The organism is Caulobacter sp. 10L414, assembly GCF_056395525.1.
In genome coordinates this window covers 1-57671 of record NZ_JBFTJR010000016.1, presented here as the reverse complement: position 1 = coordinate 57671, position 57671 = coordinate 1, and the positions used below count along the sequence as shown (strand labels likewise).

The 57671-nt window shown below is 70.2% G+C and carries 44 protein-coding genes and 1 pseudogene (1 of these 45 running past the window's edge); 22 read left to right on the top strand and 23 right to left on the bottom strand.

Annotated features, from left to right (window positions below):
* The 8 genes from AC1DCG_RS08990 to AC1DCG_RS08955 all read right to left on the bottom strand — a co-directional run.
* Positions 1-196, bottom strand: partial view of a thermonuclease family protein gene (locus tag AC1DCG_RS08990; RefSeq protein WP_477029039.1) — the 5' end (the start) only. 431 nt of this gene lie to the left of the window's left edge; 196 of the gene's 627 nt are visible here — the first part of the coding sequence; its start codon is at positions 194-196; its stop codon lies beyond the left edge, outside the window.
* Positions 196-618: a DUF5991 domain-containing protein gene (locus AC1DCG_RS08985; protein ID WP_477029040.1), complete on the bottom strand. Its 423-nt coding sequence runs from the start codon at positions 616-618 to the stop codon at positions 196-198. Before AC1DCG_RS08985 ends, AC1DCG_RS08990 begins: the two co-directional genes overlap by 1 nt.
* 254 nt (positions 619-872) lie before the next feature.
* On the bottom strand, positions 873-1637 hold the full coding sequence (locus AC1DCG_RS08980) for a FadR/GntR family transcriptional regulator (RefSeq protein ID WP_165257394.1): 765 nt from the start codon (positions 1635-1637) through the stop codon (positions 873-875).
* A gap of 261 nt (positions 1638-1898) precedes the next feature.
* Complete coding sequence (locus AC1DCG_RS08975; protein WP_477029041.1) at positions 1899-4754, bottom strand: TonB-dependent receptor; 2856 nt, start codon at positions 4752-4754, stop codon at positions 1899-1901.
* A 309-nt stretch (positions 4755-5063) separates the two neighbouring features.
* Positions 5064-5945: a rhamnogalacturonan acetylesterase gene (locus AC1DCG_RS08970; protein ID WP_477041457.1), complete on the bottom strand. Its 882-nt coding sequence runs from the start codon at positions 5943-5945 to the stop codon at positions 5064-5066.
* A gap of 172 nt (positions 5946-6117) precedes the next feature.
* Positions 6118-6867 carry an SDR family NAD(P)-dependent oxidoreductase gene (locus AC1DCG_RS08965; protein WP_477029043.1) on the bottom strand — a complete coding sequence of 250 codons (750 nt, stop codon included), beginning with the start codon at positions 6865-6867 and terminating at the stop codon, positions 6118-6120.
* Positions 6868-6880: 13 nt separating this feature from the next.
* Positions 6881-8149: an MFS transporter gene (locus tag AC1DCG_RS08960; protein WP_477029044.1), complete on the bottom strand. Its 1269-nt coding sequence runs from the start codon at positions 8147-8149 to the stop codon at positions 6881-6883.
* The gene (locus tag AC1DCG_RS08955) at positions 8146-10386 is read right to left on the bottom strand and encodes an alginate lyase family protein (protein WP_477029045.1); all 2241 of its coding nucleotides are present in this window, start codon (positions 10384-10386) and stop codon (positions 8146-8148) included. The genes AC1DCG_RS08960 and AC1DCG_RS08955 overlap by 4 nt, the downstream gene beginning before the upstream one ends.
* A gap of 342 nt (positions 10387-10728) precedes the next feature.
* Here AC1DCG_RS08955 and AC1DCG_RS08950 point away from each other — a divergent pair, with 342 nt between their 5' ends.
* Both AC1DCG_RS08950 and AC1DCG_RS08945 read left to right on the top strand, forming a co-directional pair.
* A complete protein-coding gene (locus AC1DCG_RS08950) occupies positions 10729-11682 on the top strand; it encodes a bifunctional helix-turn-helix transcriptional regulator/GNAT family N-acetyltransferase (RefSeq protein ID WP_477029046.1) in 954 nt (317 codons plus the stop codon).
* An 86-nt stretch (positions 11683-11768) separates the two neighbouring features.
* Positions 11769-12017, top strand: coding sequence for an Imm27 family immunity protein (locus tag AC1DCG_RS08945; protein ID WP_477029047.1), 249 nt, complete (start codon positions 11769-11771; stop codon positions 12015-12017).
* Between the two features lie 29 nt (positions 12018-12046).
* Here AC1DCG_RS08945 and AC1DCG_RS08940 read toward each other — a convergent pair whose 3' ends face one another.
* From AC1DCG_RS08940 to AC1DCG_RS08930, 3 genes are all read right to left on the bottom strand, one after another.
* Positions 12047-12487, bottom strand: coding sequence for a hypothetical protein (locus AC1DCG_RS08940; protein WP_477029048.1), 441 nt, complete (start codon positions 12485-12487; stop codon positions 12047-12049).
* Positions 12488-12631: 144 nt separating this feature from the next.
* Positions 12632-15856 (bottom strand): glycoside hydrolase family 2 TIM barrel-domain containing protein, encoded by a 3225-nt coding sequence (locus tag AC1DCG_RS08935; protein WP_477036565.1) that lies wholly within the window; start codon positions 15854-15856, stop codon positions 12632-12634.
* 86 nt (positions 15857-15942) lie between these two features.
* A complete protein-coding gene (locus AC1DCG_RS08930; RefSeq protein ID WP_477029050.1) occupies positions 15943-17400 on the bottom strand; it encodes an alpha/beta fold hydrolase in 1458 nt (485 codons plus the stop codon).
* Positions 17401-17510: 110 nt separating this feature from the next.
* Between AC1DCG_RS08930 and AC1DCG_RS08925 the strand changes: the two genes are divergently transcribed.
* The 3 genes from AC1DCG_RS08925 (at position 17511) to AC1DCG_RS08915 (ending at position 21615) form a co-directional block, all read left to right on the top strand.
* On the top strand, positions 17511-18935 hold the full coding sequence (locus AC1DCG_RS08925) for a LytTR family DNA-binding domain-containing protein (RefSeq protein WP_477029051.1): 1425 nt from the start codon (positions 17511-17513) through the stop codon (positions 18933-18935).
* 167 nt (positions 18936-19102) lie between these two features.
* Positions 19103-20377 (top strand): dCTP deaminase domain-containing protein, encoded by a 1275-nt coding sequence (locus AC1DCG_RS08920; protein WP_477029052.1) that lies wholly within the window; start codon positions 19103-19105, stop codon positions 20375-20377.
* 323 nt (positions 20378-20700) lie between these two features.
* Positions 20701-21615, top strand: a complete 915-nt coding sequence (locus AC1DCG_RS08915; RefSeq protein WP_477029053.1) for a 2OG-Fe dioxygenase family protein — start codon at positions 20701-20703, stop codon at positions 21613-21615.
* A 261-nt stretch (positions 21616-21876) separates the two neighbouring features.
* Here AC1DCG_RS08915 and AC1DCG_RS08910 read toward each other — a convergent pair whose 3' ends face one another.
* Positions 21877-22458 carry a TetR/AcrR family transcriptional regulator gene (locus tag AC1DCG_RS08910; protein ID WP_477029054.1) on the bottom strand — a complete coding sequence of 194 codons (582 nt, stop codon included), beginning with the start codon at positions 22456-22458 and terminating at the stop codon, positions 21877-21879.
* Between the two features lie 105 nt (positions 22459-22563).
* On the opposite strand from AC1DCG_RS08910, the gene AC1DCG_RS08905 reads away from it, so the two are divergent.
* The 3 genes from AC1DCG_RS08905 to AC1DCG_RS08895 all read left to right on the top strand — a co-directional run bounded on the left by AC1DCG_RS08905 (position 22564) and on the right by AC1DCG_RS08895 (position 26139).
* On the top strand, positions 22564-23304 hold the full coding sequence (locus tag AC1DCG_RS08905) for an SDR family oxidoreductase (RefSeq protein WP_477029055.1): 741 nt from the start codon (positions 22564-22566) through the stop codon (positions 23302-23304).
* A gap of 106 nt (positions 23305-23410) precedes the next feature.
* Entirely contained in the window at positions 23411-24388 is a 978-nt protein-coding gene (locus AC1DCG_RS08900; protein ID WP_477029056.1) for a hypothetical protein, read from the top strand.
* Positions 24385-26139, top strand: a complete 1755-nt coding sequence (locus AC1DCG_RS08895; RefSeq protein WP_477029057.1) for an Ig-like domain-containing protein — start codon at positions 24385-24387, stop codon at positions 26137-26139. Before AC1DCG_RS08900 ends, AC1DCG_RS08895 begins: the two co-directional genes overlap by 4 nt.
* A gap of 10 nt (positions 26140-26149) precedes the next feature.
* Here AC1DCG_RS08895 and AC1DCG_RS08890 read toward each other — a convergent pair whose 3' ends face one another.
* Complete coding sequence (locus tag AC1DCG_RS08890) at positions 26150-27487, bottom strand: ATP-binding protein (protein ID WP_477029058.1); 1338 nt, start codon at positions 27485-27487, stop codon at positions 26150-26152.
* Positions 27488-27739: 252 nt separating this feature from the next.
* On the opposite strand from AC1DCG_RS08890, the gene AC1DCG_RS08885 reads away from it, so the two are divergent.
* Both AC1DCG_RS08885 and AC1DCG_RS08880 read left to right on the top strand, forming a co-directional pair.
* Positions 27740-29335 (top strand): methyl-accepting chemotaxis protein, encoded by a 1596-nt coding sequence (locus tag AC1DCG_RS08885; RefSeq protein ID WP_477029111.1) that lies wholly within the window; start codon positions 27740-27742, stop codon positions 29333-29335.
* Positions 29335-29616: a hypothetical protein gene (locus tag AC1DCG_RS08880; protein ID WP_477029059.1), complete on the top strand. Its 282-nt coding sequence runs from the start codon at positions 29335-29337 to the stop codon at positions 29614-29616. The genes AC1DCG_RS08885 and AC1DCG_RS08880 overlap by 1 nt, the downstream gene beginning before the upstream one ends.
* Positions 29617-29624: 8 nt before the next feature.
* Here the strand turns inward: AC1DCG_RS08880 and AC1DCG_RS08875 are convergent.
* The 4 genes and pseudogenes from AC1DCG_RS08875 to AC1DCG_RS08860 all read right to left on the bottom strand — a co-directional run.
* Positions 29625-29801 (bottom strand): annotated as a pseudogene (locus AC1DCG_RS08875) (hypothetical protein); the annotation flags it as partial.
* The gene (locus AC1DCG_RS08870) at positions 29770-30912 is read right to left on the bottom strand and encodes an aldo/keto reductase (protein WP_477029060.1); all 1143 of its coding nucleotides are present in this window, start codon (positions 30910-30912) and stop codon (positions 29770-29772) included. The gene AC1DCG_RS08870 and the pseudogene AC1DCG_RS08875, both read right to left, overlap by 32 nt.
* 11 nt (positions 30913-30923) lie before the next feature.
* Entirely contained in the window at positions 30924-31919 is a 996-nt protein-coding gene (locus AC1DCG_RS08865) for an aldo/keto reductase (protein ID WP_477029061.1), read from the bottom strand.
* 11 nt (positions 31920-31930) lie between these two features.
* Complete coding sequence (locus tag AC1DCG_RS08860) at positions 31931-32533, bottom strand: flavodoxin (RefSeq protein ID WP_477029062.1); 603 nt, start codon at positions 32531-32533, stop codon at positions 31931-31933.
* 162 nt (positions 32534-32695) lie between these two features.
* On the opposite strand from AC1DCG_RS08860, the gene AC1DCG_RS08855 reads away from it, so the two are divergent.
* Both AC1DCG_RS08855 and arr read left to right on the top strand, forming a co-directional pair.
* Entirely contained in the window at positions 32696-33589 is an 894-nt protein-coding gene (locus AC1DCG_RS08855; RefSeq protein WP_477029063.1) for a LysR substrate-binding domain-containing protein, read from the top strand.
* Positions 33590-33683: 94 nt separating this feature from the next.
* Positions 33684-34079, top strand: coding sequence for an NAD(+)--rifampin ADP-ribosyltransferase (gene arr, locus AC1DCG_RS08850; protein WP_477029064.1), 396 nt, complete (start codon positions 33684-33686; stop codon positions 34077-34079).
* 92 nt (positions 34080-34171) lie between these two features.
* Here the strand turns inward: arr and AC1DCG_RS08845 are convergent, their stop codons facing one another.
* Entirely contained in the window at positions 34172-34417 is a 246-nt protein-coding gene (locus AC1DCG_RS08845; RefSeq protein WP_477029065.1) for a hypothetical protein, read from the bottom strand.
* A 125-nt stretch (positions 34418-34542) separates the two neighbouring features.
* Here AC1DCG_RS08845 and AC1DCG_RS08840 point away from each other — a divergent pair, with 125 nt between their 5' ends.
* From AC1DCG_RS08840 to AC1DCG_RS08830, 3 genes are all read left to right on the top strand, one after another.
* Positions 34543-34941 (top strand): Rrf2 family transcriptional regulator, encoded by a 399-nt coding sequence (locus AC1DCG_RS08840; protein ID WP_165257424.1) that lies wholly within the window; start codon positions 34543-34545, stop codon positions 34939-34941.
* Between the two features lie 59 nt (positions 34942-35000).
* The gene (locus tag AC1DCG_RS08835) at positions 35001-35678 is read left to right on the top strand and encodes a hypothetical protein (RefSeq protein ID WP_477029066.1); all 678 of its coding nucleotides are present in this window, start codon (positions 35001-35003) and stop codon (positions 35676-35678) included.
* Between the two features lie 114 nt (positions 35679-35792).
* Positions 35793-37532 (top strand): hypothetical protein, encoded by a 1740-nt coding sequence (locus tag AC1DCG_RS08830; protein ID WP_477029067.1) that lies wholly within the window; start codon positions 35793-35795, stop codon positions 37530-37532.
* Between the two features lie 228 nt (positions 37533-37760).
* Here the strand turns inward: AC1DCG_RS08830 and AC1DCG_RS08825 are convergent, their stop codons facing one another.
* Positions 37761-40100, bottom strand: coding sequence for a beta-L-arabinofuranosidase domain-containing protein (locus tag AC1DCG_RS08825; RefSeq protein WP_477029068.1), 2340 nt, complete (start codon positions 40098-40100; stop codon positions 37761-37763).
* Positions 40101-40277: 177 nt separating this feature from the next.
* Between AC1DCG_RS08825 and AC1DCG_RS08820 the strand changes: the two genes are divergently transcribed.
* The 3 genes from AC1DCG_RS08820 to AC1DCG_RS08810 all read left to right on the top strand — a co-directional run bounded on the left by AC1DCG_RS08820 (position 40278) and on the right by AC1DCG_RS08810 (position 46603).
* Positions 40278-42212 carry an SGNH/GDSL hydrolase family protein gene (locus AC1DCG_RS08820; protein WP_477041456.1) on the top strand — a complete coding sequence of 645 codons (1935 nt, stop codon included), beginning with the start codon at positions 40278-40280 and terminating at the stop codon, positions 42210-42212.
* A gap of 95 nt (positions 42213-42307) precedes the next feature.
* Positions 42308-44434 (top strand): ATP-binding protein, encoded by a 2127-nt coding sequence (locus AC1DCG_RS08815; protein WP_477029070.1) that lies wholly within the window; start codon positions 42308-42310, stop codon positions 44432-44434.
* Between the two features lie 72 nt (positions 44435-44506).
* Positions 44507-46603, top strand: a complete 2097-nt coding sequence (locus tag AC1DCG_RS08810) for an ATP-binding protein (protein ID WP_477041455.1) — start codon at positions 44507-44509, stop codon at positions 46601-46603.
* 311 nt (positions 46604-46914) lie between these two features.
* Here the strand turns inward: AC1DCG_RS08810 and AC1DCG_RS08805 are convergent, their stop codons facing one another.
* From AC1DCG_RS08805 to AC1DCG_RS08795, 3 genes are read right to left on the bottom strand one after another with little or no spacing between them, the layout of a single operon-like run.
* On the bottom strand, positions 46915-49182 hold the full coding sequence (locus AC1DCG_RS08805; protein WP_477029072.1) for a hypothetical protein: 2268 nt from the start codon (positions 49180-49182) through the stop codon (positions 46915-46917).
* Positions 49179-50906, bottom strand: coding sequence for a hypothetical protein (locus AC1DCG_RS08800; protein WP_477029073.1), 1728 nt, complete (start codon positions 50904-50906; stop codon positions 49179-49181). Before AC1DCG_RS08800 ends, AC1DCG_RS08805 begins: the two co-directional genes overlap by 4 nt.
* The gene (locus tag AC1DCG_RS08795) at positions 50903-52642 is read right to left on the bottom strand and encodes an FAD-dependent oxidoreductase (RefSeq protein WP_477037205.1); all 1740 of its coding nucleotides are present in this window, start codon (positions 52640-52642) and stop codon (positions 50903-50905) included. Before AC1DCG_RS08795 ends, AC1DCG_RS08800 begins: the two co-directional genes overlap by 4 nt.
* A gap of 300 nt (positions 52643-52942) precedes the next feature.
* Between AC1DCG_RS08795 and AC1DCG_RS08790 the strand changes: the two genes are divergently transcribed.
* Positions 52943-55009: an ATP-binding protein gene (locus AC1DCG_RS08790; RefSeq protein ID WP_477029075.1), complete on the top strand. Its 2067-nt coding sequence runs from the start codon at positions 52943-52945 to the stop codon at positions 55007-55009.
* A 179-nt stretch (positions 55010-55188) separates the two neighbouring features.
* Here the strand turns inward: AC1DCG_RS08790 and AC1DCG_RS08785 are convergent, their stop codons facing one another.
* Positions 55189-55515, bottom strand: coding sequence for a GIY-YIG nuclease family protein (locus tag AC1DCG_RS08785; RefSeq protein WP_477029076.1), 327 nt, complete (start codon positions 55513-55515; stop codon positions 55189-55191).
* 330 nt (positions 55516-55845) lie between these two features.
* On the opposite strand from AC1DCG_RS08785, the gene AC1DCG_RS08780 reads away from it, so the two are divergent.
* The 3 genes from AC1DCG_RS08780 to AC1DCG_RS08770 all read left to right on the top strand — a co-directional run.
* Positions 55846-56091 (top strand): hypothetical protein, encoded by a 246-nt coding sequence (locus AC1DCG_RS08780; RefSeq protein WP_477029077.1) that lies wholly within the window; start codon positions 55846-55848, stop codon positions 56089-56091.
* A 96-nt stretch (positions 56092-56187) separates the two neighbouring features.
* Positions 56188-57168, top strand: coding sequence for an ABC transporter substrate-binding protein (locus AC1DCG_RS08775; RefSeq protein ID WP_477029078.1), 981 nt, complete (start codon positions 56188-56190; stop codon positions 57166-57168).
* A 65-nt stretch (positions 57169-57233) separates the two neighbouring features.
* A partial coding sequence (locus AC1DCG_RS08770; RefSeq protein WP_477041454.1) for an endonuclease domain-containing protein occupies positions 57234-57671 on the top strand: 438 nt, incomplete at its 3' end.

The following is a 57671-nucleotide window of genomic DNA, read 5'->3' as shown; positions in this document are numbered from 1 at the left end:
GGGCCGGTCCAAACAGCCGCGCGCGGCCGTCGGCGTCCCTGGCGAACTGCGGCTGGGGGGCCTCGAGGTCGTGCTCGCGGGCGTCGGCGGCCTTGATCGGGTGGACCCGAGGGCGGGCGGCGTCATAGGCGTAGACCGCCGCGCCGGCCAAGCCGGCCACGACCAGCACCCCGACCAGAACCCTGGATCCGCGCATCACTTCACCTTCTTCAGATAGGGGGCGGGCGAGCGGGCGACGCCCTCGTCGGGCACGAAGCCGGTCCAGCGGGTCAGCACCCGGCCCTGCATCCGCGACAGCGTGAAGAGCGGCGCGCCGGGCTTGTAGACCTCGACCCCGAAGCGGTTGCCGGTCGCGGGCGGCGGATAGCGCAGGAACCGCACCTCCAGCCCCTGCGGCGTGGCGTGGGCGGTGCACTGGAAGGTCTCCAGGGTCTGGAAGCCCTCGCCGTGGAACTCGCAGGCCTCGCCCTTCAGGGTCAGGCGCCAGGTCACCTGGATGGGCGAGCCGCCGGCCGTGCGCCCGCCGTCCTGGGTGTAGCTGTAGACCCCGTCCCAGCCGGGGGCGGGGCCGGCCAGCAGGGCGAGCGCCAGGGCGCTGGTCAGCAGGGATGACAGCATCGGGCCGAGTCCTCGCAAGGCGGGGCGGCCGACCGACTGGTGGCGGCGCTTTCCCCCGTCGGAAGGAAAAGCGGTGCGGGCGGCGGGGTTCCAGCCTTCAGCCGCCCTTGCTCAAATCCGTCCTTCCCCGCGAAGGCGGGGACCCAAGCTGTCTTTCAGGATGGCGCGCGGCGCGACCGGCCCGCAGGCTCGGCTTGGATCCCCGCCTGCGCGGGGATGCTCGGCGAATGTGGGCAATAGGCGGAAAGCCGCCCCTACCCCATCCGCGCGGTCATCAGGAACCGCTGGCGGCTCTCGGCGGCCTTGCGTTCCAGCTCCAGGCGTTCCTGCTGCTCGGTGGCGTCGAGCATGGATTCCAGCAGGCGCGAGAAGTGCAGGCGCATGGCCTGGCGGGCGGCCTTGGGGTCGCGGCGGCGCAGGGCCTCGACCACGGCCACGTGCTCGGCCTGGCGGGCGTCGCCGTCATGATGGCAGATCGACTGGTGGGTGCGGCGGACCTCCGGATCCTCCATGCGGAACTTCCAGAGGGTCTTGATGGTGTGGATGATCACCCGGTTGCCCGAGGCCGCCGCGATGGTCATGTGGAACTCGCGGTCGACGGCCGTGGAGCGGGCGTCGTCCTCGCCGGCCGCGACCATCTGGGCCAAGAGGTCGTCGAGCTTGGCCAGGTCGGCGTCGGAGATGATCGGGGCGGCCAGGGCGGCGGCTTCGCTCTCGAACAGCGAGCGGGCCTCGGTCAGCTCGAAGGCGCTGACCGTCGGCAGGGCGCCCTCGAGGGCCGCGCCAGCGCTGTCGGACCCGGCCGGACCGCAGACATAGACCCCCGAACCGGCGCGGATGCGCAGGGTTCCGCGGGCCTGCAGGGCGATCTCGGCCTCGCGCACGGTGACGCGGCTGACGCCCAGCCGCTCGGACATCTCGCGCTCGCCGGGCAGGCGCGAACCTGGCGGGAACTCACCCGCGCGGACCATGTCCGCGATCTTGTCGGCGATTTCCTCGAACAGGCGGCGGTCGGCCATGGCGCCCCTCTATGGTGGTGTTGCACCCCAAGCCATGCCCGAACCGGACTGGAATTGGAATAGCAAACTGGTAGGCGCCGGGGCGGGCTGGCGGGGCGGCGCCCCACGCAACTCCCAAACCTTGTCATCCCGGCCGAAGGGCCGCGCCAGCGGGCCGTAGAGCCGGGATCCCCCACCCTCGACGTGGCCGTCGTGGGAGATCCCGGCGCTCCCGCCCGCCTTCGCGGGCGTCCGGCCGGGATGACAAGGATGTGGAGCGCCCTACAGCCGCGCCCGGATCGAGATGAAGAACTGCTGGCCGAAGTACTGGTAGTTGCGGGTGCTGCCATAGACCGGCATCGAGTCGATCTTGACCTCGTTGAACAGGTTCAGGCCCTGCAGGCGGATGTCGACCTTCTTGTTCAGCTTGTACTGGACGTTGAAGTCGAAGGCGTCGCTGCCGGCGATGTAGCGCAGCTGGGCGTTGCCGCCGACGAAGTCCTGGTAGTAGCGCGAGCGGTAGCGATAGATGCCCTGCACGCTGAGCGGGCCGTGCTCGTAATAGAGCTGGGCCGACAGCACGTGCTTGGAATAGCCGTTCAGGCCCGCGGCCGGGATCATGCCGCCCGTCACCGCCCCGGTCTCGGCGTCGATGACGTCGCCCAGCCGGATGTCGTGGTTCTTGAAGTTGGTGATGGCGTAATTGTAGCTCAGCTTGCCGCCGAACCCGTCCAGCGGCTTGGGCAACCAGCTGAACTTGTTGGAGAGCGTGAACTCCGCGCCGTAGACGTGGCTCTTGTCGTCGCTGTTCTGGGTCTGGGTGACCGGCACGGTGACGTTCTGGCCGTCGATGACGAACTGCTCGTCTATGGTCACCGGGATGAAGCCGCCGGTGAACTGCTTGTAGTACAGCGTCGTGGCCAGGATGGTGTCGCGGTTGGCGTAGTATTCCAGCGCCACGTCGGCGTTCCACGACATGATCGGCTTCAGGCGCGGGCTGCCGCTGGCGACGATCTCGCCGATGGCGTCCTGGATAGAGGTGAAGTCGGTGCCGTCCTGCAGGGTGATGGTGCGGCCCGCCGCCAGGCTGCTGGGAGCCGGACGCGACATGGCGCGGTAGAGGGCGATGCGGCCCACGGTCTTGGGCGTCAGGTCGAAATTGGCGTTGACGCTGGGCAGCACGCGGAAGCTGGAGGCCTTGATCCGGGTGTCGTCGAAGGCGCCCGTCTCGACGAGGCGGATCGAGCCGTCGCTGTTGTTGACGACGTCCAGCTCGGCCCGCAGGCCCTTGGAGACGACGCTGGTGTCGACCACCCGCACCCCGAAGTTGCCGCGCACCGGCATGCCGGCCGCCTCGCCCTTGTAGGAGGCCATGACGTAGCCCGACCACACGGTCTCGGTGACGTCGGCGTTGGCCACCGAGCGGGTGTCGCCGCTGCCGCCCGGATCCTCGGTTCCGAGATAGTTGCGGAACTGGCAGAGGGTGTCGAAGGTCGCCCAGCTGCGCACCGAATGGGTGGGCGCGTCGGACAGATAGTCCGACTGCGGGAAGTTGGTGCGGCAGGCCAGGTTCACCGCCCGGTCGACCGCCAGGCTGGCCTGGTCGATGGTGACCAGGTCGTCATAGGTGGTGTAGCGGCGGCGCGAATAGCGGGCGCCGGCGTCGATGCGGCTGATGAAGCCGTCCAGGTCGTAACGGGCGTCGAAGCGGGTGGCGAAGATGCGGTCCTTCTTCTCCTCCTCCTCGCGGGTCAGGCGGGCGTCGTCGCTGTAGAGCGACCAGTCGTCCAGATTGAAGCGCGGATCGACGGTGAGGGTCGGCGCGAAGCCGCCCCGGGCGTCGTAGGTGAAGGGGATGCGCTGGTTGTTGATGGCCGTGCGCACGCCGTAGATGTCGAGCGGATCGGTGCGCAGGCGGGTCGAGCGGGTCAGGTCGGTGCGGGTCGTCTGGCTGTAGGAGACGTCGGCGCTGAGGGTCAGGCGATCGGTGGCCCTAAACTCGAAGTCCCCGCCGCCGCCGATATATTCCTCTTCCCGCTGGAACAGGGTCGAGACCGACTGCAGGGTGCTGTTTCCGGTGGCGTACAGCAGCCGGTGCTGGTCGTCGTACTGCACGTTGCGCAGGGCGTAGCGGGTCTCGGCGAAGCCCAGGTCGTGGCGGTCTTCCTCGTAGTTCCGCTTGGAATATTCCATGTCCAGGTTGACGTCCCAGCGGTCGTTGGGCTGCCACTGCAGAGCGCCGAAGATCGCGTCGCGCTTTTCCTTGGCGGTCAGCTGCCGGAAGGTGATCGAGTTGGGCGCCAGGTAGAAGGGCGTGCCGGCCGCGGCCTGGGCGCGGCTCACCTCGGTGCAGTTGCCGGTGGCGTTGATGTTGGCGTTGCAGGCCAGCCAGGTGTTTGAGGCGACATAGCTTTCGGCCGGGTCGTCGACCTGGTTGCGCTGGACGCCCAGCGACACGCCCACGTCGCCCAGCTTGCCCAGCTCGTACTGGTCGACATAGCTGGCCGTGCCGCGCCAGCCCCAGGGATCCGAGCCCGTGATCCGCTTCTGGTAGGGATTGTAGTTGCCCTTCAGCTCGCCCTGCAGCAGCCGCTTACCGTAGTCGAGCGGCTTCTTGGTCTCCATCTCGATGGTGCCGGCCACGCCGCCCTCGATCAGGTCGGCCTGCTGGGACTTGTAGATCTTGATGCCGTTGAACAGCTCGGACGGGAACTGGCCGAAGTTGACGGCGCGGTCGCCGCTGCCGTTCGAGGCCTCGCGGCCGTTGAAGGTGGTGGCCGACAGGAACGAACCCAGGCCCCGCAGCGACACTTCCGTCGGGCCGTAGTTGCCGCGGTCGGCGGTGGCGCCGGTGATGGTCATGATCGCTTCGCCGATCGACTGGCCCGGCAGGTCGCCGATCTCGTTGGCCGACAGGGCGTCGACGATGGCCGTGGTGTCGCGCTTGACGGCGATCGAGTTCTGCATGGTCTGGCGCACGGCGCTGACCACCACCTCGTCGACGGCGTTGTCGGTGATCGGCTGGTCGGCCGGAGCCTCCTGCGCCGAAGCGGCGGCGGCCATGGCGACGACCGAGGCGGCCGCGCCGCAGCTCAGGATCGTCCGCAGCCGGACGCGGATGGTGTTGCTCGGGCGCATGACGGCTCCCTCCCCCTAGGTTCTTTTCTTATGCCGGGACCCTGCGACCTGGCCGGCGCCGCGTCAAGGCGGATTCTTATACCAATTATGAGAATTTTCAGGCCAATTTGCTTGCGATATTTCCGGACCGGAAAATAGACCAATTTAGACCAGTTGCGCGGAGGCGGCCACGGCCAGGGCCGTGACGTGCGGCCGCCTCCGCGCGCTTCCCCCTTTGGGCGTGGGGAAGAGACAGGCGCCAGCGCCTCGTCATCCCTAAAAAAGTCCCGTCATTCCCGCCCTTGTGGCGGGAATGACGGGAGGGGAGAGTCAAGGCACCAGCTGGCTGCGAAGCCCCGGCACGGCCGCGGCCAGGTCGTCGGCGACCAGCTTGGAGAACACCTGCGCGCCGGCGTCGCCGACGTGGGTGTAGTCGAACTTGCGCACCTGCTGGCCGCGCGGGCCGGTCTCGGTGGTGGCCACGTCCGGCTGGCGGGCCTCCTCCGCCGCGCGGGGCGGCAGGGTCGTGCCGGCCTTGGCGGCCTCGACCTCGGCCTCGATCGGCTCGGCCTGGGCCAGCTTCATGGAGTCGACGGGCCCCAGCTTCTGGACGATGCGGGCGCTGGACTTGTTGAGATCCACGAGCGGCGTCTTGGTCTCTGTCGCGACCTTGCGCACCTCGTCGGACCAGACGTCCAGCGTGTTCTTCAGCTGGCCCTTGGCGAACTCGCGGCGGGTCAGCGGGGTCAGCAGCACGGGCTGGGCGCCGGCGGCCCGCACGTCGTCGACGAAACGCTTGAGGTTGGCCGGAAACTCGGTGGTCATGTCGGTCCAGCGCTCGCCCTTGGACGACTGGTCGTTGTGGGCGAACTGGATCAGCACATAGGTGGCCGCGTAGCCCGAGACCTTGGCCTCGGCGAGCGCGATGTCCCACGAGCCCTCGGCGCGGTAGCTGCGGGTCGAGCGCCCGCCGCGGCCGAGGTTCAGGCAGGCCACCGACGACTTGACGTGATGGTCGCAGAAGGCCGAGCCCCAGCCGCTGCCGACGGCCGTGGTGGAGTCGCCGAMCAGGATCACCTTGTAGGGCTTGATCGGCAGGGCGTCGGTGCGCGGCTCGCGCGCCTTCACCGGTCCGGGCGGCTGGGCCAGGGCGACGGGCGCGGCGGCCAGCAGGGCCAGGGTCGCGAGCATCGCGGTCGTGTTCTTGTTCATCGGATCCTCCCAGATCTCGTTTTTCTCGCGCCCCCCGATCCGATCTTCCCCGCGAAGGCGGGGACCCAAGCTGACTTCCGGGGAGCGGCGCGGCCTTGGATCGCCCGCAGTCTCGGCTTGGATCCCCGCCTTCGCGGGGATGCACGGAGAAAAGCGCGGGTCGCTTCAGGCCCTACGAGAAGGCCAGCCCGCCGTTGATGTCGAGGTTCACGCCGGCCAGGAACGAGGCGTCGTCCGAGGCCAGGAAGGCCACCGCGGCGGCCACTTCCTGCGGCGCGCCCTCGCGGCGCAGCGGGGTGTTTCCGGCCGTGGCCGCGCGGCCTTCGGGCTTGGAGAAGATGTCGTGGAAGCTGGTGCCGATCAGGCCCGGGCACAGGGCGTTGACGCGGATCCCGCGCGGACCCAGCTCCTTGGCCCAGCCGCGGGTCAGGGTCATCAGCGCGCCCTTGGAGGCGGCGTAGACGCTGGCGCCCGGACCGCCGCCGTCGCGGCCGGCCTGCGAGGCGATGTTGACGATGGCCGCGCCGTCGGGGATGTGCGGCAGGGCCGCCTTGGTGACCAGGAAGGCCGACTTCAGGTTCAGGGTCATGACCTGGTCGAAGAAGGCCTCGTCCATGTCGGCCAGGGTCTTGCGGGCCACCATGCCGCCGGCGAGGTTCACGAGGATGTCGATCCTGCCGGTGATCGCCGAAGCGGCGGCCACCAGGCCTTCGACCTCGCCCGCGTCGGTGACGTCGGCCCGGTGCAGCACGGCCTTGCCGCCGGCCGCCTCGATCTGGGCGGCGGTCTCCTGGGCGGACTTCTCGTCGCCCCGATAGTTGACGACGACGGTGGCGCCTTCGGCGGCCAGGCGCAGCGAAACCTCGCGGCCGATGTCGCGGCCGCCGCCGGTGACCAGCGCGACCTTGCCGTTGAACCTCATGCGGGTCCCCTTTTTACTGACTGTCCGAGGAAGGCGCCGGCACGGGCGATGCGCGCCCGCCCAAGAGCCAGAGAGAGATGACGCCCAGCGGCACGATGACCGCCGCCAGGACGAAGATCGGGGCGTAGCCGTGCTGGGTCATCGCCGGCACCAGCCAGGTGGTGACCAGGGTGCCKGCCACGGCCGCCGTGCCGCCGACGCCGGCGATCGTGCCGACGGCGCCGCCGCCGTAATAGTCGCTGGGCAGGGTCTGGATGTTGTTGATGGCCACCTGGAAGCCGAACAGGATCACGGCGATCAGCAGCACGGCCGAGAGGGGCGTGGCGGCCTTGGCCGTCAGCAGCAGGGCCGGGAGCATGATCGCCCCGCCCAGGGTGACGGCGAAGCGGCGGGCGCTCAGGGTCTTCCAGCCGCGCCGGATCAGCGCTCCCGAAAGCCAGCCGCCGCCCAGGCTGCCCAGCATGGCGCCGACGAACGGCACCCAGGCGAACAGGCCGATCTGGCGCACGTCAAAGCCGAAGGTCTCCGACAGGTAGATCGGCAGCCACGAGACGAACAGCCACCAGACCGGATCGAGGAAGAAGCGCGAGACGATGATCGCCCAGCTCTGCTTTTGCCGCAGCAGCTCACGCAGGTTCGGCGACCAGCCGGCCTTGGCGCCGTTCTCGCCGCGATCGGCGATGTGGGCGCGCTCGGCCTCGCTCAGCCACGGGTGGGCGCCGGGATCGGCGCGGTAGACGAAGAGCCAGGGCAGCAGCCACAGGAAGCCCAGCACGCCCACCACCAGGAAGGTCGCCCGCCAGCCTATCAGCTCGAACAGCAGGGCCACCAGCGGCGCCGAGACGATGGCCCCGATGGCCGCGCCGGAGTTGAAGATGCCCTGGGCCAGCGCCCGCTCGCGCGGCGGGAACCACAGGGCGTTGGCCTTGACCGCGCCGGGCCAGTTGCCGGCCTCGCTGATCCCCAGCGTCACGCGCAGCAAAGCCAGCAGGCCAAGCGAGCGCACCAGGCTGTGGGCGGCGATCGACACCGACCACACCAGGATCGACACCGCAAAGCCCATCCGCGTGCCGATGACGTCGAACACCTTGCCGAACAGCGACTGGCCGCAGGCGTAGGCGACCATGAAGATGGTCACCAGGAGGGCGTAGTCGGCCTTGTCGGCGCCGATGTCCTTCGAAACGGCCGGCCACATGACGGCCAGGGCGTTGCGGTCGATGTAGTTGATGACCGTCGCCAGGCCGACCAGGCTGACGATCAGCCAGCGAAGCCCGCCCTTCACTTGGCCGCTCCGGCGCTGTCGAAGCGGGCGAAGTGGCCCTTCCAGGCGACCGTCTTGCCGTCGACGGCGGCCTTGTGGGCGAGGCCGGCCTCGGCGCTGTCGGCGATGGCCAGGGTGATGGTGCGGCCGCCGGCCAGCACGATGGTGACGATGTCGGCGTCGGCCGTGCGCGCATGGCGCAGGGCCTCGATGCGGCTGGTCGAGCCTTCCGTGGTCTCGGCCGAGGGGTCATAGGCGCCGTGCGGCTCGAGCACGCCCACGAAGGTGGTGTTCCCGTCGCTCTTGACCCGCTGGATCAGAGCCGGCTCACGGCGCAGGTTGAACTTGGGATCATTGGCCCCGCTCTGCGCGATGATCACCTGCGCCCCCGCCGGCGGCAGCATGCGCCAGGTGTAGAACCGCTCGCCGTTGATCCACGTCAGGCGGGCGTTGGTCGCGTCGGGCGTTCCGGTCGCGTCGACCCACAGGTGCTGGTAGCCGTCGTCCTTGCCCAGCACCGGCCGGGTGGACAGGTTCTGCTGCAGCGGGAAGCCGGCGTCGATGATGTGGCCGGAGAAGTGCAGCGGCAGGTCGTACTGGGCCGGCTTGTCGCCGTTGACCTTCAGGAGGTCGAGCACCAGCGGCGGGCCCTTGCCGGCATCGACCTGGACGATCGAGCGGCGGAAGGTGACGCCCGGCCAGGCCCCGGCCATCTCGGCGGTGCTGATCTTGGCCGAGCCTTCGGCCGAGAAGAAGATCTGCTTGGGCGCCATGGTGTTGGCGACCTTGACCTTGCCGTCGAACTGGCTGGTCTCGTTCACGACCAGGGTGTTGTGGGCCACGGTCTGCTTGGCCCAGGTCTCGTTTTCCTTGAGGTAGCGCCCGCCGTCCTTGGCCTCGATGTTGAGGAAGCGGGCCGCGCCGTAGTCGGTGACGATCGCGCGGCCGGCGTCGTAGAGGATCCAGTTCAGCTTGTCGTAGTGGCCGTGGCCCATGCCCTGGGCGGTGTTCTTGACCGCCACCACCTCGTCGTCGTCGCCGGGCCCTGAGCGCATCACGGCGATGGCGCCCTGGTCGCCGTCGGGCCCGTCGCGGAACAGCATCGAGGCGTAGGGGAACGGCTTTTCCTTGCCGGCCGAAAGATCCCGCGCCACGGCCAGGCCGTCGGGCGTCAGCGTGGTGCGGCCCTGCCAGCGGGCGATCGAGAGCAAGGAGGGATCCTTGCTGGCCCCATAGGCGATGGCGATCGACTGGTAGAGCTCGTCGGTCTTGAGGCTCTTTTCCAGCAGGGCGTCGTTGAACGGGAAGAAGTAGCCGTCATAGGTCAGCTGCACGGCGGCCTTCACCGCCTTGGTCAGCACCCCGTCGCGGTACTGGAAGATCTTGCGCTGGGGCTCGTTCTCCTCGATCGCGTGGGCGAAGACGACGAACGGCTGCAGGGCGTAGCGCTGGTAGTAGGGTCCCTCGGCATAATAGCCGTCGGGCGAGAACAGCTGGTCGATCTGCTTGAGGAAGCCGACCTTGCCCGAGCGGTCCGTGCCCTTCAGCGCCTTTTCCACCATCACCGGATCGCGCAGCACGTAGCCGGTCATGCCGACGGCGGCGCAGGCCCAGGTGGCGTGGTTGTGGATGATGTCGAAGACCTGCGGCTGGTCGTCGGCGATGAACTTGGCCATCGGCCGGAAGACGCCGTCGTCGATGGTCTTGCGGTCGGCGTCGCTGAGCGTGTCGCGGATCGCGTCATAGCCCTGGATCGAATAGACCACCCAGACCGCGTCGTTCAGGCTCTGCCAGAACAGCTTGCCGGCGGCGTTGTTCTTGGCGGCCGGGTGCAGGCCGAGGGTCGGATAGAGCCTGGCGTATTCCAGCAGCATCCGCCGGGCGTAGTCGGCATAGGCCTTATCGCCCGTGGCGCGGTACAGCATGCCCGCGCCGTAGATGGCCATGTAGTTGCGCTTGTGCTGCTCGTGGGTGCGGCCGCCGCCGGGATCCTTGGGAAGCGGCACGTCGACGCCCGCCTTCATGGCCGCGTCGACCTCCTTGCGCACCCGCGCCAGCTCGGCGGCGAACATCGGATAGCGCGCGCCCTCGGTGCGCATGGCGGCCAGATCGGCCCCGCCGACCAGCACCGGCGCGAGGCCGGCCTGCACCTGCACGGGCGAGGCCCCCGCCTGGGCCATGGCCGCCCCCGCCGGCAGGGCCGTCGAGACCAGCAGCACCAGGGCCAGACGCCCCACCTGTCGCCGAATGTTTCCCACGCTCAACTCCCACGCGGCTCTCTGGCCGCTCCGCTGACTGACGCCAGAACGGCATACATGGATGCAGACCATTTGTCCTAGCAAAAATCGATCCGGTCTGGAAAAATTGGTTCTCGCATTTTGCTATACCAGTTTCGCAACTGGTATATTCACTAGAGCCCGACCTCCCCCGCGAAGGCGGGGGCCCAAGCTGGTTCTCCGAATGGGACGACGCGATCGCGGGCCTCCCCACCTCTGCTTGGATCCCCGCCTTCGCGGGGACGATCGGAGACGGCGGCGCTTGCCATCGCGCCGGAAACCACATAGCTATACATATAGCACGCTATGTATATGGATCGCGCCATGACCGACATCGTCTCCGACCGCGCCGCCCTGTTCCTGGGCAGCCGCCTCAAGCGCATGGCCGAGCGGATGCAGTCGCAGGTCACCCGGCTGGTCGAGAAGGCCGACCTGCCGCTGCAGCCCAGCCACATGCCGGTGCTGGGCACGCTGGACCGCGACGGCCCGCAGACGATCGGCGCCCTGACCGAGGCCATGCAGGTGGCCCAGCCCACCGTCACCCGCGCCGTGGCGCGCCTCACCGAGCTGGGCCTCGTCGAGACCAACCGCGAGCACCGCGACCAGCGCCACAAGACCATCCGCCTGACGCCGGCCGGGCGGCAGGCGCTGGACCGCGCCAAGATGCTGGTCTGGAACCGGGCCGAGGCCGCCGTCGAGGAGGTGCTGGCGGAGCTCGATCCGTCGTTCCTCGACCAGCTGACCCGGCTGGAGGCCCTGCTGGCGCACGAGCCGCTGGACGTCCGCGCCGCCCGTCACGTCGAGGCCGGCGTCATGGTGGCGGAGTTCAGCGACACCCTCGCCCCGGCCTTCAAGGCCATCAACATGGAATGGCTGGAGGACATGTACGCGGTCGAGCCCGTCGACCTGAAGGTGCTGGACCACCCCCGCGAGGCCATACTCGACCACGGCGGCGCCATCCTGTTCGCGGTCGTCGAGGGCGTCGGCCCGGTCGGGACCTGCGCGCTGAAGCCCTCGGGCGGCGGCGCGATCGAGCTGACCAAGATGGGCGTGCTGAAATCATCGCGCGGCGCCAAGATCGGCGAGCAGTTGCTGGCCGCGACCATCGCCCGCGCCCAGGCCATGGGCGCGGCCCCGCTCTACCTGCTCAGCAACAAGAAGTCGGCCGCCGCCGTGCACCTCTACGAAAAGCTCGGCTTCGTCCACGACGAGGCGATCATGGCCAGGTACGGCGCGTCGTACGAGCGCTGCGACGTGGCGATGGTGTATCGGGGATAGCCCCACGATCCCGTCATTCCCGCCCTAGGGCCTGCTAAGGGTGGAAAGGGCGACACTGCCTCAATAAGAGTGATGCTGGAGGCGCTATGACCAACCTGATGGAAACTTGGGTGCTTGCCGATGGCGACATGACTGCCGGCGGCGACGCTGCTGAGATCGATCGACTTCTGACGGCCGAACTTGAACAGATTGGGACCACCGATGGCGGCTGGCGAAGGCTGTTCCGACATCGCACTGACGGCAGTCTGTGGCAGCTCGACTACCCCCAAAGCGAGTTGCACGGTGGCGGACCGCGGCGACTAGTCAAATTGGACACGGCCGACTCCGCTACATGAGAATGACCGCCATGGGTGGAACGCGGACGCTAGCGTTCGTAGCAGAATGAAGGGCCAAGCCGCTTCGCGGAGATCGGTCTCTGCACCGTCACCTTTGAACGCCATAGCCCGAGATGTCCTGCACCGCCAAAGCGTTTCTCGCTGTAGAGCGGATAGTGCGTTCTGCGGCCGGAAAAGGTGACCAAGAAGGGCTGCACTGTGTAACAGTTCCCATTGCCCCTGCTCGTTTCCATGAGAGCTTCTAGACGGGGCCAGTCGCGCCACTCCAGATAGTCTGTCTTCCTCGGATCTGGACGTTCCGTCGGGACCTTGGTCGCGCCATCGACAAACGTCGATCCCTCGAACTCATGGAGCCAGACGCCGGAAAACTGTTGGGTGCGGCCGTTGAAGCCGCCGTCCGAGCACGACGAAAGCGCCAGGCCAAGCGCGATGACGCTGATCCGTCTCAAGTTCATGGCTAAGGTGACCATGTCTGGCAATGTCTGGCTAGGGTCGTGAAACGAAGTTGGCTCCGCCGCCCGTTTCGGACGGCCCGATCGGTGTCGCAAGGGCGGGTGTCTGCCTCGGCCGACACCCGCCCTTGCGGCGGGAATGACGGGAGTCTGGGGGAGCCCCTACTCCACCTCCGTCGCCCGCGCCGGCTTGGCCTTGTCGGGCGTGGTCCCCTCGCCGGTGAACGGCGAGAGGCGGAAGCTGACGCGGGTGGGCTCCAGCCTGGTGCGGTACTTGCCGTGGGGCTGGCCGACGTGGTTCCAGGTGGTGTCGCCGCCGACGCCCCATTGGGCGGCGTCGATGATCAGGGTTCCTTCGCCGTGGGGCACGATGTCGGACGACTTCCAGGTTCCGGCCGGGCGGCGGTAGAGGTCGGTGTAGGGGAAGGCCAGGGCCTGCATCATCAAGGGCTTGTCGGCCTCGATCCGCAGGCCGGGACCGCCCGAGCCCAGTTCCATCCAGCGGACGTCCAGCTTGTTGCCGGTGTCCTGGGGCCGCATGTAGTCGTGGTTCTGGTCGGCCAGCGCCCCGCGCCACAGGCCGATCGGGGCCGAGGTGAAGCGGTCGACGTAAGATTCGTGCGGGCCGCGGCCCAGCCATTCGACACTCGAAGGCTGGCTGGGCAGGGTGAACCACAGGCCCACCCGCACCGGCGGCGGCAGATCGTCCTTCAGCGGAACCAGTTCGCCGCTGACCGCCACCGAGCCGTCGCCGGCCATGGCGTAGGTGGTGGTGAAGGTCGCAGCCCCCGCGCCCAGGGCGTACTCCACCACCACGCGGGCCGTGCCGTCGTCGACCTTGTGGGCGGCGAAGCCGCGCAGCTGGCGCGCCTCGGTCATCACCCGCCAGGGCTTCTGCTGGGCGACCGTGCCGTTGAGGGTGTCGTTGTCGGTCTCGGCCCGGAAGAAGTTGGGCGCCCCGCCCTTGGCCAGCACCGCGCCGTCCTTGGTATAGGAGGCGACGAGGCCGGTGGCCGGGTCGATGGTCAGGCGCGCGCCGGCCGCCTCGAGCACCACCGCGTCCCTGGCCTGGCTGAGCGCCACCGTTCCGGGACGATCGACGAAGGCCTTGGGGGCGGCGTAGACGGAAAACTGCTCCCAGCCGACCACGTAGCCGGCCGGCGTCAGCGGTACGGCGCCGGCCTTGGCCCGGGCGCGCACGGTGACGAAGTACTCCGAGCCCTGCTTCGGCGTCAGCTTGGGCAGCGGCAGGGTGATGCGCTGCTGGCCGCGCGCCTTCAGCGCCAGGGCCGGCAGCTCGCCGGCCGCGATCTCGACGCCGTCCTCCTCCAGCACCCAATCGAAGGTAAAGCCCGACAGGTCGCGGAAATCGTGGCGGTTGGTGACGATCAGCGTGTTGTTGACGGCCGAGAAGGCGCCGAACTGGATCGGCGAGAGCACCTTGCGCACCTCGTAGAAGTGCGGATTGGGCGTGCGGTCGGGCTGGATCATGCCGTCGCCGAACTCGATGTCGCCGCCCGGGTTCTTGCCGTACTCGCCGCCGTCGCCCCAGTAGCGCTTGCCGTCCTTGGTATAGCGGTACATCGACTGGTCGACCCAGTCCCAGATGAAGCCGCCCTGCAGCTTGTCGTACTTGTAGATGGTGTCCCAGTAGTCCTTGAAGTTGCCGCCGCCGTTGCCCTGCATGTGGGCGTATTCGCACTGGATCATCGGCTGGGTGCGCGACGGATCGGTGGCCCAGTCGACCATCTTCTCGATGTCGTCGTACATCGGGGCGTAGATGTCGACATAGGCGTTGGGCTGGTGCTCCCAGTCCAGCGTGCCCCAGCCCAGGTACGAGATCAGGCGCGAGGGATCGCGCTTGCGGGCGGCCGCGGCGGCCTTCTCGAAATTGGGGCCGATGCCGGCCTCGTTGCCCAGCGACCAGAAGATCACCGACGGGTGGTTCTTGTCGCGCTCGACCATGTTGAGCACCCGGTCGCGGTGGGCGGCCTCCCAGGCCGGGTCGAAGCCCAGCTGCATCTGCTCGCGCAGTTCCGGCCGCTTGTTGCCGTAGTCCATGTAGGCGTGGCTCTCGATATTGGCCTCGTCCATCACATAGAGGCCGTACTCGTCGGCCAGGGCGTAGAAGCGCTCGTCGTTGGGGTAGTGCGAGGTGCGCACGGCGTTGATGTTGGCGCGCTTCATCAGCTCGATGTCGCGGCGCATGCTCTCCTCGGAGATGACGTGGAAGGTCTCCGGGTCGTGCTCGTGGCGATTGACGCCGCGGATGACGATGGGCCGCCCGTTGACCAGCACCCGGCCGTTCCTGATCTCGACCGTGCGGAAGCCGATGCGCTGGGGCGTGGCCTGGACCACCTGGCCCTTGGCGTCGATCAGCTCGACCAGCAGGGTGTAGAGGTTGGGCGTCTCGGCGGTCCAAGGCCTGACGCCCGGCACGGTCGCGTCGAGCGAAACCGTGCGCGCGGCGCCGGGGGCGACCTTGGCCTCCTTGGTCAGCACCGCCTGGTCGCCGTCCAGCAGGGTCATGCGCGCGGTCAGCGGGGCCTTGCGGGCGGTCAGCGACAGCTCGGTCGACAGGGTCCCGTCGCGATAGGCCTTGTCGAGACCGGCCTTGACGAAGAGGTCGGCGGCGCGCGCCTGGGGCACGGCCTTGAGGTAGACCGACCGCTCGATGCCCGAGACGCGCCAGAAGTCCTGGTCTTCCAGATAGGAGCCGTCGGCCCAGCGGTGCACCTGGATGGCGATCAGGTTCGCGCCCGGCCTGACGTGCTTGGTGACGTCGAACTCGGCCGGCAGCTTGGAGTCCTCGTAGTAGCCGACCTCCTGCCCGTTGACCCAGACGCGATAGGCGGCCCCGGCCGCGCCGACGTGCAGGATCACGTCCTGGCCGCTCCAGCCGGCCGGAACCTCGAAGGTGCGGCGGTAGGAGCCGACGGGGTTGGTGGCGTGCGGGATCAGCGGCCGGTTGGCCGGGAACGGATAGGTGATGTTGTTGTAGCGGGCCTGGTCGTAGCCCTGCGCCTGCCACATGGCCGGCACCTTGATGTCCTTCCAGGACGAGGCGTCGTAGTCGGGCTTTTCGAAGCCGGCGGGCGTATCGTCCGACGACGGAGAGAAGTGGAACGCCCACTGGCCGTCCAGCGACAGGTAGCGGGCCGACTGGCCCATGTCGCCGGCCAGGGCCAGTTGGCGGCTCTCGAACGGGAAGTGGGTGGCGACGGCCGGCAGCTTGCCGCGGGCGTTGACGGCGGGGTTCTCCCAGTCGGGACGCGAGGGATCCACCTGCACCGGATCGACCTTGGGCTGGGCGTACGCCGCCCCCGCCCCAGCTCCCACGAGGACCATGACCGACATGGCCGCGCCGGCCGCCAGGATCTTCCGCATGCACGCCTCCCAAACGCTCGCCCGTTGGATCGGGCGAGGTTTGTGTAGCATGCGGGATTCATTTGTCAGACAAAATGGACAAATCGTCAGCCCAGCTGGAACTTCGGCGGCGGCAGGCTCAGCCGGATGTCGGCCATCGCCTCGCCGCCGAAGAACCGCACCAGCAGGCCCTGCACGTCGGGATGAGCCTCGAAGACGTTGTGGCCGGCGTTCTCGACGATCACCCGGGTCTTGCGGCGGAACTGGGCGACCACCTCCTCCTGCTCCTCCAGCGGCGTGCGGCCGTCCAGCGTGCCGGCCACCAGCAGGGCCGGATGGTCGATGCGGATCGGCTCGCGGAAGCTGTCGCCCAGGTCGACGCCCGGGATCGCGCCCAGCACATGCGGCATGGGAAAGTTCAGCGCGTCGCCCAGCACCGCCTCTCGCGCCTCGCGCCGCACCACGGCCAGCCTGCCGGGCGTGATCCCCGAGGCCAGGTCCATGGCCGCGGACATGCCGCCGACGCCGAGCAGGCCCACGAACTCGTCGAGGAACGGCGCCAGCACCTCGGTCTTTCCCGCGTCGAGCGCCAGGTACAGCCCCGGCAGCATGACCAGGGTGCGCGGATTGGCGATCAGCCCGCCCGCCATCAGCTGGATGGCGAAGCCGCCCAGCCGCAGCTCGACCGGCGCGCCGTCCAGCTTGGCGGTCAGGCTCACCGGCGCGGCCTCCAGGCGCGCATGCACCCGCCGCATCAGCGCCGGAAAGTCGGGGATCGCCGCGCGCACGGCGGGATCGGCGTCGAGCAGCGCGTCCACCCGGGCCAGATAGCCGTCGATCCGCGCCGGGCGCTTCACCGTCTGGTCCTGGCCCTCCAGGCTGGCCAGGGCCACGCGACCCACCCTGTCGCCATGGCGCTTGAGCACCGACAGCGCCAGGTGCGTGCCGTAGCTGATGCCCCACAGGTCGATCTTCTCCGCGCCCAGGTGGCGGCGCAGGTCGTCCAGGTCGTCGGCGCTCTGCTCGGTGTTGTAGCCGCGCATGGCCACGCCCGCCCGGGTCCAGTCGACCCAGGCCCGCTGCAGGTCGTCGCGGAAATGGCGCGTCAGTCCCTCGTGGGTGAAGGTCGGCAGCGGCGCCGTCGTGGCGGGCCCCGGCGGAATGGCGCCGAACGCGCCCGTGCCGCGCTGGTCGAAGGCGATGACGTCGGCGACCTGCCGCAGCGCCATGAAGATCGGGAAGCGGGGGCCGGCCGCCGCGCCCACGCCCGAGCCGCCCGGCCCGCCGGCCAGGTAGACGATCGGCGGGCCGGGCCTGGCCGCCGTCGAGGGAAAGCGGACATAGCTGAGCTTGATCCGCCGCGAGCGGGGATCGCGGCGATCCTCGGGAACCTCGAAGACGCCGCGCTCGGCGTCGACCTCCTGGCCGCGCCAGCCCTTGAAGCGGAACGGGCCGGCCTTGGGCAGGTCGGCAGTAGGCGCGGCGGTCTGGGCCAGAGCCAGGCCGGGAAGGGCGAGGCCGGCGGCGGCGAGGATGGCGCGGCGATGAAGCGATGCATGGGTCATGCCCCCAGCTGAGCCGTTCGCGACGCCGCCGCCAGGCCGGTTCGGCCAACGGCGCCCGTGCGTCGGTGAATGGCGGCGCAACTCGGCGAACGGCGCCATACGGTGGGGCCATGTGGCGAATCCTGCTCTTCACCCTTCTCGTCGCGAGCCTGCCGGCCGTGGTCCGCGCCCAGCCTCAGGAGCCGGCCTGGCAGGCCTGCCGCGGCGTGGCCGGACCGGACGGACCGGTGCTGAGCGACTGCCGGCCGATCGCCGACGCAATCGATCCCCAGGGCCGCGAGCTTTGGATCCGCTCGACCCTCGACGCGCCGACCGACGATCGCCCCCGCGCCCTCTACGTAGCCGGCGTCGCCTCGTCACAGGCCTGGCTCAACGGCCGGCCGCTGGGCGCCAACGGCGAGCCCGGCGCGACGGCGCGGACCGAGGTCCCCGGCCGCTACCAGGTGGTGCTGCCGATCCGCGAGCCCCTGTGGCGGCCCGGAGAGAACACCCTGGTGCTGCACCTGTCGTCGTTCCACGGCGGCCTGCGCTTCGCCCGCCCGATCAGCGCCATCGGCGTCTGGCCCTATCCCTATCCGGACCGCGCGGCCTTCCTGGCGGCGGTCTTCGCGGCGACGGGCGCGCTGCTGGCGGCGGCCTTCGGCTTCGGCGTGATCCACGCCCTGCGCCGCACCGGCTCCAGCCTGATCCTGTCGGCCATGGCCGCGGTCGCGGCGCTGCAGGCCGTCGTCGAGAGCCTGCGGGCGCTGCTGAACTATCCCTATCCGCTGCACGCCTGGCGGATGAGCGCCATCTGGCTGCTGGCGGCGGCCTTCGCGGTCCTGCTGGCGGCCTATGCGGCCAGCCGGTTCCTGCCCAGGGGGCGCTGGCCGATGGTGGGCGCGGCGCTGGTCGTCGTCGGCGCCACGGCGCTGCTGCCGGGCTTCGACAGCAAGACGACCTGGGCGCTGATCCTCGGCGTGGCGCTGGCGGTCCTGCCGGTCGCCGCGGGCGTGCGCGGCAGGACGCCGGGCGCGCGCCCGGCCCTGGCCTATCTGGCGCTGTTCCTGGCCCTGGCCCTGGGCTTTCCCCAATGGCTGGCCGACTTTTCCTACTTCCTGCTCGCCGCGGGCCTGCTGCTGCCGCTGCTGGTGGTCGAGGTGGTGCGGCTGGGGCGCGACGACCAGGGCCGCGAGGCCGCCTTGACTAAGGCCGCCGGCCGGCCGGACCGACTGACCGTGGCGTCGGCCAAGGGCGTGGAGCTGGTGCCGATCGCCGACATCCTGGCCGTGGTCGGGGCCGACGACTATGTCGAGCTGCGGCTGGTCGGCGGCCGCAGCCTGCTGCACGCGGCCCGGCTCGACGGCCTGTCGGCCCAGCTGCCCGAGCGCTTCCTGCGCGTCCATCGGTCGGTGATCGCCAACCTCGCCCAGGCCCAGCGGCTGGAGCGCGACGGCGACCGCTGGCGGCTTCACCTGAGCGAAGGCGCGCCCCTGCCCGTCAGCCGCTCGCGCCAGCCCGCCCTGCGCGAGGCCCTGGACGCCGCGTCGGCCTGAGCGACGACATCATCCCGCGCCTGGCGATCGACGGGGCGCCGACGGCTGCGCACGGCTCCACCCATGCGAAAGTTGGCGATGTTTTATCACCCACACACATCAATCACAAAACTTGACGCTAACCACACACATGTCACAATCGTGACCTTATGGACCAGGGGGCAACCGTGCACACCGAAAAGGACGATGCGCGAGACCCGCAGCCCGAGTGGCTGGAACCGGGCGAGTACCTGAAGCTGGAAATGGCTCGCAAGGGCTATAGCGCCTCGGCGCTGGCCGAGAAGATCGGCCTGACCGCCCAATCGATCTACAACGTCACCGGCGCCACCAAGCGCCCGATCTCCGCCAGCCTGGCGCGCAAGCTGTGGCAGGAACTGGGCGGGTCCGTGGAGTTCTGGCTGGGAGACCGCTTTCCCAACCACGCCGCCGACCCCGCTGCCGCCGGCAAGGCGCGCCGAGCGGTGGGCATCCTGGTCGACCACCAGCTGGCGGCGCTGAACGGCGACGACGACAACGGCTTCATCATTTCGCCGCTCGACGACAGCCAGATCCAGGCCGCATCCGTCGACCTGAAGATGGGCCTCTTCGTCACCAGCGGGTTCGACCGGGTGCCCAAGGAACGCCGCCACTGCTTCTCGTGGTTTCTCCAGAACGAGCTGCATCCCGGCAAGTTCGACCCGCACACGCGCAAGCCCTACGAGGACCTGCGCGACCAGCACCGCATCGAATACGCCTCGGCCATCGAGCTGCCGCCCGGCAAGAGCACCATCGTGGTGGCCGCGCAGCACGTGCGTATGAGCCTGCGCTGCGTGGGCCTGCTGGGGCAGACGACGGAAGGCAACCTGCGCGGCCTGATCGTTCACTGCGGCCACCAGATCGACCCCGGCTTCAACGGCCCGCTGATCTTCCGCGTCAAGAACGACAGCGACGAGGCCATGACGCTGAGCCGGGGCGATCCGCTGGCCAGCATCACCATCGTGGCCCTGCCCGAGCCGGTCTCGAAGGGCTATCGCAAGAACCCCGAGAGCCAGATCCGCGGCGTCGTGAAGAAGCTGCAGCAGACCCTCGACAGGAACATCGCCAACAGCAGCAACGGCCCGGGCTGGACCATCACGTTCAAGGGCCGGGAATTCCCCGGCGTCGACCGCAGGAGCGCGCTGTCGGCCTTCTACGCCTGGATCAACGGCCAGCTGGCGAACAACGACGAGGCCATCTACGAGCTGCTCGCCGATACGCCGATCGACAGCGCCGACATCGCCAACCTGGGCGAGTTCCTGAAAGCCAATGCCGAGAAGGTCGAGACCACCCTCGCCCAGGCCGAAGCCGGCGGCCGGACGCTGTCGTTCGGCAACGCCGTCCACGCCCTCACCGGCACGCCCGCCAAGTCCATGGAGGCCTATCGGAACGTGTGCGCGCAGCTTCACAGCCTGACCTCGGACTAGGGTCTGTACTCAATTGGACGAGGGCAATGGGCTATCTGTTTCAATAGCTTATGGCAGTTGCCATCCCGGCCGTAGCGCAGCGGAGCGCCGGGATCTCGCACAGTTCAGAACCTGCCAACGTGGGAGATCCCGGCTCTACGGATCGCTGACGCGCTCCTCCGGCCGGGAAGACACGTTTCTTTGCACGCCAATTGAGTCCAGACCCTAGGGAAGGATCGCACGTCAGGTTTGTTTTTGTGTAATCTGCGCCGTTTTATCTTGAGTGAATACGAGTGTTAAGATATTGATGTTCTCACACCGTCGCATCGACAGGAGGGCACACCATGGCACAGAGGACATCCGCCCCGCTCACCGTCCGAACCTGGCCCGAGGAATGGCCCGAAGAGCCCATCCCGACCGGCGTCGACGTCGAGAAGGCCGCCGCCCTGGCGCTGGCCGCCGACGGCTTCGCCCGCTTCCACGTGCTCGGCACGGCGTATCCCGAGTACCTGCACCGGCTGCTCCTGCTCTTCGCGCAGAACCTGCGCGCGTCGCTGCAGCCCGACCCCTATGACAAGTCGGGCCTGCGCCACCGGCTCTACAGCGCCATGCTGTACCTGCCCGATCGGAACCTGCTGACGCCGATGGGGCGCGGCTACGACAGCGCCGACAGGCCGACCGCCAGCTACTTTCAACCGGCGGCCTACCAGCCCGAAGAGGGCGACAACGTGCGGGCGCTGGCCTCGCTGACCGAAGCGCAACTGGCCTCGCCGGCCCTCACCGAACTGGTCGCCGCCGACTATCGGATCGCGCTGCATTCGGGCGTGCTCCCCGCCTGCCCCGCCTACGGCGTCGGCATCCACCTCATCGCTCTCGAGCCGAAAGGCCGGCAACTGGCGGCGGTCACGCCGAACACGATCCACCGCGACGGCGAGCCGGTGACCTTCGCCCACCTGATGGGCAAGCGGAACGTCCACGGCGGCTGGAACGCCATCACCCGCCCCGAGCACGTCAACCGCCACCCCTCGGAGCTGCCCGACAGCGAGATCCTGGCGCGGTTCACGCTCGACGAGCCGGGCGAAAGCTATGTGGTCGACGACAGGACCGTGGCGCACTTCGTCGAGGGGGTCGGCCTGCAGAACCTCGACGAGCCGGGCCACCGCACGGTGGCGCTGATCGACTTCAGCCCGATGCGGCGGGCCCGGTCGAACGACCTGGACGCCATGTCGCCCGCCGAACGGCTCGACCTGCGACAGTAGCCCTCGCGAGCGCTCGCCCCCCGTCGGGGCGGGCGCATCGCCCCTCAGGGCCGCACCTCAACTGGGCGCTCAACAAGGCTTGTCATCCCGGCCGAAGGAGCGCGCCAGCGCTCCGCAGAGCCGGGATCTCCCACGGCGGCGGCATCGGAACGGCAGGAGATCCCGGCGCTCCGCTTCGCTGCGGCCGGGATGACAAACCCAGGATCGTCGAGACGCGCCCCTGGGGAGGCCTGCAGCCATCGAGGCCTGATGCTTCGGACCCTAGACGCGGCCCAGCCCCCGCATCGCCAGCCGCGCGGCCTCGCGCAGTTCGTCCTCGCCGCCGCCGCCGCGGGCGGCGACCTTGAGGCCCGAGCGCAGGGTCAGCAGCATGCGGGCGGCGGCCTGCGCGTCCAGGTCGGCGGCGAACTCGCCCGACGCGACCCCGTCCTTCACCCGCGCGGCGAAGGCGGCCAGCACCTGGGCGGCGGCCGCGTCGTTGACGGCGTTGACGTCGGGATCCGAGCGGCTGAACTCGACGATCGAGCCGACGCCCAGGCAGCCGCTCTCCAGTTCGTCGGCCGAGCCGAGGCCGGCCAGCAGCGCCGCCTCGATCGCCTCGGACGCCGGGCCCGGCCTGGCCAGCGCCGCCGCCATCCCGTCCAGCGAGCCGTCGGCGTAACGGCGCAGGGCCTCCAGGAACAGGCGGCGCTTGTCGCCGAACGCGCCGTAAAGGCTCTGGCGGCCGATGCCCATGCCCTCGATCAGGGCGCTGGTCGAGGCGGCCTCGTAGCCGTGGCGGGCGAACACCCTGATCGCGCTGGCGATCGCCTCGTCGCGATCGAATTCCGAAGGTCTGGCCATGCTCGCACCTTAGCGATCTTGATCGATCAGTCCAGAATTATTCTTGACCGATCGATCCGGAATGCACAGGTTATGGACCAATCAGTCCATAACGAGGTTTCCGAGATGACCGACAGCAGCTTCACTCCCCAATCCCCGGCCCTAGTGCTGGGCGGCTCGCGCGGCATGGGCGCGGCGATCGTGCGGCGCCTGGCCGCCGAGGGCCGCCCSGTCGCCTTCACCTACGCCGCCTCGCCTGGYCCCGCCGCCGCCCTGGCCGCCGAGGTCGAGGCGACGGGAGGAACCGCCCTGCCCCTCCAGGCCGACAGCGCCGACGCGCAAGCCGTGCGCGCCGCGATCGAGGCGGCCGTCGACCGTTTCGGCAAGCTGGGCGTGCTGGTGGTCAACGCCGGGGTGCTGAAGGCCGGGACCATCGACCAGTTCCCCCTGGCCGACTTCGACCACATGCTGGCGGTCAACGTGCGCGGCGTGTTCGCGGCCCTCCACCACGCCGTCCCGCACCTGGCGGACGGCGGCCGCGTGATCGTCATCGGCAGCAACACCGCCGGGCACATCGGCACGCCGGGCTCCAGCGTCTACGCCATGACCAAGGCGGCCGTCGCCCAGCTGGCGCGCGGCGCGGCCCTCGACCTCGCGCCCCGCAGGATCACCGTCAACACCATCCAGCCCGGCCCGATCGCCACCGACATGACCGCCGACCTGATGGACTACATCGCCCCGCGCCTGCCGCTGGGCCGCATCGGCGAGGCCGGCGAGGTCGCGGGCCTGGCGGCCTGGCTGGCGGGACCGGACGCCGGCTACGTGACGGGCGCGGCCCTGACGATCGACGGGGGATGGAGCGTTTAAGGTTTCCTCCCGACAGCTTGCCCGATGATCGTCGTTCGCCGTAAATCGAGGATCCATCCGCCCGCGGTCCGCGCCGCGCGCCCGGATGGATCCTCGGGGGAAGACGATGCTGGAACGCCTGCTGCTTTCGATGGTGGTCGCCGGGGGCGGCCTCGGCATGGCCCCGCCGCCGGCCGTCGCGCAGCCGGCGGGGGAGAAGCCCGTCTTCCTGGCCTGCTACGTCTTCAATCCCGGCCGCGACGTCTCGGCCATCGCCTTCATGCCCTATCAGACCACGGCGAGCGCGCTGAAGGGCGTCGATGTGGAGGCCAAGGCGGCCAAGACGGGCGTTCAGTCCGCCGCCCCTTACCGCACGGCCCGCTGCGCCCGGTTCGACACCGCCGACGAGGGCCTGCAATGGTATCGCCAGAGCGGCTACCACATGCTCAACCGGATGGGTTACCCCAAGGGCTTCTGGCCAGAGCCTGCCGCCGCCCCGCCCAAGCCGAGCGGCCCGCCCAAATGGGCGGTCTGCACGCTGGAGACCTCCGGCGGGGTCGGCACGAAGCTGGCGATGTTCGTGTTCGAGCCCTTCCAGGTGGCGGCGGCCAAGGCGCCGATCCCCCGCGACGTGGGCATGCTGTTCCACCACGAGGTCGGGGCCGGCACGGTGGTGAGCGGCTATCAGCCGTTCAACGGCAACGGCTCGGGTTCGTGCAACTACTATGACGACGAGGCGTCGGCCCGCGCCCGGCGCGACCGGTGGCTGCAGAACCGCGACTATGGGATCGTGAAGTTCGTCGCCTGGCGTCCGTCGGCCGACTTGACGGGGCTCGGCGCGGCCAGCGGGCCGGCCAGGGTGACCGGAACGGCCGGCGGCCCCGGCGATCCCAAAAGCACCAGCGGCGCCACCGTGACCAAGGCCGACACCTCGCTGCGCGAAGCCGGCAAGGCCTGGGACGAGCAGGTCAGGAAAACCCTCGCCGAAGAGGCCAGGAAGAAGGTGGAGCTGGCGGCGAGGAGCGTCCAGGCCGACACCAAGGGAAGGCAGGAGCTGGAAGCCTTCTTCAAGGCCCGCCGCGGCAACCGGGGCAACGCCCAATGAGCCGCGCCCTCCTCCTCAGCGCCGTCGCGACAGCGGCGATGGCCGCTTCGGCCCAGGCCCAGGTCATGACCGTCGATCTCGCGCCGCTGGCCGCCGCGCCGGCCGAGCAGCAGGCCGCATCGGTGCTGAAGGGCGGCGCGATCTGCATCAAACAGGGACCGCTGACGGGCGCGGAGATGCGCCGCGCCTTCACCACCGGCCAGGCCGACATCCGCCTGCGCGAGGAACTGAGCAAGGCCGGGGTGATGGTCAGCGCCCCGGGCGCGGGAGCCGTCAGGGTGGCGGGAACGGCCCGGGTGACCCTGGCCGACGCCTGCCTGCCCAACTACGGATTCGCCTCGATGAACGCCGTCAACGGCAAGGTCGAGGTCGCCGTGGAATGGACCCTGAGCGACCGGGCGAGCGGGGCCGAGATCGGCCGGCTGTCGACGCGCGAGGCGGTGGAGGTCAAGGGCGGGACGGGCGGCCTGGCCGGCCTGGTCGACGCGGCGATCACCGCCAACGCCCGGAGCCTGGCGGCCAATCCGGCGCTGCGTGCGGCCGCGGCCCGGCCACTGCTGGCCACGGCCAGGCCCGAGCCCGCGCCGCCGCGCGATCCGACGCTGCTGGTCCTGCCGCCCTGGCGCCAGTCGACCCAGAAGGCGCCCCTTGCGGTCACCGCGCCGCTGATCGTCGAAAGCGATCTCGACATGCTCGACAACCTCGACCAGTCCGAACACTTCGCCGTGCCGCTGGAGGCGGGCGAGACCCTGCGGCTGGAGGTGCAGGAGGCCGCGTCGAAGATCGCCATGGTCGTCGCCAACCCCGGCAACCGATACGTCGCCGGGACCCACCCGAGGAACCCGGAGCGTCAGCTGTCGGTGACGGCCAAGACGGCGGGAACCTATGTCGTCTCGGCCTGGACCAGCGGTGATCCGCCGGTCACGCCCTATCGGCTGAAGATCGACACCGACCGGCGACCGTACAAGCCCTGGTCGCCCCCGCCTGCGCCGGCGCCGCTCCCGACGATCGCCGCCGCCGCACCGACGCCCCGGGACCAGGCCGCCCCCAGAACGCCGGCGGCCCCGCCAGCGCCGCCGGCCAAGCCCGCTCCGCTCGCGCCCCTGCCCAAGCTCGTCCCGCCGCCGGGCGTGCTGGCCGCCGAGATCGGCAAGCCGGTGCAGCGGCCAGCCGGCAAGGTCGGCGCCTCGGTGGACCTCTTCGCCTTCATCGGCGAGGCCGGCGCGGTGCTGCAGGCCACGGCCGGCGCCGGCGGCGCGGGCGGGCTGTCGGTCACCCTCTACACGCCCGAGGGCGAGGCGATGATGGACGCCGATGGTGTCGACCAGACCGGGCTCAGCGCCATCCTGCCCAAGGACGGGGTCTATCTGCTGTCGGTGGGTCGCCAGAACGCGGCCAGACCCTACCGGCTGACCCTGACGGCCGAGACCCCCGACGTTTTCCAGTGGAGCCTGCGCGAGAACGCCGGCTACGAGGTCCTGGGCCCCAACGGGAAGGTCGCCTACTGGACCTGCTGGGCCGCGCCCGGCTCGGCCCTGACCTATGTCAGGCCGGGCGTCGGGGATGCGACGTTGAGGGTCTTCGCCGGCGGCGACGGCCGCTGGGACCTGCCGAGCGCGCCGGGCTACGGCTTCACGACGAAGCTCGTCGGCGGGGTGTTCGTCAGGACCTCCGACACCGGCAAGCTGGAGACCTGGTCGATCCGCGACGAGAAGGAGACCGGCGCCTATCGCGGCTACTTCTGCCAGTAGAGGCGCACCCCTACCCCTCGCCCGCCGGCGGCCAGACGCTGGCGGTGACGCCGCCGCCGTCGCGGTTGGCGATCTGGAGGCGGCCGCCGAAGCGCTTGAGCAGGCGGTCGGCGGTGGGGATGCCCAGGCCGAAGCCCCCGGTGTCGCGGGCGCGGGCGGCGTCGCCGCGGAAGAAGGGCTCGTAGATGCGGGCCAGCACCTCGTCGGTCAGGCCCGGCCCCTGGTCGAGCACCTCGATGCGCGGGCCTTCGGGACTTTCGGGATCGGGGGCCACAAGGCGCACCTTGGCCTTGCCGCCGAAGCGCACGGCGTTGTCGACCAGGCGGATCAGGGCCTGTTCCAGCGGGTCGCGGTGGGTGCTGACGGTCAGCGACTTGGGCCCCTCGTAGCGGGCGAGCTTGGGCCAGCGGGCGATCACCGCACGGATCAGGGCCGGCAGGTCGACGCTCTCGGCGGTGCTGGCGGCGTGCTGGGCGCGCAGCCAGGCCGACAGCGAGCGCAGCATCTCCTCCAGCTCGTCGACATTGCCGCCGACCAGGGCGCGGATGTCCTCGGGCTCGACATAGTCGGAAGCCAGCTTCAGGCGGGCCAGCGGCGTGCGCAGGTCGTGGCTGAGCGCCTCCATCGCCCGGGCCTGGTCCTCGATCAGGCCGGTGATGCGCTGCTGCATGTCGTTGAAGGCGCGGCCCAGTTCGGCCAGGTCGGTCGGCCCCTCGACCGCGACCGGCTGGGGCGGCCCCTCGCCCACCCGGCCGGCGGCCTCGGCCAGGCGGCGCAGCGGCTCGCCCAGCTGGCGCAGGGCGTAGGCGCCCAGCGCCACGCAGGCCAGCGAGAAGGCCAGGGTCGTGGCCACCGCGCGCAGGGCGATCGGCCAGGGCCGCGGGAAGTGGCGCGAGCGGAACGACAGCCAGCGGCCGTCGGAAAGCCCCATGACGCCGACGAGATCGCGGCCGTGGTCCGACTGGTCCTCGGACCACAGGCGCAGGGGCCGCCCGGCCAGGCCCGGCTCCCACTGGCGCACATAGCGGACGATGGCGTCGGCCTCGCCGGTCTGGGCGCGGGCCTGGGACGGCGCCAGCGGCGGGGCGGAAACGACCTCGGCCTCGAGGTAGCGCGAGGTCATCACCTGGTCGAGATCGGCCTGCGACAGGCGGCTGACGCGGTCGCCCACCACCAGCAGTTCGGCGATGCGGCGGGCGTGGTCCTCGCGCAGGGTCTGGCGGTCGATCGCCTGGTAGAAGGCGACGCTGGCCGCCAGCTGCACGAACACGATCGCCGCCACCACCAGGATGGAGCGGCCGATCAGGCCCCGGGGCCGCCGCAGAATGTCTCGCACCTTCGAAGCCATGGCCAAGGCTTACACAGGCGCGCGGCCGGGGGCCACTCCCGGTTGACGTCGTCCGACCAAGGACGTTGTCGGGACGGTCGCGCGCGACCGGAAAACCGGCCTAGCATGTCGTCGCTATCTCATTTTGAGAATATCTACGCACCACATACGTATTGGTACGTAGTAACCATGCGCTTTGTTTCGACAGTTTTGTCACGACCGATTAACGCTCATCCAGCACGATCGCCGCGAAATACGGAGGCGGGCGTGCGTTTGATCCAGTTCGACAGTATTGAGGCCCAGCGCCGCGTCGGCGGCCAGCTGGTGATCGGCTGCGTGGCGGCCAGCGCCGTGGTGGTTCCCATCGCCTGCCTGCTGACCGGCGCGCCGCTGCTGGCGCCGTCGCTGGCCTCGGCGGCCCTGGCGGTGCTGGTGCTGGCCGCCTACGGCCTGTGGCGCGACCGACTGGCCCAGCAGCTGTGCACGGCCCTGGCCCTGGTGGGGCAGGCGGCGATGTTCGTGCTGGCCTTCCAGGGCCATCCCCTCCAGGACGAGGCCCGCATGGCCTTCCTGGCGGCCCTGGCTTTGCTGGTGGCCTATGGCGACTGGCGGGTGGTGGCCCTCGGGGCGGGCGCCGTCATCGGCGTCGACCTCGTGGCCGCGGGCCTCTTCCCCCACCGCCTGGCGGCCGACGAGAGCCTGCTGGCGCTGGCCCTGCGCGCGGCCCTGACCGTGACCACCGCCTGGTCGCTGGTCTGGCTGACGGCCGGGGTCTCACGCCTGTTCGTCACCGTCAGCGCCCGCACGCAGGCCTCCGAGCGCGCCGCCCGCGCCGCCGACGAGGCCAACGCCGCGGCCCTGGCCGAGCGCGCCGCCGCCGACCGCGCCAACGCCGAGCGCGCGCGCCTGAAGGCGGCGATGGAGGCCGAGCAGACGGAGGTGGTCGAGCACCTGGCCCAGGCCCTGCGCCAACTGGCCGGGGGCGACCTGACCTCGCGGCTGGAGACCCGCTTCGCCGCCCAGTACGAGCCCCTGCGCCAGGACTTCAACGACGCGGTGGCCAAGCTGCGCGCGGCGCTGGGCGAGATCAGCGGCAACGCCGCCAGCATGAGCGCGGGCGTGGCCGAGATGAGCCGCGCCTCCGACGAACTGGCCAACCGCACCGAGGACCAGGCCGCCAGCCTGGTGGAGACCTCGACGGCGCTGGGCCAGATCACCGCCACCGTCAACGAGACCGCCGACAACGCCCGCAAGGCCAACGCCGCGGCCGCCCGCGCCCGCGAGGAGGCCGAGCGCTCCGATCCCGTCGTCACCGAGGCGGTCGAGGCCATGACCCTGATCGAGACCTCGTCGGGCCAGATCGGCCAGATCATCGGGGTGATCGACGAGATCGCCTTCCAGACCAACCTTCTGGCGCTGAACGCCGGGGTCGAGGCGGCCCGGGCCGGCGATGCAGGCAAGGGCTTCGCCGTCGTCGCCCAGGAAGTGCGGGCGCTGGCCCAGCGCAGCGCCGACGCCGCCCGCGAGATCAAGGCCCTGGTGGCCGTCTCGGGCGACCAGGTGGCCGCCGGGGTCGAGCGTGTGGGCAAGACGCGCGAGGCCCTGCAGCGCATCGTCGCCCGCGTGGCCGAGATCGACACCCAGATCGACGCCATCGCCCGCTCGGCCGCCGACCAGGCCTCCAACCTGGGCGAGGTCAACACCACCATGGGCGCGATGGACCGCGTGGTGCAGCAGAACGCGGCCATGGTCGAGGAGACCACCGCGGCCGCCCACGCCCTGAAGTCGGAAGCCGCCGAACTGGCCGACCGCATCGGCCTGTTCCGCACCCGCGAGGCGGCCGCCCCCTCCAGCCAGCGGGCCGCCTGATGACGGCCAAGGTCGCCGAGTTCACGCCCACCGACCTGATCAAGCTGTTCGCCGCCACCTGGCTGCCGCTGTGCGAACGGCTGGAAACCGCCGGCGTGCTCGACCGCGCGACCCTGGCCGACGACATGGCGCTGTATGTGGCGCCGGGCGAGGCCACCGCCAGCGCGGCCATGGTCGAGGCGCTGCAGATCGTGCTGCGCCGGCCCAGGCCGCAGCCGGGACCCCAGTCCGGCCCGAAGCGCGAGCCGGCGTTGCGAGTGATCGCGGGGGGATTGGGGTAATTCTTGCTCCCTCTCCCAAAGGGAGAGGGAGGGGCCCGCCGCGACGCGGTGGGAGGGTGAGGGGTTACGAGGTCGGACGATGCGCCGGCGCTCCGTCTGGCGCCGTAACCCCTCACCCCAGCCCTCTCCCTCTGGGAGAGGGAGCCCTCGACCCTACCCCTTCGGCGGGGCCTCGACCTCGGAATAGGCCAGCACGGCGGGCGGCAGGCGCAGGCCCTGGACCTGGATGGCGGCGACGGCGGCGTTCAGGTCGGCGAGTTCGGCGGCGGTGAAGGCCACTGCGGCCGCGCCGACGTTCTGCAGCATGTGCGCCATCTGGGTGGTTCCCGGGATCGGCACGATCCAGGGCCGCTGGGCCCGCAGCCAGGCCAGGGCGACCTGGCCGGGCGCGCAGTTCTTGCGACGGGCCCAGTCCTTGACCAGCGTCACCAGCGCCAGGTTGGCCGGCAGGTTCTCGGGCGCGAACCGGCCCTCGAGCTTGCGGATGTCGCCGTCGGCGTAGCGGGTGCGCTCGTCGATCGCGCCGTTCAGGAAACCCACGCCCAGCGGGCTCCAGCAGACCAGGCCGATCCCCAGCTCCTCGCAGGCCTTCAGCACCCAGGCCTCCGGCCCGCGCCACAGCATCGAATATTCGTTCTGGACGGCCGCCAGCGGCAGTTCCGCATGGGCGCGGCGCAGGGTCTGCGGCCCCATCTCGCACAGGCCCCAGTGCAGCACCTTGCCCTGCGCCACCAGGTCCTTGACCGCCCCGGCCACGTCCTCGATCGGCACCGCCGGGTCAACGCGGTGCTGGTAGAGCAGGTCGATGCGGTCGGTGCGCAGGCGCCTCAGCATGCCCTCGACCGCCAGCTTGATGTGCTCGGGCCGGCTGTTGAGGCCAGGACCGCGGGCGCCGGTTTCCAGGTCGATGTTCCAGCCGAACTTGCTGGCGATCACCACCTCGTCGCGGAACGGAGCCACGCCCTCGCCCAGGATGCGCTCGACCTCGTGCGGGCCATAGGCCTCGGCGGCGTCGAAGAAGGTGACGCCCTGGTCGCGGGCCTTGCGGATGATGTCGATCATCTCGGGCCGGTAGGGGATGGTGGTCTGGTAGGTGCGGCTCATGTTCTGGACGCCCAGGCCCAGGCCCGAGACCTCCAGCCTGCCCAGCCGGCGGCGGTCGAGAGCCGGGGCGGGCTGGGCCGCCTGGGCCGCCCCGGCCGGGGTTCCGCTCGCCGCCAGGGCCGCCGGCGCGGCCAGCCCCAGGGCCAGCAGGCCGCGACGATCCACGCCCGCGCGCTTGTCTTGCTCGCTCATTCTCGCCTCGCTCAGCGGTTGGTCTTGGACAGGGAATCCTCGGGCAGGCGCGCGCCCTGGATGGTGATCTTCGCCGCCGCGCCGGCGATGCGGGTCAGGTCGGCGCCGCTCAGTTCGACCTGCGCCGCGCCCAGGTTCTCGGCCAGGCGGGGCAGCTTGGTGGTGCCCGGGATCGGCACGATCCACGGCTTCTGCGCCAGCAGCCAGGCCAGGGCGATCTGGGCGGGCGTCGCGCCCTTCTCGGCGGCGATGGCCTTCAAGAGGTCAACCAGCGCCATGTTGGCGGCGCGGGCCTGCTCGGTGAAGCGCGGCGAGATCGCCCGGAAGTCGCCCTCCCCCAGCTTCGTGGTCGTGTCGATCTTGCCGGTCAGGAAGCCGGCGCCCAGCGGGCTGAACGGCACGAAGCCGACGCCCAGTTCCTCGCACGCGGCCAGGACGCCGTTGTCCTCCACGTCGCGGGTCCACAGCGAGTACTCGTTCTGCAGGGCCGTCACCGGCTGCACGGCATGGGCGCGCCGCAGCGAGGCCAGGCTAGGCTCGGACAGGCCGAAATGGGCGACCTTGCCCTCGCCGATCAGGTCCTTCACCGCCCCGGCCACGTCCTCCATCGGCACGTCGGGATCGACGCGGTGCTGGTAGAGCAGGTCGATGCGGTCGGTGCGCAGGCGCTTCAGCTGGGCCTCGACCACCGCCTTGATGTGGTCGGGACGGCTGTTGAGCCCGCCGCTGCGCATGCCGGTCTCCATGTCGACGTCGAAGCCGAACTTGGTGGCGATGACCACCTCGTGGCGGAAGGGCGCGACGGCCACGCCCAGCAGGGCCTCGTTGGCGAAGGGCCCATAGACCTCTGCGGTGTCGAAAAAGGTGACGCCCGCCTCGAAGGCGGCGCGGATCACCGCCACGGCCTCGTCGCGCGGCGTCGCCGGGCCGTAACCCGAACTGAGGCCCATGCAGCCGTAGCCGAGGGCCGAGACTTTCAGGCCCTGGCCCAGTTTGCGCTTCTGCATCTTTGCTCTCCTCAAGGATTGGTCGCGCGGGGCCGGGCCTTGGCCAGCCACTCACGGACCTGGTTCATGGTGCGGCGCTCCTGGTCGGCCTCCATCGAGACGGCTGGTTCGAAGCGCGCCTGGGGCGCATCGGCCCGCAGCACCGAAAGGCTGTCGCCCAGGCCGTAGCCGCCGTGGGTGACGAAGGGGCGGACGGTCTTGCCGGTCAGGTCGTGGGCGGCCAGGAAGGCGCGGACCGGCGGCGGGACGCTCTGGCCCCAGACCGGAAAGCCCAGCCACACCACATCGTAGGCCGAGAGGTCCGCGACCCGGCCGGCCAGTTCGGGCCGGAAGCCGGCCTCGCGCTCGCGGCTGGCCTGGGCGACCGTCTGCTCGTAGTCGTCGGGATAGGGCCGCGCGGGCCGGATCTCGAACAGGTCGGCGGGCAGTTCGCGCTGCAGCTGGCCGGCGATCACCCGGGTGTTTCCCGAGCGGCTGAAATAGACGACCAGCGTGCGGGCCTGGCCGGACGGCCGGGTCGCCTCGGCCCCGCAGGCGCCGGCGGCCAGCATCATCGCGCCCAACATCATGGTGGTTGGCGCGCCGATCGCGGCGCGGCGGGAGACGCGGGTCATGCGCGGCTCTCCGGGACGTCGGACGACATGCGGATCATGGGCGGGCTCCTGGCTGCGGCAAACGCGGAGCCCCCGGCGCCTTCGCACGGGAGGAAGATAGTCCTGGCCCGTTCACATCATTAGACGCGATAATCGCCATGTCGTTTTTAGCAGGACTTACAAATGGCCATGCGTCTCGATGACCTCGCCGCCTTCGCCCTGGTGGCCAGGGAGCGCAGCTTCACCCGGGCCGGCGCCAAGCTGGGCGTCTCGGCCTCGGCGCTGAGCCAGACGATCAAGGGCCTGGAGGGGCGGCTGGGCCTGCGGCTGCTGGCCCGCACCACCCGCAGCGTGGCGGCGACCGAGGCCGGCGAGCGCCTGCTGGCGACCCTGGCCCCGCGGCTGGAGGAGATCGAGCAGGCGCTGGCCGCCCTCAGCGACCTGCGCGAGAAGCCGGCGGGCACGATCCGCATCACCGCCGGCGAGCACGCCGCCCAGTCGGCCCTGCAGCCGGGCCTGGCCAGACTGCTGCCGGACTATCCCGACATCCGGGTCGAGATCACCGTCGACTACGGCCTGGTGGACATCGTCGCCGAAGGCTTCGACGCCGGCGTGCGGCTGGGCGAGCAGGTGGCCAAGGACATGATCGCCCTGCGCATCGGCCCCGACCTGCGGATGGCCGTGGTCGGCTCGCCGGCCTATTTCGCCGCCCGGCCGCACCCGCTGACGCCGCAGGACCTGACCGAGCACAACTGCATCAACATGCGCCTGCCCACCTATGGCGGCCTGTTCGCCTGGGAGTTCGAGAAGGACGGCCGCGAGGTCAAGGTGCGCGTCGACGGCCAGCTGGTGGTCAACACCATCCGCCAGCGGCTGGACGGCGCGCTGCAGGGACTGGGCCTGGCCTACATGCCCCAGGACGTCGCCGCGCCCCACCTGGCCAGCGGCGACCTGGTGCGAGTGCTGGAGGACTGGTGCGAGCCGTTCTCCGGCTACCACCTCTATTATCCCAGCCGCCGGCACGCCTCGCCGGCCTTCTCGAAACTGGCCGAGGCCCTGCGCTGGCGGGGCGGCTGATAGAGATCTAGGCCCGAAAAACCTGCGTTCAAGAATTGGCGGGCGGCGAAATATGCGCAGTCTGCGGGGTCTTCTTCAGCGGAGGCGACCCGGCATGAGCACGACCTACTATCACGGCACGAAGGCGGATCTGGCGACCGGCGACCTGATCGAGGCCGGCAGGGTCTCGAACTACGGCGCGCGCAGGGCCGCGGCCTTCGTCTACTTCGCCGCCACGCTGGGCGCGGCGACCTGGGGCGCGGAGCTGGCCCTGGGCAAGGGGCGCGAGCGGATCTACGTGGTCGAGCCGACCGGGCCGTTCGAGGACGATCCCAACGTCACCGACAAGAAGTTCCCCGGCAATCCGACCAGGTCGTACCGCACCCGCGACCCGCTGCGGATCGTCGGCGAGGTCGAAGGCTGGACCGGCCATCCGCCCGAGCAGCTGGCGGCCATGCGCGCGCACCTGGAAACGCTGAAACAGCAGGGGATCGAGGCGATCGAGGACTGAGGGGGATCACCCGCCGCCCCAACAATCCGACTTTCCCCGCGACGGCGGGGACGCTCGGTTGGACATAGCGGACGTTGCTGGGTTTGGAGCCCCTACCCCCGCCCCGTCTCGCCCAGCACCTTGCACAGGGCGGCGGCCAGGATTTCCCAGGGCTCGCCCGGTTCGGGGTCGAGGCGGGCGCGGATGTCGCGGGCCAGGGCCTGGGGGTCGAGGGCGCCGGCGGCTTCGAGCGAGCGGCACAGCGGCAGGTAGGTGGCGGCGAACAGGCGCACGATGTCCTCGCCGGTGAAGGTCGGCACGTCGGGGCCGTGCGGGTGGTCGGGGCCGGCGGGGGACATCGTGGGGGCTCAACTCCGGGAACTGGCCGCCGCTGCTGCCTGAAGATCGCCGGTCGCGCCTTGATCCGGATCAAGGCCGCCCGCCGCGCGGCGTGGGACCTGCCCGCACGAGGAGGAGGCCGCCCATGCCCAATGACGTTCGATCGACGCTCGCCCGCCATCACCTGGACGTCGGCGCCGACTACGTGCTGCGCAGCGCGGGCCTGCTGTCGTCGGTGTTCGACGGCGACATCATGCGGGGCCTGGTGTTCCTGACCGCCCTGCGGCTATCGGCCCACGCCCCGCAGGACGCGCTGGGCGAGCAGCCCGTGCGGCTGACGGCGATCGCCCGGTCGCTGGGCCTGCCGATCGAGACCACCCGCCGCCACCTGCTGAAGCTGCAGCGCGACGGCTTCACGGTGCGCGCGGCCGGCGGCGGGGTGATCGCGCGCATTCCCGAACGCCCCGACATCGCCGAGGCCATGGCCGCCAACAGCGCCAACCTCGCCCGGCTGGCCGCCACGCTGGAGGCGCCGGCGGGCTGAGGGCAACCCCGGCGGGCCTCGCCCGTTCCGCCCGGACGCAAGGCAGGCGCGAGGACGGGATGAGAAACGGGATCGGACGGACGCGCGGCGGGGCGCTGGCCATCGTCGCGCTGCTGCTGGCGGCCTGCGCGGCCAGTCCCGAGGAGCAGGCCCGGCGTTCGATCGAAAGCGGCCAGGCCGTCCGCGAGATCCAGGCCCATTTCGACAAGGACCCGCGGGGCCAGTGCGCGGCCGTGCTGACCGGCGCCGCGCCGATCCAGATCAGCGACCGCACCGCAAGGCTCGACACCGTGCGCGCCCTGGTCGAGACGGGCCTGCTGGCGGCCGTTCCCGGCGCGCCGGAGGGCGAGACGCGCCTTGAGCCCACCGCCAGGGCCCGCCCCTTCTGGCGCGAGCGCCAGCGCGGAACCGTCGGGCCGCCCAGCGCCGAACTGTGCTACGCCCGCCGGCGGATCACCCGCGCCTGGCTGGTGGGCGAGGACGGCAAGACCCTGAACTTCGCCTACCGCCTGGAGGCCGCGCCCGACTGGGCCCGCGATCGGCGCATGCAGGCGGCCTTCCCGTTCCTGGCGCCGGCCCTGTCGCAGGAGATGGTCGCCACCGGCATCGCCCCGTTCCGCGAAGGCCGCTGGTTCCTCGACCTCGCCGACGAGGGGATCACCCTGCCCGGCCAGGACGAAGGCTTCTACGCCTGCCCCGACGGACGCGAGACGCCGGATCCGGGGTGCGGGGGATAGAGGGGCGCGGCGCCACTATTGAGACGCCTGTGAAAAACGATACATCCCTTGCGCGCATCGCCGCCCGAACCTGCCCGCCGCCCGAGGGGGGCGTTTGGGGGACGAAGAAAGACGATGCGGACGCGTGCATCCACGATCGGCCGGCTGGGCGCGGCCGCCGCGATGCTGCTCGGGCTGGGCGCGGCCTGGCCGGGCGGGACCTACACCCAGAGCGCGGGACCCGAGAGGGCCTTCATCGTGCCGATGGGCCACGAATGGATCACCCGCCTGGCGGCGATGGAGGTGCTGGGCGCGCCGTCGTCGGCCGCCCCGGACAAGCCTGATCCCCATGATCCCCGCCGGAACTGGGCGTACGGCAAGGGCCTGGCCTGGAACCCCAAGGTGGACGCCGGCGCGGCGCCGGCCGAGGCCGCCCGCATCCGCGGCCACAAGGTTTCCGACAGCCGCTACGCCTCGCACTACAAGGCCGTCTACGACGCCGTCATCGGCGAGCGCTGGGTGGACCTGGCGGGCCATCGGGTGGGCGTGACCCAGTTCGCCAACCGCTGCTGGACCGCCGTGGCCCAGGAGGCCGCCGAGGCCCAGTACGACCACTTCATGCGCCGCTACGACGACGCCGGCCCCGACGGCGGCGTGCGCGCGGCCAGGGAGTCGCAGGCCCGGTTCGTGGACTATTTCGTCGCCGCCGCCACCGCCCCCAAGACCATGATCCGGGTCCAGGACGGCGGGGCGACCACCCAGGCCCAGACGGTCGACAGGAACTATTTCCTGTTCGGTCGCGCCGTGCACCTGTTCCAGGACTCGTTCAGTTCCGAACACACCGTGCGGATCGCCGAGGACAACTATGTGCGGATCCGCCAGGTCAAGAGCTACGCCTGCGCCAAGGGCGCCGAGCAGCACAGCCACTCCAAGGCCGAGATCGTGCTCAGGCCCAAGAGCGGCGACGTGATCTGGACGGCCGCCGAACGCCGGGCCCCGGGCTGGAGCAGCTACACCCCCAGCAACATGAAGCCGACCGCCCTGGTGGCCACCGAGGCCAGCCGCGACCTGTGGGCGGCCTTCATCCGCACCATGGCTCTGCCCCAGGCCCAGCGCGAGGCCGCCGCGCGGGCCGAGGCGCAGACCCTGGTCGCCCACTGGCTGAGCTTCGACGAGGCCGAGATGCGCGGCTGGTACGACGATCCGGCCCGGCGTGACGCCACCTATGTCCTGGACGACGGCCAGACGGGCAAGGGCAAGACCCAGGCCCAGTGYATGGAGGGGGTCAAGCGCGGCTACAGCCAGGCTTCCTACATCGCCGAGCTGAAGGAGGACCAGCGCGTGTGCCTCTACAACGTGCTGCCCGAGATCGGCTACGAGGACCAGTTCGATCCCCAGACCCAGGTCTGGTACGCATGGCGCTGGCGCAACGCCGCGAGGCTGCAGACGCCGCCTGCCGGCTGGCGGCCCACGCCCCGCCCGGCCGACACCTCGACCCGCGTGCGCCTGCAGAGCGTGGCCAACGGCCGCTACGTGGTCGCGCCCGTCTGGAGCAGCAACGAGACCCCGGTCTACGCCCGCGAAGGCGCGCCGCTGGAGTTTTCGATGGTGGGTCCGCAGAGCCACGCGATGTTCCGCTCGGTCGACGATCCGGGCCTGTTCCTCGACTACCGGACCAGCGGCGCAATGATGCTGTTCGCCCGTCCGGTCCGGCAGCCGCCCGCCTACGGCCTGGCGCCGGCCGGCCCGGGCTGGTCGATGCGCGAGACCAGCTGGAACCAGTACGTCTGGCTGAACGGCGATCGCCCCTATCTCAACCGCCAGGGCGACCCGAAGACCCCTGAGGCCCAGTGGCGGATCGAGGGGTTGCGGTAGCAGGAGGCGGGCGGCGGGCCCTAGGATCTGCACTAAATTGGACGAGGGTAATTATTTATCAGTTTCAATAGTTTATAGTAGTTGTCATCCCGGCCGCAGCGCAGCGGAGCGCCGGGATCTCCCACAGTTCAGAACCTGCCGACGTGGGAGATCCCGGCTCTACGGATCGCTGACGCGCTCCTCCGGCCGGGAAGACACGTTTCTTTGCACGCCAATTGAGTCCAGACCCTAGGCCGTCGCCGCCGCCATCACCCTAAGCTCGTAGATCACCACCGGCTTGCCCTCGGCCTCGATGCGCACGCGGGCCGGGGCGGATCCGGGCGGCAGCGGCAGGTCGACGGTGAAGAAGCCGTCGCGCTTGCCGGCCGGGGTGGCGAAGGTTCCGATCGGCGCGCCGTCGGCCAGCACCTTGGCCGACTGGGCCGCGTCGGCGCCCCAGTAGACCAGCTGCAGCACCAGCGGGCCGGCGCGGCGGGCCAGCGTGGCTTCCAGCCAGCCGCCGCCGGGGTTCAGCTTGCGGCCGCTGCGGCCGTTCAGCTGGATGATCTCGCCGTTTGCGGCCGCGACCTTGTGGTCGACCTCGGGCTGCTGCTCGCCCAGATAGACGGTGTCGACGCTGCGGGCGGCGGTGTCGATCCGCGCCCGCTCGGCCGCCAGGAAGGCCTGGCCCTCGCCCGCCCAGCGGGCCTTGGTGAACACCGGGGCGTAGACGGCCGTGCGGTTGTCGTACTGGTTGAAGAAGGGGGCGAACACCACGCTCTCGCCCTGGGCCGTGCGGGCGGCGTAGGTGTGAGGCAGCTTGCCCACCTGGCGCAGCAGGCCCGCGGCCGGCCCGTCGCCGACCAGGGCCGGCGCGGCCTTCTCGAACGGACGGTCGGCCAGGCCCACGTCGGCGGCCAGCACCAGCGGCCCCGAGACGAAGGCCACCAGGTTGGGATCGTCCGGCGTCGGCTCGGCCCGCAGCGTCATCGGCAGGGAAAGCTCGATCCGGTCGCCGGCCTTCCAGCGGCGCGACAGCCGGGCATAACCGTCGGGGCCGCCCCGGCCGGCCGGCTTGCCGTTCACCAGGATCGCCGGCCGGGCGCACCAGGCCGGCAGGCGCACGGCGATCTCACGCTCGCCGGCGGGGGCGCGCACGAGGGTCAGCCGCACCTGGTCTCGCCTCGGGTACTCGGTGTCCAGGTCGATGGTGAAATCGCCGTCCGGCAAGTCGAGCTTCGAGGGGATGAAGAGATTGAGATAGAGCGCGCCGTCGCCGCCCTTCCACCAGATGCTGTCGGCGTGCTTGGCGTGGCTTTCCATGCCCGAGCCGACGCAGCACCAGAAGCTGTCCTCGTAGGTGGAATAGCTGCGCCGCCCGCCCGCGGCCATCGGCATGAAGTAGACGAAGCGGCCGTCGCCCGGCCGCTGGTGGGCCATGATGTGGTTCAGCTGGGCGCGCTCGTAATAGTCGAACAGGGCCCCGTCGGGCTTCCAGCTCCACAGGTGGCGGGTCAGCTTCAGCATGTTGTAGCTGTTGCAGGCCTCGCAGGTGGTCTCGGCCATGTGGCGGGCGATCTGGCCCGGCTTGCCGAAGTGCTCGCGGTCGGAATTGCCGCCGATGACATAGCTGTGGTCGCGGGTCACGACCCGGTGGAAGAAGCGCGCGGCGGTCGCCTCGCCGGGGTCGTCGCCGGCGACTTCATGAAGCCGCGCCAGGCCGATGACCTTGGGGATCTGGGTGTTGGCGTGCAGGCCGGCCAGCTCGTCGCGCTCGGCGGCGATCGGATCCAGCACGGCCTTGTGGCGCAGGCGGCGGGCGACCTTCAGCCAGCGCGCATCGCCGGTCAGGGCGTAGGTCTGGGCGTAGGCCTCGTTGATGCCGCCGTGCTCGGTGACGAGGATCTTCTGCACCTGCTCGTCGGAGAGGCCGTCGATCACCCCGGCGAAATAGCCGGCCAGGCCGACCGCCACGTCCAGCGCGCCGGGCGTGGCGGCCAGCTCATGGGCGTCCAGCAGGCCCGCATGCACCTTGTGCCAGGTGTAGACCGGCACCCAGCCGTCGTTGAGGCTGAAGCGCGAAGACCGGATGTCGCCTCGCCGCAGTTCCTCGAACACCTGCTTGCCGCCGACCGGATCGTCCTGGCCCCAGCGGGTGGTTCCGCCGACATAGCCGTCGCCGTGGGCGGCCTGCACGCGGGCCAGTTCGGCGACCGTGTAGGCCAGGCGCTCGCGCAGCTGCGGATCGCCGGTGTTGGCCACCTGCAGCGCGCAGGCCGTCAGCCAGTGGCCCAGGGTGTGGCCGGCGATGCTCTGGGCCTCCCAGCCGCCATAGACCGGCGCCTTGACCGGCAGGCCCGCGCCCTTGTGGAAGTTGTGCAGCAGCCGGTCGGGCGAAAGCGAGACCAGATAGGCGCGGTTGGCCGCCTGGGCCTGGGCGAAGATCGACGGCGTCAGGGTCACGTGACGCGCGGCCACGGGCCGGGCGACGACGCGAGCGGGGTCCACGGCCAGGGGCGCGGCGACGGCGGCCCCGCCGGCGAAGGCCAGCGCGGTGGAAGCCAGCAGGAACCCCCGGCGGGTCGCCATGCCCCTCGTCGCGTCGTTCCCCGCCATGCTCCACCCCAAAGCTATTTGTCAGACAATTAGCCGGAAGAGAGCATGGGCGGCGGCGGGGCTCAAGGGGGCGGGGTGATCGGCCATGGCGCGATTGACGTAACAATGTTATATCAATGGTTGAGTTTTCTTCGGCCGGGGGGCGGGAAAATGCGCAACGCGATTTCGATGGCGGCGGCGGGGCTGGCCCTGCTGCTGGCGGGTCCGGTTCAGGCCCAGGCGCCGCCCGCGCCCCAGGCCATCGAATGGCGGATCCTTGACCGGATCAGGGTGCTGGACAGGCCCGACCTTTCGGAAGCGACCTCAGTCTCGCTGCCGCCGACGCCCGACTTCTACGGAAGCTTCGTGGCCGCCCACCAGCCCGGCGAGGCCGCCGCTCGCGCCCTTCGGGACCGCACCGGCGGCCTGGAAGATCGTATCGAGGCGGCCCGGACCACGTTCATCCAGGCGCGCAACACCTTCGAACTGCGCGCGCCCGGCGGCTATTCCGGCGCCTGCGCCTGGACGATCGCGGGCGAGACCATCCCGGCGCGGCCGTGCGCCGAGCCCCTGCTGGTGAAACGCGACGTACGGCTCGACGCCGACAACCGCTTCGCCGTAGCCGTCTCGGACGGGGCCGGCAGGCGGGCCGACGCCGCCATCGCGCCCACGATCACCATCCTGGCGGGCCTGGGCGACTCCTACGCCTCGGGCGAGGGTAACCCCGACATTCCGACGGATCTGGGCAAGGTCGCCTGGAGCGCCATCGGCACGAACCAGCGGCTGAACAGCGCCGCCACCGCCGGCGCGTTGGGCAAGGCGGCCTGGACCGATCGCGGCTGCCACCGCTCGGCCTACAACGCCCAGTACATGGCCGCCTATCGCCGGGCCGCCTCGCGCCCACAGGAACTGACGGCGTTCATCCATCTCAGCTGCTCGGGCGCCAGCATCTACAACGGCGTGCTGGTGCCCCAGGAGGGCCTGCCGGGAACGGGCAAGAACGCCAGGTTCTCGCAGCTTCAGCAACTTGAGCTGATCCGTTGCCCGTCGGCGGTCGGGACGCCGGTAGACCTGGCCCCCGCGCGGGGGTGGAGAAACAAACGCAGGCATGACCCCGTCCCGCCCCAGCTGGCCCCCTGCCCGGCGGACCGGCTGCCGATCCATGGCCTGATGCTGTCGGCCGGCGGCAACGACATCGGCTTTTCGGGCGTGATCGCCTGGGCGCTGCTGCCCGAGGGCTACAAGGGCACGCCCGCCGAGCTGGGACTGCGCCTCCTCGACGGCGCCGTCGTCTGCCCGGCGCAAATGGATGAAGACCGGTGCCGCAAGCGGTCCTCCGCCAACGACCATATTCTCGGCGGAGGCAAGGAGGTCGGGCTGAAGGCGCTGTACGACGACCTCCAGCGGGCGCTGGACCGGGTCGAAATCCCCGGGTCGTCGGTGGTTCAGAGCAGCTATCCCAATCCGCTGCATTCGCAGCTGTTCGTCTCGGACAACAAGCACTGCCCGCTGCTGCGCAACGACGACGCCAGGCCCCTGGGCCTGCCCAGGAACCGGTACGGCAACCTGCTGGTCTCGGCGGGGAACGAGGCCGCGCTCGGCCAAGTCTCCATGAAGCAGGTCGGCGGTCTCGCGGGCAAGCTGCTGAACCTGGCCTTTTCGCCGAAGGCCGCCCAACGCGGCTTCCAGTTTCGGATCGCGGAAACCGAGGCCTTCTCGATCGAGAGATACGCCGTCGCCCCCCTCAATACGCTGATCGAGGCCGCGCCGGCCGGCTGGCGCGTGGCCGGGGCTTCCGATCTGGCGGCGCTAAGGGGATGGTGCGCGACGGACGGTCCGGCGGCTCCAGCCGCGCGCACCGAGGCCGACMAGCTGTCGCTGGCCTGGCAGGCCACCGGAAACGGCAGGACCTATGCGCTGCGCATCAAGGATCCGGGTCCCTGGCGGCCGTATGATCCTCGCCAGCGCCTGTTCCGGACGCCCAACGACAGCTACCTGACCCAGTGGGACGGCGACAGCAACATCGCCCTGCTGGGCATGTATCACCCCACCGCCGAGCTCCACGCCCTGATGAGCGAGCGCATAGCGGCCGAACTGGGCCGCTAGCCTCCCCCACTTAACCAAAAACCGACGTTTCGTGGTCATGGTGGAACCCGACAGCTTCCGGCCGCCTTCGGTTGGGAGCCTGGGGGTTTGAGGACTTGGGTTTCGGCCGCTTCGACATCGCGAGCGATCGCGCGGCGCTGTGGCGTCGCTGGCGTCGGCCGGCGGGGCTGACGTTCGCCTATGTGGCGTCGATGGCCTACAGCCTGTTCCTGACCGGGGCGGCGCAGGAGATCGCCACCATCTGGACGGCCAACGCCGTCATCATCGCCGGCCTGATGACCCTGGACCGCCAGCGCGGCGCGGTGCTGCTGGCGGTGACCACCGTGCTGCACCTGGCGCTGAGCCTGACCACCAGCAGCAGCAGCGCCTTCGCCCTGGCCGTGACCATCCTCGACGGCGTGCAGATCGCCGCCACGGCGGCCGCCCTGCGGCTGCTGCGGCTGCCTGGCAAGGTGCGCAGCATGCGCGGCCTGCTGGTGCTGACGGCGGTGTCGGCGGTGTTCACGGCAGTGACCTCGATCGCCGTCAACGGCGTGGCCTCGCTGGCCGAGGGCGGCGGCTTCTGGACCGGCTGGAGCGGCTGGACCACCAGCAACGTCCTGGGCGTGGCCATCGCCCTGCCGACCATCCTGATCCTTCTGGACCGCCGCCACGCCGAGGCCTTCCCCGTGCGCGGCTGGCTGGAGCCGGCCGCCGGCCTGGCGGTGATCGCCGCGGTGTCTTGGACGGTGTTCACCGGCCCGCCGCAGATGCGGGTGCTGGTGTTCGCGCCGGTGCTGCTGGCGGCGTTCCGCGGCGGCCCCCGCGCGGCGGCCCTGTCGGTGATGGCCGCCCTGGCCTTCGCCATCCCCGCCGTGCTGTCGATCGTGGGCCTGGACCCCAAGGCCGCGGCCGAGCCGATGCGCCACCTGCTGCTGTTCCACGTCGTGCTCTATGCGGTGAGCATGGCCGCGGCCCTGGCGCTGAGCCGCCAGACCCGGCTGTCGGCCCTGCTGGTGCGCCGCCAGGCCGCCGCCCGCGCCGCCCAGGCCCGCGCCCAGGCCGCCAACGCCGCCAAGTCGGACTTCCTGGCGACCATCAGCCACGAGATCCGCACCCCGCTGAACAGCATCCTCGGTTTCGCCGCCCTGGTGGCCGAGGACGCCGACCTGTCGCCCGAGAACCGCCGCCGCCTCGACCTGGTCGGACGCGCCGGCCGCTCGCTGGCTGAAATCGTCAGCGACCTGCTCGACTTCGCGAAAGTCGAGGCCGGTCGCCTGGAGCTTGTCCTGACCCCCTCCTCTCCCGCAGCCCTGCTGCGCGACGCCGCCGCCATCATCGCTCCCGAAGCGCAGGGCAAGGGCCTGACCGTCACCGTCGAGGTCGAGGGCCGCGAGGGCCAGGATCCCGAGGCGCTGTTCTCCCTGGACGAGACGCGCCTGCGCCAGGTGCTGCTGAACCTGCTCAACAACGCCGTGAAGTTCACCACCCAGGGCGGCGTCACCGCCCGCCTGTCGGTCGGTCCCGATCCTGGCCTGCTGCGCTTTTCGGTGGCCGACACCGGCATCGGCATCGCGCCCGAGGTGCAGGCGCGGCTCTTTCAACGGTTCAGCCAGGGCGACAGCTCGATCAGCCGCGCCTATGGCGGTACGGGCCTGGGGCTGGCGATCAGCAAGGCGCTGGTCGGCCAGATGGGCGGGGCGATCTGGGTCGAGAGCGCGCTGGGCGTGGGGGCCGTCTTCCACATCGTCCTGGAGGCGCAGGCCGCCCAGGCCCCCGCGCCCGCGCCGGCCGCGGGCCCCGAACGGGCCGCCGCCGCCCGCGTGCTGCTGGTCGACGACCACCCGATGAACCGCGAGCTGGGCGATGCCTTGCTGACCCTGGCCGGCTGCCAGGTGTTCACCGCCGAGGACGGCTTCCAGGCCGTGGAGGCCGCCCGCACCGGCGGCTTCGACCTGATCCTGATGGACGTGCACATGCCGGGCATGGACGGCCTGGCCGCCGCCCGGGCCATCCGCGCCCTCGACGGACCGGTGGGCGACACGCCGATCCTGGCGCTGAGCGCCGACGTGCTGCCCGAGCAGGTGGCCCGCTGCCGCGCGGCGGGCATGGACGGCCACGTGGCCAAGCCGATCCGCCGCGACGAACTGCTGGCGGCGGTGTCGCGGGCGTTGAGCCAGCCGCCGGAGCGCGACCGAACGTCGCATGACGGCCCGACGCACGGAAAAAGCACAGCGCCTTAACCCTTTCTCGGGCCGGGCGTGGTGGTAGAGGGTTCCGGTCGCGACAGCGCCCGGATGGGGGACAAAGGGGCCTTGAGCGCACGAGCCGAACGACGGGACGAGCCTGCGGGCGTCCACCTGGCCGGCGTCCGCTGGGGACTGCTGGTGGCGCTGGTCTGCGCCTATGTCGGCTCGTTCCTGTTCAGCGACCTCCTGACCCGCGACAGCAACGGCATGCCCTCGCTGTGGCCGATGAACGCCATACTGGCGGCCGGCCTGCTGCGCATGGACCCGCTGGGCCGGCGGCTGCTGCTGGGCGTGGCCCTGGTCACCAACCTGGGTGTGCACGCCCTGGCCGGCGATCCGTGGACGGTCATCGCCGTCTACACCGCCTGCGACATGGCCGAGAGCCTGGCGGCCGCGGCCCTGACCCGGCGGCTGCGCGGGCCGCGCCCGGCGATCCGCAGCGTGCGCCACGCGCTGGTGCTGGTGGCGGCCATGCTGCCGATCACGGTCACCATCGCCGCCCTGGGATCCAGCGTGGCGGCCCCGGCGGCCGGCGCCGACCTGTGGCCGTTCTTCACCGCCTGGGCGGCCTGCAACAGCATGGGCATGATCATCGCCCTGCCCGCGGCCCTGGTGATCCTCGACCCGACCAACGAGGAGGCCTTCCAGCGGCCGCTGCCGATCCAGGCGGGGCTCTACGCCCTGGTCGCGGCGGCGACGGCCTTCGCCTTCCTCAAGCCCAGCACGCCGATGCCGTTCCTGATCTTCCCGGCGGCGATGCTGGCGGCCTTCCAGCTGGGGCCGCGCGGCGCGGCCTGGAGCGCGGTGATCGTCATCGCCATCACCGCCCCGATGACCGTGGCCGGCGAGGGCATCGCGCGGCTGGCCCCGCGCTGGGCCGAGATCGAGCGCATCCGCATGGTGCAGGCCTTCGTCACCACGATCTTCTTCACCTGCCTGGCGGCGGCCCTGTCGCTGTACAAGGAACAAAGGCTCAAGGGGCTGATGGCCCGGCGCAGCGCCGCCGCCCGCGCCGCCCGCGCCCGCGCCCAGGCCGCCGGCCGGGCCCGCACCGACTTCCTGGCCACGATGAGCCACGAGATCCGCACGCCGCTCAACAGCGTGCTGGGCTTCGCCAACCTGCTGGCCGAGACCGAGGACGGCCTCAGCCCGGCCGGCCGCCGCAAGCTGGAGCTGATCGCCCAGGCCGGCGGCTCGCTGGCCACCATCGTCGACGACATCCTCGACTTCTCGCGGCTGGAGGCCGGGCGCGTGGAGCTGCGGCCCGAGGCCGTCGACCCGGCCGCCCTGCTGGCCGACGCCGCCTCGATCATCGCGCTGGACGCCCAAACCAAGGGCCTGTCGCTGGCGGTCGAGGCCGACCTGCCGGCGGGCTTCGACTACGCCCTCGATCCGGCCCGCCTGCGCCAGGTGCTGCTGAACCTGCTCAACAACGCCGTGAAGTTCACCGCCGCGGGCGCGGTGCGGGCCAGCGTGCGGCTTGAGACCACCTATCCCGGCGGCCCCGAACGCCTGCGCTTCACCGTCGCCGACACCGGCATCGGCATCGCGCCCGAGGTGCAGGGACGGCTGTTCCAGCGCTTCTCCCAGGCCGACGGCTCGATCAGCCGCGCGTTCGGCGGCGCGGGGCTGGGCCTGGCGATCAGCAAGACCCTGGTCACCCGCATGGGCGGCGAGATCGGCGTCGACAGCGCGCCGGGCCAGGGCGCGACCTTCTGGTTCACCACCCCGGCCGAGCCGGTCTGCGCCGCCGACGGCCCCGCCCCCGAGCAGGAGGCGGCCGCCCGCGTGCTGCTGGTCGACGACCATCCGATGAACCGCGAGCTGGGCGCGGCCATGCTGATCCTGGCCGGCTGCGCGGTCGAGACCGCCGAGGACGGCGACGAGGCCGTGCGCGCCGCCGCGGCCGGCGACTTCGACATCATCCTGATGGACATCCACATGCCGCGCATGGACGGCCTGGCCGCCGCCCGCGCCATCAAGGCCCTGCCCGGAGCGGCCGGCCGCGCGCCGATCATCGCCCTGTCGGCCGACGTCATGCCCCAGCAGATCGAGCGCTGCCGCCAGGCCGGCATGGTCGACCACGTCGCCAAGCCCATCCAGCGCGACGTGCTGATCGCCGCGCTGAACCGCTGGCTCGGAGCCGAGACCGAGGCGGCTTAGGACGGATCGACATTCATCCAACCGCGGCGCCCAATAGGCCGATTTTCCCCGCGAAGGCGGGGATCCAAGCTGACGTTCAGGCTTGGGCGCGGCCGTGGACTATCCGGCGACCTCGGCTTGGGTCCCCGCCTTCGCGGGGATGCTCGGTGAAAAATCGAGGCAAGCGATTGAATGTCGATCCGCCCTAGGGCCTCGTACGCCTCAGGCCCCCGCCTTCACCGAGCCACATCTCGACGACCCAAGGCTTGTCATCCCCGCCGCAGCGAAGCGGAGCGCCGGGATGACTGGCGTTTTCCCGGGCTCTCGCCCCCTTAGGAAGACACCGGCTCTTCCTGCGGCTCCAGCCACTCGGCGAGATAGGTGAAGCGCACCCGGTCGTTGATCGGCATCCGCTTGTGCAGGTCGATCAGCGCCTTGATCCGCTGCAGGGCCAGCCCCCCGAACATCCGCCGCTGGGTCTCCGAGCCGCTTTCCAGCGACCGCAGGATCAGCGCGTAGATGTGCTGGGTCTCGCGCAGCGGGCGGTTCTCGGCCTCCGCCTCGTCGATGATCGTCCGAAGGCGCCTCAGCACGTCGGCGCGATCGCTTTCCGGGACGGCCTGCAGGTGCGGCAGCGCCGCGGCGAAGATCCAGGCGCCGGCGAGGTTGGTCACCGCCTGGATCTCAAGCCCGAGATAAAGCTCGCGCATGGTCGCCCCGGGAGCGGCCGAACCCGAGAAGTTGTCTTCGAGCTCGCTCAGCGCGGTCACGCTCTCGCGCATGCCGACCAGGAAGTATTCGCGCTCCAGGTCGGGCGGCAGGTAGTTGGCCCCGCGCGCCGGCCGCTCGCGCCCTTCCAGGCCCAGCCGCGAGATGGCCTGCATCGAGACGGCCGAAAGATAGAGGGTGGCGCGCTCGATGCGGTCGCGCAGGTTCCGCCACTTGTCCTCGACGCCGTTCTTGCCGCGATAGGCGACGATGTTGCGTTCCAGCTGGCGCCGCGCCTTGGCGAACTCCCGGTCCGACCGCATCGAGAACCTCAGGCACAGCGCCCGCAGATAGCAGGCCTCGGCCGCCAGCGCCGGGGAAGCCTTCGGGTCGAGCTTGGCGACGGCCTGGCTCGCGAAGTCGGTCGCCGCGCTCCAGTCCTCGGCCGCCAGGAACAGGCAGGCGACCAGCATGGCGATGTTGGGCTGACCCGGATTGCTGGAGATCCGCGCGTCGGTGTCCTCGGGCAGGGTGCGCTTGGCGATCACCATGTCGACGAACTCGCCCACCGTGCGATGGTTTCCGATCAGGCCATCGAACACCTGCCGGCCGATCGGCTTGAACTGGGCCCGGCGCGACAGCGTCCGCCCCTCCGGATCGCGGTTGGCGATCGTGGCCGCCAGGGCGCTGTCGAGGACCACCGTCACGTGCTTCTGGCGCAACTGGTCCAGGGTCGTGCGCAGCGTCTCCACGCTGGTCTCGTAGTGCTCGGAGATGAACTCGTTGAGCCCCTTGAAGAGGACGCGGTCGGATTTCTCGAAATACTCGGCGTTCAGGAAGGTCGAGTTCTCCGAGAACGCCCGCCAGGCGTTCTGCAGCTCGTCCAGCGACGCCGTCGACGAACCGACCTCGATCCAGTCGAGGGCCGAGCTGAGCTTGCGGAAGATGCCTTCCAGGTCGCGCGTGTTGGCGTGGCGGTTGCGCGCATAGACCTCGCCCATCGACTTGATGTTCAGCAGGGGCGAGAAGTCGCGCGGCGTGCGTACGAAATAGGGAATGCCCTCGGACCGCAGTTCGGTGATGCGGGAAGCCACCGCGCGCAGGATCGTCGCGTCGGTGGTGACGAACAGGTAGATGGTCTTGCGATCGTCGAACAGCGCGTCGACGTCGTTGCGATAGAGATCCACCATCGTCGCGATGGCGCGCGCGTCCTGGCTGCGATTGATGTCGCGATTGGGCTGCGCCTGCCCCAGCGCCTGCACCCAGTCTTCGACGTCGATTTCGAGGGGACGTCCGGCTTCCCACCCCCACTGGACGTGGTGCAGCGGCGTCACGCTGGGCCGGTCGCCCTGCAAGGCCTGCAGCACCTCCTTGAAGTGGGTCTGCGTGTGCAGGGACCTGAGCCAGGCCTTCGGGATCAGTCTCTGCAGTTCCTGCAGCCGGTCCGCGGGCGAGGCGCCGCCGCTCGACAGGATGTCGCGAATGCGCCTGCGGGTCGCCGGGTCGTCGGGCAGCACGGCGGAAAGCCTGCGCTCGATGGCGTAGGACCGGTCGACGATCTCGGTGAAATGCTGGCTCGCCAGATAGGCCGGCTCGCCCCGCTGGCCGGGCAGGCGGCCGCTGAACATGTAGTCGGCGGTGAGGCGCTCCATGGCCTCCAGGAACGGGTCGTGCGTGTCGATGCCCAGCAGGCTGGCCAGATCCTCCATCTGGTTGGACTGGTCTTCCAGGTCGGCGTGGAACAGGAAGACGTTCGTGTCGAAGACGTAGCGGATGCGAACGTCGTCCTTCAGCAGGGCGCGACTGTCCCACTGGTTGCGGCGCAGCGAGCCGCGCAGGTTGGTCGCGGCGCGCTGGTAGTCGGCGAACGAGCGCGGATCGGGGCCGGTCATGGCAGGAGCTCCGCAACCTTCGCCTGGAAGGCTTCAATTTCCTTGGTAGCCGCCTCGAAGCTGGTCGGCGGCGGGGCCGCGGGCAGGCCCGAAAGGGCGAGCAGCACCTGCTGGAGCTCGTCCGCCGCCTCGCCCTGCCTGACGACCAGCCCGACCAACTGGTCCAGCGGACTGGCCAGGTCATCGCCGTACGCCTGGGCCCGTTCATGCCCCCGCACCATGCCGACGAGCTCCCGGTGGCGCCCGATGACGGCCGCGAGGCCGCTTTTGCGCTCGCGCAGCTTTTGCAGCAGCAGCCTGGTGGCGAAGTACGACCCCCAGCGCGGCTCGTTCTCGAAACGCTTGGCGGCCGTGCGCATCAGGCCGTCGCGCCGGTCCGACGACGCCATCGCCATGGTCACCTCGGCCATCGCATAGATCTCGTCGCGCAGGTCTTCGGAGTCCGGCGCCTGCTTCAGCGCCTGGATCGCCGGCGTCAGGCTGAACGCGAGCCGCCGGAAGATGTCGTTCTCCAGATCGAAGTTCAGCGGGCTGCCGGGCCGGATCAGGAACTCGTGGATCAGCCACCACAGCAGGGTGCGCTCGCGCCCCTTGTTCGGGCGGGGCCGCCGGCTGAGGCGGTCCAGCGCGAAGTGCACGGCCTGCTCGCGCTTGGAGGCGTGGACCTGCTGCAGCGCGGCCATCACTTCCCGCGCGGGGCGATCGGGATTGCCCAGCAACAGGGGGGCGAAGGCGGCGCGCAGGTCATCGATGCTGTCGCTGGCGTCGCGCCGCCGCAGCGCGTTCGACAGCCATTTGTCGAGGCTGGAGGAATAGCCCTTCTTCGACTGGCGCGGGGCGCCGGCGCGCAGTTCCTCCTTCAGCACCTCCAGGCCGATCAGCCGGGTCTCGTCGGGCGGCGTGCGCAACGGCAGGACGGCGAACCGGAAGCTGGGCGTGCGGCTGAAGCGCAGCCGAGCGCCGCGCGCCGTCCGCGACAGGCCGATGGCCCGCAGTTCGGCCCGCGACAGCGCCATCTCCGGCGCGTCGGCGGCGTAGCGCTTGACCAGCCAGCTGTTGTGCTGGGCCGCCGTCTCGGCGGTGAGCGGCTCCAGTTCGGCGTTCCACAGGACGGTGCGCAGCGGCGCGAACAGGCCGGTCGTTCCGCGCCAGCCGACCAGCATGCCGACGGGCGCGCCGCCTTGCGTGAACAGCACCGCCCCGGCGGCGGCCGGCGGCGACGCCAGCGGGCCGACGGGCTCGCACTCGATCACGTCGCCGTAGTCGCGCCGGTCGCCCGAGATGCTCAGGAAGCTGGCGCGACCGCCGATGGCGACGATCCGCCATTGGCTGGCGCTGTCGCCGATGACGAGGTCGAGGGTCTCGCCCAGCGCGTCGACGGGATGCTCGGCCTCGGCCGCTTCGCGCGCGCCCGGGATGGCTGGATCGACCAGCACGCTCTGGTCGACCCGGAAAAAGGCGACGAGACGGGAGATGCTGGGATGGCCCACGGCGTCGCGGAGGTCCGACGAAGCCTCGAAGACCTGCGGCTTGAGGGAAACGACATGACCGCCGACGCTGATGCGCGGCGACCCCGCGATCCCCACGCCGACGTGCGACACCGCGAACACCTCGCCGTGGCTGTCGCTGACCAGCAGGCCGGCCACGCCCAGGCGGTCACGATCGGACGCGTAAAGCGCCGCGCCCGAGGCGAGCGCGTTTTCATTGACGGAAGCGTCTCTCATAGCAGCGGCGCCGCCGGGGTGTCAGGAGCCGTGGAACGCTGGCGCAGTTTGACGGGAACGCCGAAGACGTGCCTGGGAAGATCGGCGATGTCGGCATGCGTCACCTCCGGCACGGAGATCACGTCATCGACCACGAAGCATGGCTCCGGATCACTCCCACCAACCTTGGTCACCGCGCCGAAGCGCTCGGACAGAAAACGATAGGCCAACGGCCACCGGATATTGGCGAAAGCTCCCGGCGTGCGGAAGCGGCAGGGGTACTCTGTGTTCGCGGGCACGAAGTACTTGTTCGGGAAGGAGCCTTCGCTGGCGAAATCTTCTGGCTCCTGCTGCTGTTGGCGGAGCGATTTCACCTCGTTCTTGGTCAGGAACCCGCCAAGCGCGTTGAGCGGACCATGCCGGACGATCACCTTGACCTTTCCAGGGACCGCCGTCTTTTTTCCCTTCTTCTTCAGATAGTAGGCGCCCTCGACACGCTCTAGAGAACCGTGCTCGAAGGTCAGCGCCTTGTGACTGAGCGCAAAGGCCAGAAGCAAGCGGTTGATCGGCGCGGCGCCCAACTCGTAGGGCGCGCTGAAACGCCCCAGAAGCCTGATCTTGTTGGGAAAGCCACCGCTCGCCTTCTTGATGAGAGCATGCTCGAGAAGGTCGCGGGCCGAACGATTCAGCTTCGGCAGCAACGCGGCATATCGCTCGGCGAACAGTTCGGCCCGGCGATTGACGTCGCTCTCCTTGCGGGCGTCGTCCTCAAGGGCCTGGAAAGCCTCGCGCGGGGAATAGGGTCCGCACTCCAGGGCGTCGATGACGTCGAGCGCGAAATCGCCCTTCTTGAAGCCGCCATAGACCAATCGCAGGCAATCGATCAGGCCGCCATCGCCGGCGCCGCTGATCAGGATCTCCTGCCCTTCCTGACCGGCGAGATTGACCAGCCGATCATCCTTCCAGTAGGGCCGTTGGCTCTCGTCGCCGAGGTTGTCCTCGACGCCGAAACCGATGGCCACCAGCACCAGGTCCGCCTCGATGGTCTCTTTTCGCGTCTCGTCGACGAGGCTCACTCGCTTTGAGACCGGGTCATAGGCCTGGAACTTCAGGTCGTACTCGAAGAGCGGGTCCGACTGCGTCAGATCCTTGATCTTCTTCGGCAGCCTGGGGTCACGCCGGACGACCTTGTCAGCGTTGTGATCCCACTGGTGACGGAAGGTCTCGATCACGTTGGGACAGTCCGACGAATACCAGTCGAAGAACGGCAGGCGCGTGGTGCGGTCGGCGTCGGTGTCCGGCCAGAAATTCACCGTCGGATGTATGTAGCGATGCGTGGAGCCTTCCTGCAGCGTCAGGACGGCGGAGTTGCGCTCGTACAGGCGCACCTTGTAGCCGCCGGACGACAGCGCGGCGAACGCCGTCATCCCGGCGACGCCCGCGCCGACGATGACGATGTCGGTCTCGCTGGAAATCTCCTTGAGCTCCATCAGCGAGCCCACGACGTTGAGCGCGCGCCTCTGCTGCGACTGGAAGCTCACCCGGCTGCCGAACGGGCCGATATAGTAGATCGGGCGCTTGTCCTTGGCCGGCTTGGCGTACTTCAGGTGAAGCAGCATCGCGCCCTTGTCCGGCACCCGCTCGGGCTCGTCGCTGCGCTTCTTCCGCCGATCACCGTTCTTGTCGCCGCCCCGGTCGTCGCCGCCGTCCGCGGCCCCTCGCCTCAAACCCATGCTTTCCCCCAAAAGCTTGAGCACAGGCTAAGTTAACTTTTGCGATTGTCTACGCCATAATTGCACCTTTACGTAGAGCTATCGGTTTCACCGCAAGCCGACAAAAGCGCGCAACCCAGGATTTCAACGCCAGGAAAACTCCCGCAGGTCGACTCAAAATCGTCCCGCTTGCGCGGGCGACATTCCTTGCCCGCCAAGGAAACCAGCCTCTTCGTCGGATAGTCGACACTACTGAAAGCCATTGCGGCAAAGCGTCACAGAAGGCATTGCTCCCGAAACTGAAACCGTTGTTCGGCGTAGAAGCCGTGGGGAACGGGATCAAGAATGACGCGAAGCGCCGCCCTACAGGAGACCCGCCGTCAGACGGTGCTGCTGCTCGTGCTGGCGGCCGCCTTCGTCGTGACGCAGCTGTTCAGCGACGGCCTGACGCGCGGACCGACGGGCGTGGCGGCCCTGTGGCCCGGCACGGCGCTGCTGGCGGTGGGCCTGATGGCGCTGGGCCCGCCCCGCCGCCTGATCCTGACCATCGTCATCGGCGTCCTGCATTTCGCCGTCTGCCTCGCCTTCGGCGACGGCCTGGACCGGGCCCTGGTGTTCACCGCGGTCAACCTGGTCGAGGCCTGGGGCGCGCGCGAGGCCGTGCGGCGGGCGTTCGGCGGGCCRCCCCGGGTGCGGACCATGCGCCACCTGGCGCTGCTGGTGACGGTGATCGCGCCGGTGGTGGCCGTGACCGCCGCCGTCGCCGCAGCCCTGCTGAGCCTGCTGGACGGCGCGCCGTTCATGGCCCTGTGGCGCGACTGGTTCGTCAGCGGGGCGCTGGGCATGGCCCTGATCGTGCCCTCGGTGCTGGTGCTGATCGATTCAGAACACAAGCGCACCTTCCACCGCTCGGCCGGCGAGCGCCTGGGCCTCTTCCTGCTGATGGCGGTGCTGACCGCGGCGGTGTTCCACGACACCCGCGCGCCCCTGCCCTTCGTGCTGTTCCCGGCCGCCATCCTGTGCGCTTTCCGCCTGGGACCGCGCGGGGCGGCCGAAGCGGCCCTGACCATCGCCGTCGTGTCGCTGCCGCTGGGGGTCTGGAACATCTTCCTGGGCCAGTTGCTGGCGCCGTGGAACCCGGCCCAGATGACCCGGCTGATCCAGTGCTTCGTCACCGTGGTGTTCGTCACCGCCCTGGCCGCGGGCCTGGCGCTGGCCCAGCAGGAACGGCTGCGGCGCCTGCTAGTGCGGCGCGAGCAGCTGACCCGCGCGGCCCGCGCCCGGGCGCTGGCCGCGGCCGAGGCCAAGACCGAGTTCCTGGCCACCATGAGCCACGAGATCCGCACGCCGCTGAACAGCATCCTCGGCTTCGCCCAGCTGCTGGCCAGCCGCGGCGACCTGCCCGCCGACGCCCATCGCCAGGTGGGCATGATCGACACCGCCGGCGCGGCCCTGCTGACCGTGGTCAGCGACATCCTCGACGTCTCGCGGGTGGATTCCGGCCAGGTGGAGCTGATGCTGCAGCCAGCCTCGGCCGAGGCGGTGCTGCATGACGCGGTCGGCATCGTCCGCCCCGAAGCCGAGGCCAAGCACCTGGCCATCGAGATCGACGTCATCGACCCGGTGGGCGGCCTGCACGACCTGGACGCCCTGCGCCTGCGCCAGGTGCTGCTGAACCTGCTCAACAACGCCGTGAAGTTCACCGAGCGCGGCAAGATCGTCGCCCGGCTGATCGTCGAGCCCGGCGAGGTCGAGGACCGCCTGCGCTTCGAGGTCGCCGACACCGGGGTGGGCGTGCCGATCGAGGACCAGGCGCGGCTGTTCCAGCGCTTCGTGCAGCTCGACAGCGGCGCCACCCGCGCCTATGGCGGCGCGGGGCTTGGCCTGGCGATCAGCAAGTCGCTGGTCGAGCTGATGGGCGGCCGGATCGGGGCCGACAGCGCGCCGGGACACGGCTCGTGCTTCTGGCTGGAGCTGCCGGCGGCCGAGGCCGAGCCCCTGGCCGCGCCCGTGCGCGAAGTCGCCCGCGACCCCAGGGCCGCCCGCATCCTCTTGGTCGACGACCATCCGATGAACCGCGAGATCGGGGTCGGTTTGCTGCGCCTGGCCGGCTGCCACGTCGAGACCGCCGAGAACGGCCGCCAGGCCCTGGCGGCGGCCGCGCGCGGCCATTTCGACATCATCCTGATGGACATCCACATGCCCGAGATGGACGGCCTGGCCGCCACCCGGGCCATCCGCGGCCTGGAAGGCGCGGCCGGCCGCGTGCCGATCATCGCCATGAGCGCCGACGCCCTGCCCCAGCAGGTGGAGCGCTGCTTCGCCGCCGGCATGGTCGACCACATCGCCAAGCCCGTGCAGCGCGAGGTGCTGTACGCCAAGGTCGGGCGCTGGCTGGAGGCGGGAGAGTAGGTCTGGTTAGGGCGGCTTCCTTTTCCCGTCCTTCCCGGCCTTGTGGCGGGAACCTCTCTGTCAGCCGCAGGTGCGGGTGGGGCGGCGTGCTCAGCACGCCGCTTGCGTCTCACATGCGAGCGGGACCAGGGATTCCCGCCACAAGGGCGGGAATGACGGGAGAATAGGTGGCCGGCCGCTCACACCTGACGCGGAACGGGCGTCCACTCGAAGGCGGCCGCGTACAGATCATCCCAAAGCGGATTGTCGCGCTCGATCAGATTGATCTTCCATTGGCGTGGCCAGCGCTTGATGGCGGTTTCGCGCTGGATGGCCTCGGTCATGATCGTATGGACCTCGTACCAGACAAGGCGGGTCAGTCCGTACTTGCGCGTGAAGGCCGATCCGACGCCGTCGCGATGCTGGACGATCCTGGTTTGGAACTGCGCGGTGACGCCCGTGTAGAGCGTGCGACGATAACCGTCGCTCATGATGTAGACGGCGATCCAGGCGGTGTTGAGATCCATGACGACGATCCTCGCCCCCGCAGCCGTAAGTTCTTATTTTGTTCACGTCATCTATTTTTCCTCCCGTCATTCCCGCCCTTGTGGCGGGAAACCCTGGTTCCACGCGCACGTGACGCGCCGGCGGACTGCTCGGCAGTCCGCTCCTGCAGCACTTGCAGCTGACAGAGGGGTTCCCGCCACAAGGGCGGGAATGACGGGAGATCAAGGAGGTCGGGGTTCTGTCGTCCCGCGTCGGCGCCGGACCATGCCGCTTCGAGACCTCGGATTCCGGATTGCCAAGCTTGGCGCCTTTGCCCGAGGTTGCGCACCTTGGGCCGCAACGAGGACGTCATGCTCCCGTACATCCTGGCGATCGCGCTCGTACATGCCGGCATCTACGGCCGCCGGCTGCTGGGCGGCCCCGCCTCGATCCTCAAGGACATCGGCTTTCTTTGCGTGACCGCCAGCCTGCTGGCGGGCGCCCTACTGGTGAACGCCGGCGCGAGCGTCGTCGTCGGGTTGCTCGCCTCGTTCGGCGGCGTGATCGGCGCGGCGATCGTCATCGCCAAGGGCCATGTGCGGGAAACCGGCGGCTAGGCTCGACCACGAGGACGGCAAAGACTGGAGATTGAGGTGGTCTGGATTCTGTCGGCCCGCTAACCTCCGCGCCGCATCGCACCCGGGGGATCCGCCATGACCTTTTCGCGCCGCGCCGTGACCGCCGCCGGCCTCGCCCTGCTGGCGAGCGCCTGTTCGCCGGCGAAGAAGGACGCCGCGCCGGGCCTGACCAAGCTGAAGCTGGCCACCGACTGGCGGGCGCAGGCCGAGCTGGGCGGCTACTACCAGGCGGTGGCGACGGGCGAGTTCCAAAAGCGCGGGCTGGACGTCTCCATCGTCCAGGGCGGGCCGGGCGTGAACGTGCCCCAGCTCTTGGCCACCGGCGCGGTGGACGTCGGCGTCGGCTCCAACAGCTTCATCGTGCTGAACCTCGCCAAGGAGGGCGTGCCGGTCAAAGCCGTCGCCGCCTACATGGACAAGGACCCGCAGGTGCTGATCGCTCACCCCGGCCAGGGCGTGAACAGTATCGCCGACATGAAGGGCAAGCCGATCCTGCTGTCGGACGCCTCGGTGACGGCCTTCTGGGTGTGGCTGAAGGCCAAGCACGGCTTCACCGACGCCCAGGTGCGCAAGTACAACTATTCGGTCGCCCCGTTCCTGGCCGACAAGAGCCTGATCCAGCAGGGCTACGCCACCTCCGAGCCGTACCTGATCGAGAAGGCGGGCGGGGAGAAGCCGGCGGTGTTCCTACTGGCCGACGACGGCTATCCGGCCTACGCGTCGTTCGCCCTGGTGACCGACAGGATGATCGCCGACAAGCCCGCCCAGGTGCAGGCGATCAGCGACGCCATCGCCGCCGGCTGGAAGAGCTATCTCTACGGCGACGCCAAACCCGGCGACGCCCTGATCCTCAAGGACAACCCCGAAATGACCCAGGACCTGCTCGACCAGGCCCGGGACAAGATGCGCGGCTACGGCATCGTGCCCAAGGACGGGATCGGCGCCATGACCGACGCGCGCTGGGCGCAGTTCTTCGACGTGGCCGCCGACCAGGGGGTCTATCCGAAGACCCTCGACTACAAGCAGGCCTACAGCCTGGCCTTCCTGCCGAAGTGATCCTGCTCCTCCCCCGCCTGCGGGGGAGGGGGACCCCGAAGGGGTGGAGGGGGCGACCGCCGCACATGCGTTCACCAGTCCTGACGCTGAAACGCGCCCGCCGCCTGCGCCGCGAGATGACCCTGCCCGAGGTCATGCTCTGGCAGAGATTGCGCGGCCGGAAGGGCGAAGGCCCGACCTTCCGTCGCCAGCACCCGGTCGGCGCCTACATCCTCGACTTCTACTGCCCGGCGGCGCGATTGGCGGTGGAGATCGACGGCGCGGGGCATGACACGGCCGACCAGGCGAGGCATGACGCGCGCAGGGACGCGTGGCTGGCGTCGCAAGGGATCGAGGTCATGCGCATCGTCGCCGGCGAGTTTCTTCGGGATCCGGACGAACTGACGCTGGGCGTATGGACGCTGGCGGCAGAGCGCGTGGGCGGGATGCGGCCTGGGTCTGAGCGGCGGTCGCCCCCTCCACCAGCTTCGCTGGTCCCCCTCCCCCGCTTCGCGAGGGAGGAG

Coding starts and splice junctions, on each gene's coding strand:
- AC1DCG_RS08985 (WP_477029040.1), bottom strand. CDS start 618: ATGCTGTCATCCCTGCTGACCAGCGCCCTGGCGCTCGCCCTGCTGGCC.
- AC1DCG_RS08980 (WP_165257394.1), bottom strand. CDS start 1,637: ATGGCCGACCGCCGCCTGTTCGAGGAAATCGCCGACAAGATCGCGGAC.
- AC1DCG_RS08975 (WP_477029041.1), bottom strand. CDS start 4,754: ATGCGCCCGAGCAACACCATCCGCGTCCGGCTGCGGACGATCCTGAGC.
- AC1DCG_RS08965 (WP_477029043.1), bottom strand. CDS start 6,867: ATGAGGTTCAACGGCAAGGTCGCGCTGGTCACCGGCGGCGGCCGCGAC.
- AC1DCG_RS08950 (WP_477029046.1), top strand. CDS start 10,729: ATGACCGACATCGTCTCCGACCGCGCCGCCCTGTTCCTGGGCAGCCGC.
- AC1DCG_RS08945 (WP_477029047.1), top strand. CDS start 11,769: ATGACCAACCTGATGGAAACTTGGGTGCTTGCCGATGGCGACATGACT.
- AC1DCG_RS08940 (WP_477029048.1), bottom strand. CDS start 12,487: ATGGTCACCTTAGCCATGAACTTGAGACGGATCAGCGTCATCGCGCTT.
- AC1DCG_RS08935 (WP_477036565.1), bottom strand. CDS start 15,856: ATGCGGAAGATCCTGGCGGCCGGCGCGGCCATGTCGGTCATGGTCCTC.
- AC1DCG_RS08930 (WP_477029050.1), bottom strand. CDS start 17,400: ATGACCCATGCATCGCTTCATCGCCGCGCCATCCTCGCCGCCGCCGGC.
- AC1DCG_RS08925 (WP_477029051.1), top strand. CDS start 17,511: ATGTGGCGAATCCTGCTCTTCACCCTTCTCGTCGCGAGCCTGCCGGCC.
- AC1DCG_RS08915 (WP_477029053.1), top strand. CDS start 20,701: ATGGCACAGAGGACATCCGCCCCGCTCACCGTCCGAACCTGGCCCGAG.
- AC1DCG_RS08910 (WP_477029054.1), bottom strand. CDS start 22,458: ATGGCCAGACCTTCGGAATTCGATCGCGACGAGGCGATCGCCAGCGCG.
- AC1DCG_RS08900 (WP_477029056.1), top strand. CDS start 23,411: ATGCTGGAACGCCTGCTGCTTTCGATGGTGGTCGCCGGGGGCGGCCTC.
- AC1DCG_RS08895 (WP_477029057.1), top strand. CDS start 24,385: ATGAGCCGCGCCCTCCTCCTCAGCGCCGTCGCGACAGCGGCGATGGCC.
- AC1DCG_RS08890 (WP_477029058.1), bottom strand. CDS start 27,487: ATGGCTTCGAAGGTGCGAGACATTCTGCGGCGGCCCCGGGGCCTGATC.
- AC1DCG_RS08880 (WP_477029059.1), top strand. CDS start 29,335: ATGACGGCCAAGGTCGCCGAGTTCACGCCCACCGACCTGATCAAGCTG.
- AC1DCG_RS08870 (WP_477029060.1), bottom strand. CDS start 30,912: ATGAGCGAGCAAGACAAGCGCGCGGGCGTGGATCGTCGCGGCCTGCTG.
- AC1DCG_RS08865 (WP_477029061.1), bottom strand. CDS start 31,919: ATGCAGAAGCGCAAACTGGGCCAGGGCCTGAAAGTCTCGGCCCTCGGC.
- AC1DCG_RS08860 (WP_477029062.1), bottom strand. CDS start 32,533: ATGACCCGCGTCTCCCGCCGCGCCGCGATCGGCGCGCCAACCACCATG.
- AC1DCG_RS08855 (WP_477029063.1), top strand. CDS start 32,696: ATGGCCATGCGTCTCGATGACCTCGCCGCCTTCGCCCTGGTGGCCAGG.
- arr (WP_477029064.1), top strand. CDS start 33,684: ATGAGCACGACCTACTATCACGGCACGAAGGCGGATCTGGCGACCGGC.
- AC1DCG_RS08845 (WP_477029065.1), bottom strand. CDS start 34,417: ATGTCCCCCGCCGGCCCCGACCACCCGCACGGCCCCGACGTGCCGACC.
- AC1DCG_RS08840 (WP_165257424.1), top strand. CDS start 34,543: ATGCCCAATGACGTTCGATCGACGCTCGCCCGCCATCACCTGGACGTC.
- AC1DCG_RS08835 (WP_477029066.1), top strand. CDS start 35,001: ATGAGAAACGGGATCGGACGGACGCGCGGCGGGGCGCTGGCCATCGTC.
- AC1DCG_RS08825 (WP_477029068.1), bottom strand. CDS start 40,100: ATGGCGACCCGCCGGGGGTTCCTGCTGGCTTCCACCGCGCTGGCCTTC.
- AC1DCG_RS08805 (WP_477029072.1), bottom strand. CDS start 49,182: ATGACCGGCCCCGATCCGCGCTCGTTCGCCGACTACCAGCGCGCCGCG.
- AC1DCG_RS08800 (WP_477029073.1), bottom strand. CDS start 50,906: ATGAGAGACGCTTCCGTCAATGAAAACGCGCTCGCCTCGGGCGCGGCG.
- AC1DCG_RS08785 (WP_477029076.1), bottom strand. CDS start 55,515: ATGGATCTCAACACCGCCTGGATCGCCGTCTACATCATGAGCGACGGT.
- AC1DCG_RS08780 (WP_477029077.1), top strand. CDS start 55,846: ATGCTCCCGTACATCCTGGCGATCGCGCTCGTACATGCCGGCATCTAC.
- AC1DCG_RS08775 (WP_477029078.1), top strand. CDS start 56,188: ATGACCTTTTCGCGCCGCGCCGTGACCGCCGCCGGCCTCGCCCTGCTG.